Annotated in this window: 36 protein-coding genes and 1 pseudogene; 13 read left to right on the top strand and 24 right to left on the bottom strand. The window is 71.7% G+C overall.

Annotation, left to right across the window (positions count from 1 at the left end; genetic code table 11):
• Positions 1-97: 97 nt before the first annotated feature.
• Entirely contained in the window at positions 98-793 is a 696-nt protein-coding gene (locus ABZ297_RS29715) for an alpha/beta hydrolase (RefSeq protein WP_355352573.1), read from the bottom strand.
• Positions 794-969: 176 nt separating this feature from the next.
• Between ABZ297_RS29715 and ABZ297_RS29720 the strand changes: the two genes are divergently transcribed.
• Positions 970-1,995, top strand: coding sequence for a LacI family DNA-binding transcriptional regulator (locus ABZ297_RS29720; protein WP_355352576.1), 1,026 nt, complete (start codon positions 970-972; stop codon positions 1,993-1,995).
• An 84-nt stretch (positions 1,996-2,079) separates the two neighbouring features.
• On the opposite strand, the gene ABZ297_RS29725 is transcribed toward ABZ297_RS29720, so the two are convergent.
• The 6 genes from ABZ297_RS29725 to ABZ297_RS29750 form a co-directional block, all read right to left on the bottom strand.
• Positions 2,080-2,367: a hypothetical protein gene (locus ABZ297_RS29725; protein ID WP_355352579.1), complete on the bottom strand. Its 288-nt coding sequence runs from the start codon at positions 2,365-2,367 to the stop codon at positions 2,080-2,082.
• Between the two features lie 77 nt (positions 2,368-2,444).
• The gene (locus tag ABZ297_RS29730) at positions 2,445-3,467 is read right to left on the bottom strand and encodes a cytochrome d ubiquinol oxidase subunit II (protein ID WP_355352582.1); all 1,023 of its coding nucleotides are present in this window, start codon (positions 3,465-3,467) and stop codon (positions 2,445-2,447) included.
• 1 nt (position 3,468) lies between these two features.
• A complete protein-coding gene (locus ABZ297_RS29735) occupies positions 3,469-4,833 on the bottom strand; it encodes a cytochrome ubiquinol oxidase subunit I (RefSeq protein WP_355352585.1) in 1,365 nt (454 codons plus the stop codon).
• Positions 4,834-4,888: 55 nt separating this feature from the next.
• A complete protein-coding gene (locus ABZ297_RS29740) occupies positions 4,889-5,296 on the bottom strand; it encodes an ATP-binding protein (protein WP_355352588.1) in 408 nt (135 codons plus the stop codon).
• Between the two features lie 155 nt (positions 5,297-5,451).
• Entirely contained in the window at positions 5,452-6,393 is a 942-nt protein-coding gene (locus ABZ297_RS29745) for an acyl-CoA desaturase (protein ID WP_355352677.1), read from the bottom strand.
• A gap of 390 nt (positions 6,394-6,783) precedes the next feature.
• Entirely contained in the window at positions 6,784-8,457 is a 1,674-nt protein-coding gene (locus ABZ297_RS29750) for a hypothetical protein (protein WP_355352591.1), read from the bottom strand.
• A gap of 149 nt (positions 8,458-8,606) precedes the next feature.
• Here ABZ297_RS29750 and ABZ297_RS29755 point away from each other — a divergent pair, with 149 nt between their 5' ends.
• Positions 8,607-9,680 carry a hypothetical protein gene (locus ABZ297_RS29755; protein WP_355352594.1) on the top strand — a complete coding sequence of 358 codons (1,074 nt, stop codon included), beginning with the start codon at positions 8,607-8,609 and terminating at the stop codon, positions 9,678-9,680.
• Positions 9,681-9,740: 60 nt separating this feature from the next.
• On the opposite strand, the gene ABZ297_RS29760 is transcribed toward ABZ297_RS29755, so the two are convergent.
• Positions 9,741-10,223 carry a metallophosphoesterase family protein gene (locus tag ABZ297_RS29760; protein ID WP_355352596.1) on the bottom strand — a complete coding sequence of 161 codons (483 nt, stop codon included), beginning with the start codon at positions 10,221-10,223 and terminating at the stop codon, positions 9,741-9,743.
• 85 nt (positions 10,224-10,308) lie between these two features.
• The gene (locus ABZ297_RS29765) at positions 10,309-11,955 is read right to left on the bottom strand and encodes an L-lactate permease (RefSeq protein WP_355352599.1); all 1,647 of its coding nucleotides are present in this window, start codon (positions 11,953-11,955) and stop codon (positions 10,309-10,311) included.
• A gap of 90 nt (positions 11,956-12,045) precedes the next feature.
• On the opposite strand from ABZ297_RS29765, the gene kduI reads away from it, so the two are divergent.
• Genes kduI through ABZ297_RS29780 form a run of 3 tightly spaced genes read left to right on the top strand, consistent with a single transcriptional unit; the run spans position 12,046 to position 14,367 of the window.
• A complete protein-coding gene (gene kduI / locus ABZ297_RS29770) occupies positions 12,046-12,852 on the top strand; it encodes a 5-dehydro-4-deoxy-D-glucuronate isomerase (RefSeq protein WP_355352602.1) in 807 nt (268 codons plus the stop codon).
• A 2-nt stretch (positions 12,853-12,854) separates the two neighbouring features.
• Positions 12,855-13,586: an SDR family oxidoreductase gene (locus tag ABZ297_RS29775; RefSeq protein ID WP_355352605.1), complete on the top strand. Its 732-nt coding sequence runs from the start codon at positions 12,855-12,857 to the stop codon at positions 13,584-13,586.
• 13 nt (positions 13,587-13,599) lie between these two features.
• Positions 13,600-14,367, top strand: a complete 768-nt coding sequence (locus ABZ297_RS29780; RefSeq protein WP_355352608.1) for an IclR family transcriptional regulator — start codon at positions 13,600-13,602, stop codon at positions 14,365-14,367.
• A 101-nt stretch (positions 14,368-14,468) separates the two neighbouring features.
• On the opposite strand, the pseudogene ABZ297_RS29785 reads toward ABZ297_RS29780, so the two are convergent.
• Together ABZ297_RS29785 and ABZ297_RS29790 are read right to left on the bottom strand one after the other, a co-directional pair.
• Positions 14,469-14,930, bottom strand: a pseudogene (locus ABZ297_RS29785) (DUF6653 family protein); the annotation flags it as partial.
• Complete coding sequence (locus ABZ297_RS29790; protein WP_355352611.1) at positions 14,927-15,526, bottom strand: TetR/AcrR family transcriptional regulator; 600 nt, start codon at positions 15,524-15,526, stop codon at positions 14,927-14,929. The pseudogene ABZ297_RS29785 and the gene ABZ297_RS29790, both read right to left, overlap by 4 nt.
• Positions 15,527-15,791: 265 nt before the next feature.
• Between ABZ297_RS29790 and ABZ297_RS29795 the strand changes: the two genes are divergently transcribed.
• Positions 15,792-16,079, top strand: a complete 288-nt coding sequence (locus tag ABZ297_RS29795) for a Fe-S cluster assembly protein HesB (RefSeq protein ID WP_355352614.1) — start codon at positions 15,792-15,794, stop codon at positions 16,077-16,079.
• Positions 16,080-16,146: 67 nt separating this feature from the next.
• Here the strand turns inward: ABZ297_RS29795 and ABZ297_RS29800 are convergent, their stop codons facing one another.
• Positions 16,147-17,127: an acetylxylan esterase gene (locus tag ABZ297_RS29800; protein WP_355352617.1), complete on the bottom strand. Its 981-nt coding sequence runs from the start codon at positions 17,125-17,127 to the stop codon at positions 16,147-16,149.
• Positions 17,128-17,340: 213 nt separating this feature from the next.
• Here ABZ297_RS29800 and ABZ297_RS29805 point away from each other — a divergent pair, with 213 nt between their 5' ends.
• The gene (locus tag ABZ297_RS29805) at positions 17,341-19,104 is read left to right on the top strand and encodes a CBM35 domain-containing protein (protein WP_355352620.1); all 1,764 of its coding nucleotides are present in this window, start codon (positions 17,341-17,343) and stop codon (positions 19,102-19,104) included.
• A 235-nt stretch (positions 19,105-19,339) separates the two neighbouring features.
• Positions 19,340-20,620, top strand: coding sequence for an alpha/beta hydrolase (locus tag ABZ297_RS29810; protein ID WP_355352623.1), 1,281 nt, complete (start codon positions 19,340-19,342; stop codon positions 20,618-20,620).
• Between the two features lie 81 nt (positions 20,621-20,701).
• Here ABZ297_RS29810 and ABZ297_RS29815 read toward each other — a convergent pair whose 3' ends face one another.
• Positions 20,702-21,115: an organic hydroperoxide resistance protein gene (locus tag ABZ297_RS29815; RefSeq protein WP_355352626.1), complete on the bottom strand. Its 414-nt coding sequence runs from the start codon at positions 21,113-21,115 to the stop codon at positions 20,702-20,704.
• Between the two features lie 76 nt (positions 21,116-21,191).
• Here ABZ297_RS29815 and ABZ297_RS29820 point away from each other — a divergent pair, with 76 nt between their 5' ends.
• Complete coding sequence (locus ABZ297_RS29820) at positions 21,192-21,626, top strand: MarR family transcriptional regulator (RefSeq protein WP_355352629.1); 435 nt, start codon at positions 21,192-21,194, stop codon at positions 21,624-21,626.
• Positions 21,627-21,632: 6 nt separating this feature from the next.
• On the opposite strand, the gene ABZ297_RS29825 is transcribed toward ABZ297_RS29820, so the two are convergent.
• The gene (locus ABZ297_RS29825; protein WP_355352632.1) at positions 21,633-25,628 is read right to left on the bottom strand and encodes a hypothetical protein; all 3,996 of its coding nucleotides are present in this window, start codon (positions 25,626-25,628) and stop codon (positions 21,633-21,635) included.
• A 247-nt stretch (positions 25,629-25,875) separates the two neighbouring features.
• Between ABZ297_RS29825 and ABZ297_RS29830 the strand changes: the two genes are divergently transcribed.
• Complete coding sequence (locus ABZ297_RS29830; protein WP_355352635.1) at positions 25,876-26,415, top strand: GNAT family N-acetyltransferase; 540 nt, start codon at positions 25,876-25,878, stop codon at positions 26,413-26,415.
• Between the two features lie 103 nt (positions 26,416-26,518).
• Positions 26,519-27,283, top strand: coding sequence for an SDR family NAD(P)-dependent oxidoreductase (locus tag ABZ297_RS29835; protein WP_355352638.1), 765 nt, complete (start codon positions 26,519-26,521; stop codon positions 27,281-27,283).
• Between the two features lie 22 nt (positions 27,284-27,305).
• Here the strand turns inward: ABZ297_RS29835 and ABZ297_RS29840 are convergent, their stop codons facing one another.
• The 9 genes from ABZ297_RS29840 to ABZ297_RS29880 form a co-directional block, all read right to left on the bottom strand.
• A complete protein-coding gene (locus ABZ297_RS29840) occupies positions 27,306-30,353 on the bottom strand; it encodes a chondroitinase family polysaccharide lyase (protein WP_355352641.1) in 3,048 nt (1,015 codons plus the stop codon).
• A gap of 166 nt (positions 30,354-30,519) precedes the next feature.
• Positions 30,520-32,007, bottom strand: coding sequence for an aldehyde dehydrogenase family protein (locus ABZ297_RS29845; RefSeq protein WP_355352644.1), 1,488 nt, complete (start codon positions 32,005-32,007; stop codon positions 30,520-30,522).
• Positions 32,004-33,056, bottom strand: a complete 1,053-nt coding sequence (locus tag ABZ297_RS29850; protein WP_355352647.1) for a P1 family peptidase — start codon at positions 33,054-33,056, stop codon at positions 32,004-32,006. Before ABZ297_RS29850 ends, ABZ297_RS29845 begins: the two co-directional genes overlap by 4 nt.
• Positions 33,053-34,234: a M20 family metallopeptidase gene (locus ABZ297_RS29855; RefSeq protein WP_355352650.1), complete on the bottom strand. Its 1,182-nt coding sequence runs from the start codon at positions 34,232-34,234 to the stop codon at positions 33,053-33,055. The genes ABZ297_RS29850 and ABZ297_RS29855 overlap by 4 nt, the downstream gene beginning before the upstream one ends.
• Positions 34,231-35,031: an ATP-binding cassette domain-containing protein gene (locus tag ABZ297_RS29860; protein WP_355352653.1), complete on the bottom strand. Its 801-nt coding sequence runs from the start codon at positions 35,029-35,031 to the stop codon at positions 34,231-34,233. Before ABZ297_RS29860 ends, ABZ297_RS29855 begins: the two co-directional genes overlap by 4 nt.
• Complete coding sequence (locus ABZ297_RS29865) at positions 35,000-35,914, bottom strand: ABC transporter ATP-binding protein (protein WP_355352656.1); 915 nt, start codon at positions 35,912-35,914, stop codon at positions 35,000-35,002. The genes ABZ297_RS29860 and ABZ297_RS29865 overlap by 32 nt, the downstream gene beginning before the upstream one ends.
• Positions 35,901-36,734, bottom strand: a complete 834-nt coding sequence (locus tag ABZ297_RS29870) for an ABC transporter permease (protein ID WP_355352659.1) — start codon at positions 36,732-36,734, stop codon at positions 35,901-35,903. Before ABZ297_RS29870 ends, ABZ297_RS29865 begins: the two co-directional genes overlap by 14 nt.
• Positions 36,731-37,669, bottom strand: a complete 939-nt coding sequence (locus tag ABZ297_RS29875) for an ABC transporter permease (protein WP_355352662.1) — start codon at positions 37,667-37,669, stop codon at positions 36,731-36,733. Before ABZ297_RS29875 ends, ABZ297_RS29870 begins: the two co-directional genes overlap by 4 nt.
• Positions 37,666-39,159, bottom strand: coding sequence for an ABC transporter substrate-binding protein (locus tag ABZ297_RS29880; protein WP_355352665.1), 1,494 nt, complete (start codon positions 39,157-39,159; stop codon positions 37,666-37,668). Before ABZ297_RS29880 ends, ABZ297_RS29875 begins: the two co-directional genes overlap by 4 nt.
• A gap of 88 nt (positions 39,160-39,247) precedes the next feature.
• On the opposite strand from ABZ297_RS29880, the gene ABZ297_RS29885 reads away from it, so the two are divergent.
• The gene (locus tag ABZ297_RS29885; RefSeq protein WP_355352668.1) at positions 39,248-40,000 is read left to right on the top strand and encodes a FadR/GntR family transcriptional regulator; all 753 of its coding nucleotides are present in this window, start codon (positions 39,248-39,250) and stop codon (positions 39,998-40,000) included.
• 84 nt (positions 40,001-40,084) lie between these two features.
• Entirely contained in the window at positions 40,085-40,396 is a 312-nt protein-coding gene (locus tag ABZ297_RS29890) for a hypothetical protein (RefSeq protein WP_355352671.1), read from the top strand.
• On the opposite strand, the gene ABZ297_RS29895 is transcribed toward ABZ297_RS29890, so the two are convergent.
• On the bottom strand, positions 40,393-41,286 hold an 894-nt coding region (locus ABZ297_RS29895), incomplete at its 5' end, for a transposase (protein ID WP_355352674.1). The two genes, ABZ297_RS29890 and ABZ297_RS29895, sit on opposite strands and share 4 nt — an antisense overlap.

Raw genomic sequence — 41,286 nt, forward strand, 5'->3', positions numbered from 1 at the left:
AACAGTGATCTTGGTCGACACCGTTCTAGCAGGAGCTCCGTTGTTGTCTTCGCTGGCTTGACAGACCCACCACCACGCTAACTAAGCGGCATTGGGTCTAGATCCAGCCCTCGAGACCGGCCATGAAGCCTTCGAACAGGTGGCGATGGATCGTGTGCTCGGCGCCCTTCACCACGCGCACCTCGAAGCCCTTGGAGACGAGGGCCTCGGCCGCCTCCGGGGAGATGAGCTCGCTCGGGTCGGCCTGCTGAACCAGTGACGGCACCACCGGCTCGGGCGTGAAGTCCGAGCCGGCGAACGAGTTCAGCGCCATCGCGGTGGCCGGGTCCCACTTGGCCAGCATCTCGATCTCAAGGGCGCATTCCTCGGCGGACCAGCCGGGATGGACCTGCCGCACCATCTCCACGGTCTGGTCCTTGGCCGCGGCCATCATCCCGCCGAAGTCCACTCCGTCGATCTTGGGTATGCGGAACGCCGGGTCGGAGTAGATCGCCCTGCCCGGCTTGAGCCGTTCGACCGCGAGCGCCAGGGTGAGGCCGCCGAGTGAGTGACCGATGGCCAGTTCGGGAGTGATGGCCGGGAGCGACTCCAGCACGCTTGAGGCGTACAGCTCGGGGGTGTACTCCTCGGCGCGGAAGCTGTCGCCGTGCCCGGGCAGGTCCACCGCGATGACCCGGTAACCACGCTCGGCCAGCGCCGGGCCGACCCGCCACCAACAGCGGGAGTCGGCCATGATGCCGTGGATCAGCACGGCGACCCGGCCGCCGGAGCCCCATTCGCGAGTGTGCAGCATCGGATTCCTCCACAGACGTGATCGACAACGGCGGCCGCGCCGGCAAGGGGTGGCACCCCCGCAGGCCACTCGGCAGGACCGTTTATACGTATAAGCAGTTGATAGCATCGCCTTCGCAGAGAGACAAGGGCACGGCTCCGGTCTTGACGAACTCGCGATAATCCAGAATGGACTCGATGTCCACCAAGCCACCCACCAGCCTCGACGTCGCCCGGGAGGCAGGCGTCTCTCAGGCGACGGTGTCGTACGTCCTCAACAACCGCGAGGGCGTGCGTATCAGCGACGAGACGCGGGCGCGCGTCCACGAGGCCGTCGACAGGCTCGGGTACGTGCCGCACGCCGGAGCCCGGACGCTGCGAACCGGACACAGCCGGCTGGTGCTGGTGCCGCTGGCCGACATCCCGTACGGGCCGCTCGCCGTCGGCCTGATGGAGGGGTTGGATCGCGAGCTCAGCAAGCTCGGCTACACCATGATCCAGTACGGCGCGCGCCGTCTGAAAGGCGTGGCCGCCGCCCGCGCCTGGGCCGAGCTACGCCCGGTCGCGGTCCTCGCCCCGGCCGAGCGGCTGACCCGGCAGGCCGTGGACGTTCTGCACTCGGCGGGGATCAGAGCGGTGATCGGCATCGGCGTCGTGGGCTGGTCCTCCGAGATCGTCTCCACCGTGACCATGGACCATGAGGGGATCGGGGCCATGGCCGCCGAACACCTCCTCGCTCGCGGCAGTCACACCCTCACCGCGATCGTCCCGGTCGAGGACGGCCTGCGCGACATGGGCCTGCGCCGGGCGGCCGGCGTGCAGCGGGTGGCCGCCGCCCGGGGGCTGCCGTACACCCAGGTGGATCTGGCCTTCTCCGAGACCGCGACCGCCGCGCGGCTGGATGCGTGGCGGGACGCGGGCGTCAGCGGAGACGCTCGCACCAAGCACGGCGTGTTCGCCTACAACGACGACTACGCCATGCTGCTGATGGCGGTGCTCGCCGACAACGGGTTCTCCGTTCCCGACGACGTGGCGGTCGTGGGCTGTGACGACCTGCCGTTGGCAGAGCTGCTGCGGCCCCGGCTGACCACCGTCCGCCTCAACGTCGCCGACGCTCCGGCCGTGCTCGCCCAGACCCTGGACCAGGTCGTCAAGGAGGGCGTGACCAGGCGGCCCCGCCTCGCCCTGTGGACCCATGCCCTGGTCGAGCGCGACTCCACCTGAGATCTGGTGATCAGGGACGTGGGCGGGACGGGTCATGGTCGCGCGCCCGCCCCGGCGGTCAGGAGCGGGCGCGGATGAGCGTGCTCACACCCCGGCCGGCTCGCGGCCGCGCTCCGCCATCCGTTCCTTGACGCGGCGCTGCTCCGGGTGCTCCATGTCGAAAATCTCCTCCATGCGCAGCGCGCAGCCGAGGGCGAAGCAGGTCGGGGCCCACTGGCCGATGAAGATGCCCAGGCGGTCGGCGCGGCCCATGCCGACCCTCCCCATGGTGGTGGAGAGCATCCAGGTGGCCACCGCGGCGCCGATGGACGCGAATCCGGCGGTGTACAGGTGGCTGGACTTGACGCCCATGTCGCGCAGCTTGTTGATCATATTTCCCCCTTGCCGTCATTGCGCGTGTACCCGGTGAGATGACCAGAAATCGGGTCTAGCAGGATGTTTGCCGCGCCTTAGCCGTCCCCATGGATCGGCTGCTCGGGTGGACGGTGGCCGCGCTGGAACGTGGCGTACAGCCACCACAGGGACGGCACCAGGAGCAGCGCGCCGACGGCGAGCGCGCCGAGGCTGGCGGCCAGGACGGAGTCCGTCGCGGCGGCGTCCCGCAACGTGACCCCGGGCAGCAGGGTGGGGTACTGGCCGACGCCCCAGCCCCACAGCAGCCCGGCGACGGCGAGCGCCGCGCTGAGCCGCACCGCGAGGTAGGCGCGGAACCAGAGCAGCACCAGCGAGGCGAGCCCGGCCACGATCGACAGCACCAGGAACGGCAGCGCGCGGCCGGAGGTCAGCTCGGCGAACAGGCCCGGCGCGTCGGCGTGCAGGACCAGCAGCCCCGCGGCCGAGAGGAGGCCGACGACGGCGCCGGCGGCGAGGGCGCGGCGCCTGAACGCCTCGGCGAGGTCCTGCTCTCCCGAGCGCTCGGCGTCGCGGGTGAGGTAGACGGCGGCGAGGTAGGCGGCGGTGCCGACGGCCAGCAGCCCCGCGACGACGGACGTGGGGTTCAGCCAGCTGGTGACGAGGTCGCCCCTGGCGATTCCGGGCGGCACCCGCCGGGAGGCGATGGCCCCCGCGGCCGTGCCCAGGAAGAACGGCGTGACGACGGAGGAGAACGCGAACGTCGCGCCGAACAGGCGGCGCTGCCACAGCTCGGTGGACGCCTTGCGGAAGGCGAAGGCGGAGCCGCGGGCGATGATGCCGAGCGCGGCCAGCGTCAGCGGGATGTAGAGGGTGGAGGCGACGGCCGCGAACACCGGCGGGACGCCGGTCCACGCCAGCACGATGACGAAGATCAGCCAGACGTGGTTGGCCTCCCAGACCGGCCCGATGGAGTGCTCGACGAGCTCGCGCTGCCGGCCGCCCTTGACGGCACCGCCGGCGAGCAGGTCCCACACGCCGCCGCCGAAGTCCGCGCCGCCGAACAGCACGTAGGCGGTCAGGCCGATCCACAGGGCCGCGAGCATGATCTCTGCCAGCATGTCAGATGACCTTGTAGCCGGTGACGTCGTGCTCCTGCGGCGCGAGCGGGACGGGCACGGCGCGGGCCAGGCGGCGCAGCACGTACACGGTGGCGACGGTCAGCGCCACGTAGACGACGCTCACCAGCACGAACCCGTACACCAGGCCGGGCGCCGGGTTGACCGCGTCGGAGGTGCGCAGCACGCCGTAGACGGTCCACGGCTGGCGGCCGACCTCGGTGACCGTCCACCCGGCCTCCAGGGCGAGCACGGCCGCCACGCCCGACACGGCGGTGGCGCGCAGGAACCACGGCGAGCGGGGCAGGTCCCGCCGCCGTTTCCACCCGACGGCCAGCCACGCGCCCAGCGCCACCAGCGCGAACCCGACACCGACCATGATCTGGAACGCCCAGTGGATCACGTTCACCGGCGGCCGGTCCGCCGGGGGCGTCCGGTTGAGGCCGATGATCTCGGCGTTCGGGTTCCAGTGCGCCAGCAGGGACAGTCCGTAGGGGATCTCCAGCGCGTACCGCATCTCGCCGTCGACGGCGACGCCGCCCACACTCAGCGGGACGCCGCGGGCGGTCCTGAACACGCCCTCCATGGCGGCGAGCTTGACCGGCTGGTTCTGGGCGACGAAGTGCGCCGACCAGTCGCCGACGACGACCTGGACGGGGGCGACGATCGCGGCGACGGTGAACGGCAGCAGCAGGCCGAGCCGGTGGTAGCGGTCGCCGGGCCTGCGCAGCAGGGCGACGGCGTGCACGCCGGCCATGCCGAACCCGGCGACCATGAACGCGGCCAGGATCATGTGGACGGTCTGCGACGGGGTGGCGGGGTTGAACATCGCGGCCCACGGGTTCACGGCCACGATCCGGCCGTTGACCTCGTCGAAGCCGGTGGGCTGCTGCATCCAGGCGTTGGCGGTGACGACGAAGAACGCGCTGGCCACCCCGGCGATCATGATCGGGACGCCGGACAGCAGGTGCGGCACCGGCCGCAGCCGGTCCCAGGCGTACAGGTAGATGCCCAGGAAGATGGCCTCGATGAAGAACGCGATGCCCTCCATCGAGAACGGCAGCCCGATGACCTGGCCGTACACGCCCATCAGCCCCGGCCACAGCAGGCCCATCTCGAACGACAGGATCGTCCCCGAGACCGCGCCGACCGCGAACAGCACCCCCATCGCCCTGGCCCAGCGGCGGGCCAGCAACCGGTAGCGGACGTCGCCGGTGCGGTGGCCGCGCCATTCGGCGATCAGCGTGATGGCGGGCATGCCCACGCCGAAGCAGGCGATGACGATGTGCCAGCCCAGCGAGAGCGCCATCTGCATCCGCGCGGCGGCCAGATCGGCGCCGGTCACCTCGGCCAGCAGGTACGTGGTCATCGGCGCCTCCCCCAGGTTCCGGTGTCTCCTCCTCCCTTCCCCCGGGGCGCGTTCGCTACAACCGCATCCGCAGCCGGACCCGTGACCTGCCGCTTTCCTGGCTGACCGTGAACTCGTCGCACAGCAGGCCCATCAGCCACAGGCCGAAGCCGCGGTTCGCCCCCTCGGGCGGGCGCTGCGTGCGGGCGCGGTCGCTGGTGAGCAGCCCGGCCGAGTCGACGATGTCGACGGTGAGGTACGCGTCGTCGTCCCAGATGGAGACGGTGCCCGTGCCGCCGCCGTGCTCGAGGACGTTGATCGCGGCCTCGTTGACCCCGATGACGAGGTCGTCGAGCCGCACTCCCTTGATGCCCGCCTCGGCCCCGCGGCGCTGGACCCAGTCGCGCAGGCCGGAAAGGTCTGTGGTGATCGGCCGGTGCCCGCTATGGTCGCCGCCGCACATATCCCGGTTTACCCCTGTCACATTCCCGCCGCGCGAGAAGCTTCACCGATGCTGACGCTCGCTTGGTGCGTATGGGCCTCTAGGGTACGCCGACTCGCGGCAGCCGTAAGCCGTCGAGGGCATCGGCGCGGCGTTCGCCGTCCCGTCCCGTCAGTTCCGGCCGCCGGTTCCGGACGTCAGTTCTGGCGCAGCGGCGCTCCGGCGGCGTGCAGGTGGCGCAGCGCCTGCCCCCACGACTCCAGCAGCCCGGACTCGGCGTAGTCCACGCCCAGCGCCTGGCAGTACTCGCGGACGATCGGCTGCGCCCTGCGCAGATTGCAGGACGGCATGCTGGGGAACAGGTGGTGCTCGATCTGGTAGTTGAGGCCGCCCAGCACGGTGTTCACCACCCGTCCGCCCCGGACGTTGCGGGAGGTCAGAACCTGGCGGCGGAGGAAGTCCAGCTCGTCCTCCGCGGTCAACATCGGCATGCCCTTGTGGTTGGGGGCGAACGTGCAGCCGAGGTAGACGCCGAAGCACGCCTGGTGGACGAGGAGGAACAGCACCGCCCTGCCGGGAGGCAGCACCGCGAAGATCGCGCCGAAATAGGCGGCGAAGTGCGCGAGCAGCAGCAGCGCCTCGGTGCCGCGGTTCTTCAGCGTGCGGCGGCGCATCGCCCTGAGGCTGGACACGTGCAGGTTCCAGCCCTCCAGCGTGAGCAGGGGGAAGAACAGGAACGCCTGCCAGCGGCCGACGAACCGGGGCAGCCCCCGGCTGGCCTCGGCCTGCTTGGCCGACCAGATCAGCACGTCCGGCGCGACGTCCGGGTCGTGGTCCTCGTGGTTGGGGTTGGCGTGGTGCCGGGTGTGCTTGTCCTGCCACCAGCCGTAGCTGAGGCCGACGGCCAGGTTGCCCACGAACAGCCCGGCGATCCGGCTGGCCCGCCGGGTGCGGAGCACCTGGCCGTGCGCCAGATCGTGGGCGAGCAGCGTGACCTGGGCGAACGCCACGGCGAGCAGGGCCGCGACGAGGAACTGCCACCCGGAGTCGCCGGTGAGCACGAACGCCGCCCAGCTGCCGGCGAACAGGCCCGCCACGAGGCTGATCCGGGCCGCGTAGTACCAGGGCCGGCGATCCAGCAGGCCCTCCTGCGCGACGCGGCGCGCCAGGTGGGCGAAGTCGCTGCCCCGCTGGGCTCGGGTGATGGACGCGGTTGCCAAGAGGTCCTCCGATGCTCGGGTCTGATCAGTGACCAGCATTCCGAGCGCGCCGCGGCGCCGGACCCCCGCTGCCACCCGTCTTCGCGGTAGTGCCCGCCCTACCTCGCCCGCCGCGGGCCGTCAGCGGCCCCCGGGCGGCGCAATCGCCCGCCGGGCGCCGCTGACCTGGCACGATGGAGAGGTGGACGTTCTGCGACAGGCCGACGAGAAGGAGAGTCCCGCATGTGCGTCCAGCATGATCGTCCACTGCCGCGGCCTGCCGGTGCACTCCGGGGAGAGCCGGGGTGAACGGCGCGGGGAGGGCCGCCGTCACGAGCGGCCGACGCGGCCGGCCGCGGGGGTTCCGAGGGTGAGCGGGCCGGTGATCAGCCCTCCCGGGCCGGACGTCATGGTGTTCATGACCACCCCGGCCGCCTGGATGCGGTAGGCGCGGGTCTCGATGCCGCGTTCCTCCAGGAAGTCCAGGACCGCCTCGGTGAGGCGTTGCTCGATGAGCTTGACGTACTTCCTGGCGTCGAGCGCCTGGACGCAGGTCTGCAGGTCGCGGCTCGCGCCGAGCTCCCGCACGCTGAAGCCGGCCCCGTACGGGTAGACGAGGTGGCGCGAGGGGGCGGAGGTCAGGTTGGCCTGCCGGACGGCCTGCACCACCACGCGGACGAGCCGCGCCGGCCCCGCCAGGACGTCGCGCAGCAGGCGCAGCTTGAGCCTGCTCGCCGCCTCCCACGCGATCGCGCCGGTCGTCATCGTCGGCAGGCGGTCGACCAGGTGGTAGCGCTCCCGGACGGGCGGCAGCACAGTGACCACGAACTGCGTGGTCAGCATCCGCCCCTCGACCGCGAGGTGGATGAAGGCGGACGTGAGCGCCTCCTGGTCCTCGGCGGGAGCGACCAGGCCGCCGTCGCGGTGGCGGATCTCCTGCCCGGCGTTGGTAATGGTGACGCGCTGGTAGTAGCGGATGCCGCCCTGCGGGTGGCGGGCGATGGCGGCGATCTCCTCGGCGGTGGCCTTGGGCCGGGGCAGCCCGGACGCGTCGACCATCGGGTGGGCTCCCGCGTCGTCCCCCCAGTCGGTCGGCGTGTAGCGGCCTCGGGTGACCACGTGGTCGCCGATGTCGAGCCGCCGGAGGCTCTCGTTCGGCCGCAGCACGTTGTCGCGCATCTCGACCAGGCGGGCGCGGACGTGGGCGTGCAGCTCCACCGGGTCGAGGTCGACGGGCTCGGCCTGCCGCCTGGGCGTCCGCTGGCTCCGCACCCGGTCCAGCTCGACGGCGATGGACCAGCTCCGTTCGACTGTGCCCGCGCCCATGAACGCGTCCTCGCCCGCGTACATGGTCACGTTGCCCCACTGCGCCCTGCGCAGGTAGTCGAGGCGGCGCGCCAGCTTCGGCTGGGCGCTCACGACCGCCGGCTCCGGCGCGCCGGGCCCGAGCGTCCGGCTCAGCGTCATGTAGGTGGCGATGCGGTAGGCGAGGGCGGTGACGAGTATGGCGAGGGGGACGAACAACGCGCCCGGCCCCGAGGCGGGCGCGCTCACCAAGGTGGGGAAGGCCAGCATGGCGAGCGGCCAGGCGAGCGCCGGCCCGGCCCAGATCCAGATCAGGACGCGCACGTACAGCGGACCCCGCCGGACCGGCTCCGTCGTGAGCAGGACGAAGGGCACCATCGCGGCCAGCCAGCCGATCGTGGCCAGGGGCTGCAGGACGAGCCCGGTGACGACGATCAGCGTGATCAGCGCGTCGCGGACCACCAGGACCGACCTGGACCGGCGGCAATGATGGATCACCGGAATAAGGTCGAATCCTCCATGGGAGGGCGCTACTGCGCGAAATTCGTCCAATAAAAGTTCCGACAGGACCTTGTCACGCCAGCCGCTGTCGAGGTATGCGGCGGCGCAGAGATAGCGGGTCACGTTGCTCATCCGCGCCCTGCCGAGCTGCGGTGAAGCCGCCCGCAGACGGCCGGCGTCGGAGCTTTCGAGAACCATGGGCCCTCCCATCGCAGACGCGATGAGTTTACGAACCCTCCAAGGCTTCACCAAAGGGTCGTTATCAAATAGCCTCATGCATTGTCCGGACAGAGATAAGCACACCCCTTTTCGCCTGTTTTTTGAGGCCATTTCGGGAGAGCGTCTTGGTGAACAACCGTGTGTGCGGGCGGTGCGGGGCCGACGTGGGCGCCCTCCGGCAGTGTCCCCGCTGCGCGGCGCCTCTCGCCCCCGTCCAGGAATCCGGCCCGTTCGCGGCGCCCCATGTGGTGCCGCCCAGCGCGGGCGCGCGCGAGAGTCCGCCCTACGAACCGCCGCCCCAGGCTCACGAGAACCCGCTCCGCGCGACACCCCGCAGCCGGCGGCCGCGCGCGACGCCCCCTGACAGGCCGCCCCAGATACGCGAGATCCCCCGGTACGTGCCCGCGCCGAAGATCTCGTTCTTCGTGACGGCTCACGACAAGCCGCCCCACGCGCCGACCTCCTCCGAGGGCTCTCCCTTCGGGGCTGCTCGCGAGGGAACGTTCCCGGCCGGCGGGGAGGAACATCCGCCGGGCTCGCGCCTCGACCGGCTGCGCGCGCAGCGGGGCAGGTTCTGGCGCAGGTGGCCGGTGCTCGCCGCCCTGGCGGTGTCCGTGCTCGCGATCGGCCTGGCGGGGTGGCTGGTCGCCGGGCGGTCGCCGCAGGTCGTACCGCTGGGAGGCACTGCGGAAGGCACTGTGGGAGGCACTGCGGGGTCGGTCACGGCCCCTCCCGCGCCGTCCCAGCAGCAGGGTGACGCGGGGACGGCCCAGGCCGCCGCCGTGGACCACCTGCTGTCCGGCGGCGGCGACGCCCGGTCCGGGCTGAAGGAGGCCGTCGCGGGCGTCAGCGCCTGCCGGGCGGGCCGTGCCGACACCCTTCAGAAGATCACCGGTGCCCGCCGGGACCAGCTCGCCGCGGCCCGCCTGCTCGAGGTCGGCGACGTCCCCGGCGGCGCGGAGGTCAAGCGGACGCTCGTACGGGCGCTGGACCTGTCGTACCAGGCCGACGCGGCGTTCCTGTCCTGGGCGCGACGCTACCTGAAGGCCGGCTGCAAGGGCCCGATCGCCAAGGACCGCGACTACAGCCGCGGCGTGGCCCGCTCGAAGGAGGCCGAGGAGGCGAAGACCCTCTTCGTCACCTTCTGGCGCCCGGTGGCCGAAGCCTTCGGCCTCACTCCCCGCGAAGTCGGCGACGTCTGACCGTGCGCGTCAGCTGACCGTGCGCGTCAGCTGACCGTGCGCGTCAGCTGACCGTGCGCGTCAGCTGACCGGGATGATCCGCACCTCTCTGAGGACGCCGTGCTCGATGGTCAGCACGCCGACGGTGCCGTGCGGCTGGCGGCGGCGGTCGGTCGGGGAGCCGGGATTGAAGATCCGCAGCCCGTCGCCCGACTCGTCGAGCGGGATGTGCGAATGTCCGAAGACCACCAGGTCGGCCTCGGGGAAGCGGCGCCGCATCCGCTCCAGACGTCCGCGCGCGGGCCCGCTGTCGTGGATCATGGCCACGCGCAGCCCGTCGAGGATCAACTCGAGGGTCTCGGGCGCGTCCAGGTCCGGGCCGTCGTTGTTGCCCTTGACCACGCGGACCGGCGCGTACGCGGCCAGCTCGCGCAGCACGGACGGGACGCACACGTCACCGGCGTGCAGGATCAGGTCGGCGTCGGCGAGCTGCTCGGCCACCCGGAGCGGCATCGAGCGCCAGCTGCGGGGCGCGTGCGTGTCGGCCAGTGCCACTACTCTCACCTGCTCCCCATACCCGGGACAGGCCGCCCTGCCACGCGGGCCCCTGACCTGCGGAGAGGGTGGCGGGTCAGGGGCCCGCGGGCCGTCAGGGGACGAGCCAGCCGAGCACCGGCGTCGACTGCAGGAAGACCAGCACGCAGAGGATGAGCAGCAGCGCCGCACTCCAGCCGATGACCCGGCGGAACAGGTTGCCCTCCTCCCCCACCAGGCCGACGGCGGCCGTGCCGATGGCCAGGTTCTGCGGGGAGATCATCTTGCCCATGACGCCACCGGCGCTGTTGGCCGCGCCGAACAGCTCGGGCGGGACGCCGAGCTGACCGGCGGCCGTGGTCTGCAGCTTGGCGAACAGGGCGTTGGCGCCCGCGTCGGTGCCGGTGATCGCCACCCCGAACCAGCCGACCACCGGCGACAGGAACGCGAAGAACGCGCCGGCGCCCGCCAGGAACAGCCCGAGCGTCTGGATCTGCCCGGAGAACTGCATGACGAAGGCGAGCGCGAAGACCGCGAGGATGGTCACGATGGCCCAGCCGAACTGGCGGATCGTGGCGCCGTAGGTCGCCAGCGCCGAGGCCGGGCTGATCCGCAGCACGAGCAGCGTGAGCAGGCCGGAGACGAACAGCAGCGTCCCCGGGTGCGAGGCCCACGGGAGCTCGTAGACCACGGGGACGGCCTTGCCCGCCGGGCTGACCAGGTGGAAGCCCGGCCAGGCGGGCTTGACGGTGAAGCCGCCGAGGAAGGCCTTGATCGCGGGGATCTGCGCGATGGAGAACAGCGCGATGATGACGGCGTACGGGGCGAAGGCGGCGATCTTGTCGGCGGTGCTGTCGCCGCCGGGACGCCCGTGGGTGCGGACGAACGCCGGGTCGTCCACCGAGCCGCCGGCCATCGGCGTGGGGGCGGGCGTGAGGCCGACCGTCTCGGCGGGCTTCCAGATCTTGCCGAAGCCGACCAGGACGACGGCCGAGACCAGCGCCGCGGCGATGTCGGTGAGCAGGTAGTTGACCTGCGACATGAGGATCTGCGTCGCGCCGAAGCTGAGCCCCGCGACGAGCGCCGCCGGCCACGCCTGGCGCAGGCCGCGCCGCCCGTCAGCGACGAAGACCAGGATGAACGGGACGAGCAGCGCGATGAAGGCGGTCTGGCGTCCCGCCATGGCGCCGAACGGCTCGGGCGGCAGTTCGGTGACGCTGCCGAGGATCGTGATGGGGTTGCCCATGCCGCCGAACGCGACGGGCGCGGTGTTGGCGATGAGCGCGATGACGGCGGCGCGCATCGGCTCGAAGCCGAGGGCGATGAGCATGACCGCGCAGATGGCGATCGGCGAGCCGCCTCCGGCCAGGGCCTCGATCAGCGCGCCGAAGCAGAACGCGATGACGATGGCGGTGATCCGCTTGTCGTCGCTGACCCCCTGGAAGGCCCGGCGGAGCACCGCGAAGTGGCCGCTCTTCTCGGTCATCTTGTAGATCCAGATGGCGTTGAACGTGATCCACAGGATCAGCAGCACCGACCGGGCCGCGCCGTAGACGGCGGAGTCGAGCGCCTGGCCGATCGGCATGCCGTAGGCGAAGGGCAGCACCGCGATCAGGAGGCCGACGACCAGGCCGGAGATGCCCGCCCAGTGTGCCTTCCACTTGAAGACGCCCAGCAGCACCAGCACTGCCAGCAGCGGAAGTGCGGCCAGGAGGGCCGACAGCCAGAGGGAGCCGGTGGGATCGAAGTTCTGCTGATACATCGCGCGCCTCCGGGGGGACAAGGCGTTCCATTGGATAGAACAGCGTTCCGTGCTTAGGATCGTAGGACGCGGAACTACCGGAGGGAAGAGATGGAAACACGGCATGCCACGGCGCCCGACCAGATCCGCCACTTCGACACCACGCAGCTCCGGAGCCGCTACCTCGTCGAGGATCTGTTCGGACCCGAGGTGGACGGGGTCTACACCCATCAGGACCGGCTGGTCGTCGCCGGAGTGAGACCGCTGCGCAGAACCTCGCTGCCCGCGCTCGACCAGCTGCGCGCCGGGCACTTCCTGGAGCGGCGCGAGCTGGGCGTGATCAACATCGGGGAGCCGGGCACCGTCGAGGTCGACGGCGTGCCGTACCAGCTGGACAACAAGGACTGCCTGTACGTCGGCAGGGGCGCGCGTGACGTCACCTTCGAAGGCGGGACGTTCTACCTGGTCAGCGCGCCCGCCCACGAGAGCCTGCCCACCACGCACGCGCGCCTGAAGGACGTCGAGCCGCTCCGCCTGGGCAGCGCCGACGGCTCCAACGACCGGTCCATCCACAAGTACATCCACTCCGACGGCATCCGCAGCTGCCAGCTCGTCATGGGCGTCACCGTCCTGGAGCCGGGCAGCATGTGGAACACCATGCCGTGTCACACCCACGACCGCCGTACCGAGGTCTACCTCTACTTCGACCTGCCCGAGGACCAGCGGATCATCCATCTGATGGGCCGCCCGGACGAGACCCGCAACCTGGTCGTCGCCAACGAGCAGGCGGTCATCTCGCCGAGCTGGTCGGTGCACTGCGGGTTCGGCACCCGCAGCTACGCCTTCGTCTGGGCCATGGCGGGCGAGAACCAGGCGTTCGACGACATGGACCACGTCGCCATCACCGAGATGCGGTGACGATGGAGCTCTTCTCACTCACCGGCCGCACCGCTCTTGTCACGGGGGCGCGCGCGGGGATCGGCAGGGAGATCGCGGTCGGCCTCGCGAGGGCCGGGGCCGACCTCATCCTGCACGGGCACCACGACGACCTCGACGAGACCGAGCGCCAGGTCAAGCTGCTCGGCCGGGACGTGGACAAGCTCGTGCTCGAGCTGTCGGACCCGGCCGCGATCCGGCCCGCGCTGGAGCCGCTGCTGGCCGGGCGCCGAGTGGACATCCTGGTCAACAACGCGGGCACGATCAGGCGCGGCTCGTCCGGGCTGGACGACTGGCGGCAGGTGATGGCCGTCAACCTCGACGCGGTCTACGTGCTCAGCCAGACCCTCCTGGAGCACGGCGCGACGAAGGTCATCTCGATCGCGTCGCTGCTGTCGTTCCAGGGCGGCGTCAACGTGGCGTCGTACGCGGCGGCCAAGCACGCCGTGGCCGGCCTGACCAAGGCGCTGTCGAACGAGTGGGCGCCCAGAGGAGTCCAGGTCAACGCGATCGCCCCCGGCTACATCGCCACGGACGTGACCCGCGCCCTGCGGGAGGACGAGGCGCGCGAGGCCCAGATCAGGGAGCGGATCCCCGCCGGACGCTGGGGCCGCCCGCAGGACCTGCAGGGCGCGGCGGTGTTCCTCGCCTCCGCCGCCTCCGACTACGTCACCGGGCACGTGCTGGTCGTCGACGGTGGCTGGCTGGCCCGCTGAGTATGCTTGATCGGTGGAGCAACGGCCAAGCACCGCTATCGACAAGGCGCTCTGGGTACTGGAGGCGCTGGCCGAGCACGAGAGCGTAACCAAGATCGCCACGGCGACCGGGCTGCCCAAGTCGACCACGCACCGCATCCTGCAGTCGCTGGCCGAGCACGGTTTCGCCCGCCCCGACGGCACCGGGGGCTACCTGCCTGGCCCCAAGATCCTCACGCTGGCGGGCCGGATGCTCGCCCGCTTCGACCCGGTACGTCAGGCGTCGCCGGTGCTGCAACGCCTGCACGACCAGTCCGGCTACACCGTGCATCTGGCGGTGCTGAACGGCGACGAGGCCGTCTACGCGGCCAAGCTGGAGGGGCGCAAGCCGTACCAGATGCCGTCGCGGGTGGGCATGTCGCTGTGGCTGCACTCCAGCGCGATCGGGAAGGCGATGCTGGCGGCCATGTCCGAGGAGGAGGTGGCGAGTATCGCCTCGCGCACGGGGCTGACCAGGCGCACGCCCGGCACGCTCACCTCGCTGGCCGCGCTCCGCCGCCACCTGGCGGTGGTCAGGGAGCACGGCTTCGCGATCGACGACGAGGAGAACGAGCAGGGCATCCGCTGCGTGGGCGCGGCCGTGTTCGATCACACCGGCCACGTGGTGGCCGGGGTGAGCATCTCGACGCTGACCCACGAGCTGTCGGTGGCCGACGCCCAGGAGTTGGGCCCGCTGGTGGCGGGCACGGCGCTCGAGGTGTCGCGCACCCTCGGCGCACCGGTGGAACTGCTCGCCCGGTAGGCGGCCCAGTAGGCAGCCCGGCAGGTAGCCCGGTCGGGGTTCGCGGAACGTGCCGCCTGGGGGGCGCCCGGCACGCCGCCCGCTCGCCAGGCGGGCCGGTGGCGTTCGTAGAGCTGGCCGAGGCGGTCGATGCGCCACAGCTGGCCGAGCACCACCAGCGACGCGCCGAAGACGGCGGGCCAGACCTCCAGCGCCACCAGGCCCCAGATCAGCAGCGCGAACCCGGCGAGCCCCACGGCGACGAGCAGCCGCTGCACCTTGCGGTGGTCGCCGGTGACCAGCGACCTGTCGAGCAGCCACATCTTCTCGCCGTAGATGCCCTTGGCCGCCCAGCTCTCCGGCCGCTCGACCGGCGGGAAGGCGTGCGGGTTGACCACGAGCCAGACGACGACCAGCGCGACCGGCCCCAGCGCCCACCAGCCGATCCACGACCTGCTCCAGATCGCCAGCATCATCAGCGGGATCGCGGCGAACCTGGTCCAGACGCTCCACGGGTTGGCGTGCCGCTTCCACGCCTCGTCGGTCATGCCCACCCGGCGGGCATATCTCTCCAGCACGCTCATGCGACGAGCCCCCTTGCCAGTGCGTTGATGGTGGCGTCGAGCACCTGTTCGTAGCCGGCGCCGAACCGGTCGCGGTTCAGTACGACGAGCCCGACCGTGCGGACCACGCCGACGAGCACCTCGGGGTCGACGTCGGCGACGAGGACGCCGTCGCCCTGCCCTTTGGCGAAGTACTCGGCCAGCGGCGCGATCAGGTGAGGGGTGACGACGCGCTCGACCTCCTCGGCGCCGACCCTCCTGGCGACGGCCTCCAGCTCGTCGGGGTGGGTGAGCAGGCGGCGGTAGAAGGGGTCGGTGGTCAGCACCTCGGTGGTCGCCCGCATCAGCGCGACGAGGGCCTCGACGCCCGGCGGACGGTCGAGCACCTCTTTCAGCCGCTCGCCGATCATCGGCGCCCGGCGGATCATGACGTCCTTGTAGAGGGTCTCCTTGGAGTCGTAGAACGCGTAGAAGCTGCCCTTGGCGATGCCCGCGGGGGCGACCAGCTCGTCGAGCGAGGTCTTCTTCAGCCCCTGGGTGGCGAAGAGCCTTTCCGCGGTGTCGAGCAGGGAGCGGGTGATGCGCTCCCTGTCGGCGTCCGTGAAGGCGACGGCCATTCCCGGCCTCCGGTTCAAGCTATGACTGATTAGGACATTCGGTCATAGCCTAGCACCAGCGTCACGTGCCGTTGGGCGATCACCGCCCGCCGTCCGGCGCCGAACCGCGCATGCATGGACTTCCCGGTACGCGGTGAGCTCCGTACCTCATGTTCACCGACAGCCCCGCGAAACAGGAGGCAAAAATCCGGCGGATGATGGTTTAGCGGCACATAAGCGGGAAGGGCAGGCAGTTCATGTACGTCGACCGTGAGGAGGAGCCGTAGTGCTCACCCTGACAGCCAACGCAGCCCAGGCGATCCGTGACCTGACCGCTTCCGCACCGGAGCCCGAGCAGAGCGGGATCCGCATCTCGTCCCAGGGAGAGGGGGCGACCTCGCTCACCCTGTCGCTGGCGACGCAGCCGGAGCCGGCCGACGCGGTCGTCGAGGCCGAAGGGGCCCGGGTCTATCTCGACCCCGTGGCCGCGACCGTGCTCGAGGACAAGGCGCTCGACGCGGGGCCCGACGAGCAGGGAGCCGTCGCCTTCCTGGTGACAGAGCAGTCCCACTGAGGCAGTCTCACTGACGGGCGTCCGCGCCGGTCCGGTACGGCCGATCCGTACCGGACCGGGCGGGACGTCAGCCTGACGCGAGGAGTTTGTGCAGGTAGCGCAGCTGCTCCTCGCGCTGGGAGCCGCTGCCGCCTTCGTGCCCGTTCCAGGGCCAGACGCTGATCTCCTTGGGGCCCTGCCAGTGGTTGTACGCGGCGAACACCGTGGACGGCGGGCACGTGTAGTCCATCAGCGCCACCGAGTACAGGGCCGCCGCCTGCGCGCGGGCGGCGAAGTTCACGCCGTCGAAGTACGACAGCGTCCGGAACACCTGCTCGGCGGTGTCGCGCTGGGTCGCCAGGAACCGGACGATCTCCTGATACGGGTCCCGGTCGGTGATCTCCACCGCGCGGCGGTAGTGCGTCAGGAACGGGACGTCGATGAGCGCCGCCTTGATGGACGGATGCAACGCGGTGACCGCCTGGGCGATGCCGCCGCCCTGGCTGCCGCCCGAGGCGATGATCAGGTTCGCGTCCACCGCGGGGTGGGCGGCGGCCGCGTCCACCGCCCTGACCGCGTCGGTGAAGACCCTGCGGTAGTAGTAGGTCTCGGGGTCGAGGATGCCCTTCGTCATCAGGCCCGGCGCGTACGGGGTGGAGTCGCCGTACGGGTCGCCGGTGGCGCCGGGGTGGTGCGGGCTGGCGCCGCCGTGGCCGCGGGTCTCCATGACGAACACCGCGTACCCCGCCGCGGGCCAGGCGAGGTGGTCGTGCGGGAACCCGCGTCCGCCGCTGTAGCCGATGTAGTGCATCACGCACGGCAGCGGGCCGTCAGCACCCTTGGGCACGATGAACCAGCCGTTGATGCGGTGGCCGCCCCATCCCGCGAACGAGACGTCGTAGGCGTCCACCAGGGCGAACGGCACGTCGTAGGGGGTGAAAGCCGCCGCCAGGTCCAGCTCGCGCGCCTCGGCGAGCGTCCGCGACCAGAACGCGTCGAAGTCGGCGGGCTCGTCGCGGTCGGGGCGGTAGGCGCGAAGCTGGTCGATCGGCAGGTCGAACAAGGGCACGGTCAGTCTCCAACCTCTAGAGGATGGTGACATTTCACCCCACAACCCGCAGCAAGCGCTATCCCCTACAGCAGGCGGCCGACCGCAGGTGCTGGCTTGATCACTTCAGGCTGACACTTTAGGCCCCTTGTCAGGGTTGACGGGGAAATGACGGAGTGGTCCCATCTCCAGTTGTTAGGAAATTTTCCTAACAAAAGGCAGAAGGGCCAGCCCGTGCATCCTCCAGCCCGGGCGCGCTTACGCCGCGCCCCCCTGATCCTGCTCACCCTGCTCTCCTTGGTGGTCACGGCCTTCGCGGCGCTGCCCGCGCAGGCGGCCACCATCAGGTACGAGGCCGAGAACGCCACCAACGTCCAGGGCGTCGTCGAGGCCAACCACACCGGCTTCTCCGGCACCGGCTTCGTCAACAGCGACAACGTCTCCGGCCCGTACACCGAGTGGACCGTCAACGCCCCCGCCGCCGGTACCGCCACTCTGGCCATCCGATACGCCAACGGCACCACGACCGCGCGCACCGCCAGCGTCTCGGTGAACGGGACCGTCGTCTCGGCCAACCGCTCGTTCGGCCCCACCGCGAACTGGGACACCTGGGCCACGTCCACGCTCACCGCGACGCTCAACGCCGGTGACAACAAGATCCGCGTCACCGCCACCAACGCGGGCGGCAACCCCAACCTCGACTACCTGGAGGCGACCCTCGCCGACGCCCCCGCCACCGAGTACCAGGCGGAGGCCGCCACGCTGTCGCAGGCCACGGTGGCGACCAACCACACCGGCTACACCGGCACCGGCTTCGTCGACTACGTCAACACGGCCGGCGGGTACATCGAGTGGAGCGTCAACGTGGAGGAGGCGGGCAGCCACACGCTGACCTTCCGCTACGCCAACGGCACCACCGTGACCCGGCCGATGGACATCGCCGTCAACGGGTCGGTGGCCGCGTCCGGGGTGAACTTCCCGAGCACCGGCACCTGGGACACCTGGGCCGACGGCAACGTCACCGTCACCCTGAACGCCGGGGTCAACACGATCCGGGCGACCGGCACCTCGGCCAACGGCGGGCCCAACGTGGACCGGCTCTCCGTGAGCGGCTCAGGCGGCCCCGACGGGCAGGCCCCCACCGTCCCCGCCGGGCCTCGCGTGAGCGGCACCTCGGCCAGCAGCATCTCCCTGGCCTGGACGGACTCCACCGACAACGTGGGCGTCACCGGCTACAAGGTCTACGAGGGCACCACCGTCGTGGCCACCTCTCCGACGGCCAGCGCCACGATCGGCGGGCTGGCGGCCGGCTCCACGCACACGTACACGATCACCGCGGTGGACGCGGCGGGCAACGAGTCCGGGCACAGCGCCACGGTCACCGGCACCGCGAGCGGCGGCACCACCGGGCCCACCGCCGACCAGCTCCTGGCCAAGGTGACCACGTGCAGCCAGATCTCCAACGGCAAGTACAAGACCGACTCCGACGTCAGCACGGCCACCGTGGCCGTGTGCAACAAGACCGGCGCGGTCTTCTGGAAGGGCGACATGGACATCGACTGCGACGGCATCCGCACGACGCAGTGCAACGAGAGCACCGACTGCTGCTTCCAGGCCGACACGTTCTGCCACACCAGCACCGACACCCCGCTCAACGCGGCGCAGCTCCCCTACGTGGTGGTGCCCAGCGTCAGCTCGATCTGGGACTACCGGACCAAGGGCATCGACTGCGGGACGGTGGTGGCGGTCGTCTACAACGGCCAGGTCGAGTACGCGGTGATGGGTGATACGGGGCCGAGCGGCATCATCGGCGAGGCGTCCTACCGGACGGCCGCCGACCTCGGCATCAACCCGGACCCGAGCAACGGCGGCACCGACACCGGTGTCACCTACATCGTCTTCACCGGCTCCGGCACCAAGGTGTCGACCATCGAGAACCACACCCAGGCCGTCAACCTGGGCAGGACGCTCGCCCAGCAGTTCATCGACAGCAACTGATCGTCCGGCCAGCGCCGGGGTAGAGGGGCGGGTGAACGACCGCACGCCCACCTCTCCCCCGGCCCGGTCCCGGACGCGCCCCACAACGGCCGCCTCCGCCCCCGCCTCGGCCCGGCCCTGCGGCCGCACCGCCTCAGGACGGCTCCGCCCCGGGGACGGCTCTGCGGCCTGCCCCGTCGTGGCCGAAACCCGTGTTTCGGTGACCCGTACGTCCGGTTTGGGCTAGCTTCGACCTGTGCGTGCTCTTGCCAGGTGGGCGGTCAGGTTGCTGACCGGGGCGGCCGTGCTGGCCATGTCACCGGTGCTCGGCCTGGCAGGGCTGGCCGGGACGGCGATGCTGACGGGCGACCCGGACGTGTTCACGGTCGTGGGGCTCGCCGTGTTCGCGTCGGTGTTCTTCCTCGGGCTGCTGCTCTGCGTCCCCAGGCCGCGAGTGGCATGGGGGCGGTGGACGCGGGCGCTCGTGATCCTCGGGATCGAGGTCGCGGTCGTCTGGCAGGTCACCGGCGCCACCCTGCGTCCGCCGCCGGAAGCACTCTCGCCGTTGCCGCCGGTGGCCGGTCAGCGCGAGTGGCGGCTGCCGACGGGCTCGCGGCTGGCGTACGTGCGCCTGACGCCCAAGCGCGTCACCCGTACGGACCCCGTCGTATTCCTGCACGGCGGCCCGGGGCTGGCCGACCTGAAGGGCGACTCGGCGTTCTTCGGCGGCCTGACCGCCGACGGGTACCCGGTGTACGTCTACGACCAGCTCGGCGCGGGACGCTCCGAACGGCTGGCCGACCCGCACGGCTACGGCCTGTCCCGCGACGTGGCGGACCTGGACGCGATCCGTCAGACGATCGGCGCGGAACGACTGACCCTCATCGGCCACGGCTACGGCGCCCAGCTCGCGGCCGCCTATCTCGCCGCCCACCGCGACCGGGTCTCCAAGGTCGTCTTCTCCTCCCCCGCCGCCCTCGACCGCACGCCGTCGACGGCCACCCTGCTGTCCCCGTCGCGGAACGTCCTGTCGCCGCGCGTCCTGGCGGCGTACACGTTGCTCAGGGTCGATCCTCGGGCCGCTCACGCCTTCGCGGGCGACTCCGAGCTCGACGCCCACCTGGACCGGCTACGCCGGGAGGCCGGCACCGGCCCCTGCCCGTCCGGCTCGCCCTCCGCGCGCACAGCTCCCACGCGAACCGGCGCACCGCCGCAGAGCCCGTCCGGCGCGCTGCGGGGTTCGGGAGGCTACGCCAACCTGGCGCAGCGGCTGCCGCCCTCTCGGCTGCGGCAGGATATGGCGGGGCTGACGGTACCGGCGCTGGTCGTCAAGGGCTCGTGCGACGGCCAGAGCTGGTCGGCCGCGCTCGACTACCGGCGGACGCTGCCCGCGGCCAGGCTCGTGTACCTGGAAGGCGACCCCCGCCACGACAGCCCCGGCCCGTACCTCAAGGCCCTGCGCGCCTTCCTCACCGACCGGCCGTTCACGACCTACGACGGCGACAACCCGCCACCGGGAAACACCGACCCCGGCTGACCGCACCCGCCCCGGAACCACCGGCCCCACGCTGGCACGGCCACGACTCCCCCGCAGCGGGCCACGCGACGGGGCCGGCCGCTACTCGATCACCAGCTCGACGGGGATGTTCCCCCGGGTCGCGTTGGAGTAGGGGCACACCTGGTGAGTGGCCTCCACCAGCGCGCGGCCGGCCTCGCCCTGCAGGTGGTCGGGCAGCTCGACCCGCAGGGTGACCGACAGCGCGAAGCCGCCGTCGCCGTTGGAGCCGAGGCCGACCTCGGCGGTGACGGACGCCTCCGACACGTCGGCCTCCATCCGCTTGGCCACCAGGTTCAGGGCGCTGGCGAAGCAGGCCGCGTAGCCGGCGGCGAACAGCTGCTCGGGGTTGGTGCCCGCGCCCGTCCCGCCCAGCTCCTTCGGCGGGGCGAGCGTCACGTCGAGCCGCCCGTCGGACGAGACGGCGCGACCCTCGCGCCCTGAGGCGGTGGCGATGGCGGTGTAGAGGCTGCTCACGTTCTCTCCTTCAGTTGTTGGCAATTTGATTGTGCACAACTAAATGGCGCGCCGTCAAACCGATAGACTGGCCGACATGGATGGCCTCTCGCTCGACGACCAGGTGTGCTTCGCCGTGCACGCCGCCTCGCGCGCTCTCGACGCGGTCTACCGGCGCGAGCTGGCCGAGCTCGGCCTGACCTACCCGCAGTACCTGGTGATGCTGGTGCTCTGGGAGCGGGAACCGGTGACGGTCAAGGAGCTGGGCAGGTCGCTACGCCTCGACTCGGGCACCCTGTCGCCGTTGCTCAAGCGCCTGGAGGCGGCGGGCGTCGTCCGCCGTGACCGCAGCCCCGACGACGAGCGTTCGGTGGAGGTCCGCCTGACCCCGGAGGGCGTGCGGCTGCGTGAGCGCGCCCTGTGCGTCCCGCGCAGGATCGCCGAGGCCACCGGCATGGACGTCACCGAGCTGACCGGCCTCCAGCACACCCTCAACCGCCTCACGCACGCCCTGGCGCACAGCACGTCCTGACGCGGGTCACCTCTGGTCGCGGGAGGCGGGCTCGGGCTTGGCGCAGTGCCCGGCCTTGACGCCCGCCACCTTCCACTCCGCGCCCGGGAACGGGGACATGAAGTGGGTCAGCAGGTCCACCGCGTAGTCGGGCACCTGGTTGCCGGGGTCGAGCAGCGACACCATCTGCGGCCCGTCCGCGCCGCGCAGGGTGATCGAGTTCTTCCGCTGCCCGGACGCGAAGCCCGGCTTGGCGTCCACCGTCAGGCAGGCGAGCTGGACGCCGCCCGCGCTGATCGCCTGCTTGGCGCCGATGCGGCGCAGCCGCTGGTCGTAGCGGCGCAGAGCCAGGGACGTGGCGGGGCCCAGCCGCACCGCGTCGTGGAAGACGTCCTCGCCGATCTTCCTGCTCAGCCTGACGTCCAGGCGGACGTCGGGACGCAGGTCCACCCCGTCGGCGCCGAGCGAGAGCCGGTCGTAGGCCCCCTCGAAGCCGGGCGCGACGAAGCCGAGCGTGGGTGGCGCCTTCATGCCGAACGGGATCTTGCCCGGCCTGATCTTCAGCCACGACATGCGCTGGACGGTCAGCGAGACGTCCTTGATCGAGCTGCGGTTCAGGCCGAAGTCGCCGCCCACCTGATAGGAGAGGAAGCCGGTCGTGTACGGGACCTCCTTGCTGACGGCGATCCGCTGCCGCGCCACCGGATCGACGCTCAGCCCGGCGTGCACCTCGATGCGGCCGGTCGGCGTGGGCTTGGAGACCAGGTCGAGCGACTGGTCGGGGTTGAGCCTGACCGTGGTGTCGGGGGCCAGGTCGGTGACGGCGAGCGACACGTCGCCCAGCCTGCCGGCCGGGTCCACCAGCTTGCCCTCCACGCCGAGGTAGCCGTCGAGGGTGCCACGGTCGGCCCGGTAGGTGACGGCGGGGACGCGCAGGCCCGCCGCCGACGCGTCGGCGTCGACCCCGAAGGTGGCGGGCACGTCGCTGAAGCGGGCCTCGCCGGTGCCCGCCCCGTCGACGGTCACCGTGGCGCTGAACCGCTTGACGGCGGCGGAGTTCTGCACGCGCAGGCGGGTCTTGGCGCCGAAGGTCCCCTGGACGGCCAGCGTCGCGGGCACCGGGTCCATGGCCACCCGCCCGCGCACCCCGCCCGCCTGCGCCTGCACGTCGAGCGAGCCGAGCGTGGCGGCGGGCTCGATCTTGTAGTTCGCCTGGACGGTGTTGCCCTGCGCCACGTCGAGCGGCCCGACCGACATCTTGGTGATCTTGGACGGTAGCCCGGTCAGGGTGGCCCTGGCCCTGATGGGGACCGGCGCGAGGACGCTGCTGTTCAGGTAGACGCCGAGGCTGCGGCGCCGGGGCCGGTAGCCGGAGAAGGTGAGCGTCTTCTTGGCCAGGTCCACGGCGACCTGGTCGGGCAGCCCTGTCACGTCCAGGTAGCCCTGGACGCCGAAGCAGCCGTGACCTGCCATGCAGAAGGAGCCCTGGCCGCAGCCCGCCGACCCCGGCGCGCAGCCGCCGTCCACCAGCGACAGGCCGCCGGGCACGGCGGGCGCGGGACGCATCTTCTCCAGCGCGCCCGCCTTGCCGAGCCAGGCGCGGGCCCGCACGTCCAGCCGGGAGCCCGCGTAGGTGAGCCCGGCGTCGGACGCCGAGACGGCGAGGCGGCCGGGCAGCGGGCCGACGGTGCCGAGCAGGCCGAAGCGCAGGTCGCCCTGCTTCACGTCGGTGTCGAGGGCGAAGGTCTGCTTGGCGGAGCGGAAGTCGGCGGTGAAGCCCTGCCCCTGCGGGCTGAACTGGACCGTGGACAGGCCCTTGACCTGCACGCTCGCGTCGAGATCGCCTGACGCCTGGTCGTAGTGGGCCGCCAGGTGCGGGCCCGTGGGGGCCTTGGCGCCGTCGTGGTTGGTGAAGGCGAGCGCGGCCGAGCCGACGGGGCCCGACAGCCCGCGGAAGCGGTAGGCGGACGCGTCCCAGGAGGCGTCGAAGCGGGCGGGCACGCCCGTCACCTCGGCGGCGGCTCTGACGTCGCGGCCCTGCAGCTCGGCCCTGGCCAGCGCGGAGACCCTGGCCACCGGGCCGTCGGAGGTCCAGGTCAGGGTCCTGGCGGCGGTGTCGGCCACGAGCGTGGCCCGCTTGCTGATCCCTTCGACCTCGGCCCGGACGTCCTCCCCTTCGGGACGCCTCACGTACGCCTTGTTCGCGTACACCTGGATCTTCCGCAGCTTCGAGGAGGTCGTGACGTCCACGGTCGAGCGCTCCCCCAGCTCCCACGTGGTCTTCACGTCGTCGCGCACGCCGAGCACGGTGCCGTCGACGGTGGGGCCCGACTTGAGGTTCGCGTAGGAGGCGCGGAGCCTGTCGATCACGCCGCTGGCCTGGTAGACGGCCTTCCTGGCGGACGGGTCCAGCATCACGTCCACCTTGGCGGGCGTGTTCGAGATCTCCAGCCTGGCCAGGTGGGTGCCGTCGATGCTGGCCGCGCCGACGAACGACCTGCCCTTGGCGTCCACCTCCAGGTGGGCGCGCGGCGCGGCGCCGTACGTCACGTCGAAGCCGGACAGTCCTGACAGCAGCCCGGAGACGCCGACCGCGTCACCGTCCTTGATCATCGTGACGTGGCCGCCGCGCGGGCTGGAGATGGCGCCCTCGTTGCGCTGCATGACCACCGCGAACCGGCCGATGGCCGAGCTGGTCGTGTGCGTGACGCGGTGCTCGGCCAGGTCGTTCACCAGGCGGACGCGGGCGGGCAGATCGCTCAGCTCGGCGCGCAGCACGGTCTTGCCCGCCGCGCGGTCGTAGTACAGGACGCGGGCCTGGCCCGTCCTGGGACGGTCGGCGTCCACGGACAGGACCTGCTTGCCGTCCGTCGTGCCGTACTGGGCGGTCAGCTTCGGCGGGACGTTCCGCAGCGACATGCTCGCCACCCGGGCCAGCCGCCCGTCGCGGTAGACGTAGTTGTGCAGCTGGGCGCGGCCGATCCTGCCGGAACTGGCGAAACGGACGCGGGCGGAGCCGCTCCTGGCGCGCGACAGCTCGACCTGGGCCCTGCCGGGCATCTTGTCGAGCACGGCCTGGGTGTACTGGTTCCCGGTCGCGGCCAGGGCGTCGAGTTCGGCGGGGGCGGAGCTGGTGACGTCCAGGCGGGGCGAGTCGAGGGTGGCGTCGAGCGTGAGCCGCTCGGTGGCGGGCGTCTGGCGCAGGCTGACCATGCTGCGTCCGGTGAGCCCGGCGACGGTCGCGACGGACGCGCCCGGGTCGGTCCGCTTCACGGTGGCCTTGACCCGCTTGCCCGTGAGGTCGACGGTGAACGTCCCCCAGTCGGTGTCCGACAGGGACGTGCCGCGCCGGAAACCGTCGAAGCCCACCGACACCTTGCCGTCGTACTCGGCCCAGACCCGCGCCTTCAGCTCCTTGTCGGCGCCGGGCAGCCGCTTGATCGCGAACCCGAGCCCCACCCCGTCGGACCCGCCGACGGGCACCAGGTCCGCGCCCAGGTCGGGGACGTCGTCACCGGTAACGTCGGCCGCGACCGGGGTGCCGAGCGGCCGGGTGACGGAGCAGGACAACGGCACCTCGGCGCTCTCCAGGCAGAGCCGGTAGGTCAGCGGCGAGGTGGCCTTGGGCAGGCCGAGCTTGTCGAACAGCCCGGCGACCGGCTTGGCCAGGGTGAGCGTCTGGGCCTGCGCGGTGTCGGGCAGCAGCCCGCGCTGCTCGCCCAGGCCCTGCTCGTCGAGGCGTTTGCGCGCCTCCGCGGTGATCTGGTCGATGAGCGCGGGCCCGGCGGGCGTGGTCACCTCCGGGGCCGCGGGCCCCACGGGCGAGTCGCCCGCCGCTCTGGTGGCCAGCGACGCCTCCGTCGGCACGCTGACCGCCGCGGGCACGGGCTCCGCCACGGCGGCGACCGGCCGGATCGCGCGACCGGTGGTCCGCCCGTCCGCGGGCGCGGCGGCCTGAGCGGCGGCAGGCGTGTCGAGCGGCACCACCAGTGCGGTGCTTGCTATGGACGCGGAAGCGAGCACGCGCACAAGGGCGTGCCATGGTCGCCGCGGCATGGAGCACTTACCCCCGAAGCGGTGCTATTCATCCCATCAGAAACATAAGTCACGAGCCGACCACATCCCCTCACCCGCCGTCAAATTCGATCCGACATGGGACTCCAGCATCTGCCGCCGGCACCGGCGGCCGATGTCAGTGCCGGGGAGAGCGCGCGGTGCTCCAGGCAAAAAGCCTTCGAGGGTGCGCCGCCGCCACGGCTAGCTTTGGCCTGTGGAGACCTTTCTGGAGACCGACCGCCTCATCCTGCGGCGCTTCGCCGACAGCGACGCCGACAACCTCTTCGTCCTGCACAACGACCCCGACGTGATGCGCTTCCTCAACGGCGGCAAGCCCACCCCGCGAGAGGTGGTCGAGAACGAGACGCTGCCCGCGTTCATCAGTTCCGGCTTCTTCGCCGCCATCGAGAAGGGCACCGGCGAGTTCATCGGCTGGTTCCACCTGCGTCCGCCGCGGGGCGGCGCCGACGACGAGCCCGAGCTCGGCTACCGGCTGCGCAAGGAGTCCTGGGGCAGGGGCTACGGCACCGAAGGCTCGCTCGCGCTGATCGACAAGGCGTTCGCCGAGCTCGGCGCGACGCGGGTCTTCGCGCAGACGATGGCCGTGAACCGGGGGTCCAGGCGGGTGATGGAGAAGTGCGGCCTGCGCTACGTCCGCACCTTCTTCGAGGACTGGCCGGACGTCATCGACGGCTCGGACCAGGGCGAGGTGGAGTACGAGCTCCGCGAGGCCGACTGGAGGAAACCCTCCTGACCGGCACCCCCGACCGCATTGCGGCGTGATCCCCGCGACCGCCCTTCGTGCGAGGTGGGGGTGGACCTGGTGCACTGGTCAGACCAGTCGCTAGGGTGCTGGCATGACGGGTTATGAAGGGCTCTTCCGCCTCGACGGGCGGCGGGCCGTGGTGATCGGGGCCGGCAGCGGGATCGGCAGGGAGTCGGCGCTGGCGCTGTCCGCGCACGGGGCGAGCGTCGTGTGCGCGGACCGGGACCTCCCGGCGGCCGAGGGCACGGCGGAGCGGTGCGGCGGCACGGCCCGGCTGCTGGACGTGCTCGACCCCGGCGCCGTCCGCGCGTGCGCCGAGGAGGCGCCCGCGGACGTGCTGGTGTTCACCGCCGCAACCAACGTGCGCAAGCGGCTGCTCGACTACTCCGGCGAGGAGTTCGCCCGGGTCGTGGAGCTGAACCTGCGGGCGTCGTTCGACGTCGTGCGGGCGTTCGGGGCCGGGATGGTGGAGCGCGGGCACGGTTCGATCATCGGATTCGCCTCGATCAGGGCGTCGGTGACCGAGCCGGGGCAGGGGGTGTACTCGGCCACCAAGGCGGGGCTGGTGCAGTTGCTGCGCACGGCGGCGGCGGAGTTCGGGCCGCACGGGGTGCGGGTGAACGCGGTCGCCCCCGGCGTCGTCGAGACGCCGCTGACCAGGCAGATCAAGGACAATCCCGCCTGGTACGACGCCTACGCCGCCAAGAGCGCGCTCGGCCGCTGGGCGCAGCCGCAGGAGATGGCGGGCGCGGTGGTCTACCTGGCGAGCGACGCCGCGAGCTTCGTCACGGGCTCGGTGCTCTACGTCGACGGCGGCTGGACCGCCGTCGACGGCCGCTTCGACCCGCCCAACTGACCCGCCCGGCGGGCCGCCGCGTTCAGGGCCGAGGGCGGAGCCTGGCCTGGACCGGACGTCCGTCCACGGTCTCGAACTCCACGACGGTGCGCGAGCCCGTCACCCGCACCCGGCACGGCTGCTCGCCGTCCGCCTGCCAGCGCCCGTCGAGCGTGACCCGGAGCAGGTGCGGGTGGCTCGGGTTGGCCAGCCAGGGCCGCGACCAGGGGCTGTAGTGGCCCACGTAGCGGCCCTTCTCGTACTGGTCGTGGTCGATCCCGCCGTAGAGCCGCAGGTCGGGATCGCACACGGCGAGCACCAGCGCGTCCTGCTCGGCGCGTGTGAGCACCAGCGACGGCGTGTCGATCGCGCGTACCGTCCCGGCGTCCCACGAGGCGGGCTCGAAGACCGCGTACCCGGTCAGGCCGGTCGCCCGGTCGCTGACGACGTGCGCGCTCTCGTCAGCGCGCAGCACCCGGTACGGCGCGCGGGCCGGATCGTCCATGGCGGCGGCGAAGTCCGCCATCCGCTCGGGCGTGGTGTTCACCACCATCGCGTACTCGTACCTGCCGCCGCGCGGCGCGGCGCCGTGCCTGATCCACGCGGTGGCGAAGTCGCCGCTGGTCGCCTCCTCGGTCGCGTTGTTGCGGGACGCCTGCGTGGAACGGGTCAGCGAGACACGCTGGCCCGGCGCGAGGTAGTAGCCGAGGCCCTTGTCGTCCACGAGCCAGCGCGGCTGGAGCTCGGCGGCGTGCGGGAACGCGGCTACCGCCTGGCCGTCCACATGGGTGGGCGCGGTACGCGCCGCCAGGCGGGTCTGGAACAGAGTGGTCTCGGTCTCGTTGGCCGTGTCGGTGTTGGTGATGCCGGTGCCGACGGCGACGATCCGGTCGTCGAACAGGAACACGGACTTGCGGGCGCGGTGCGACCCGTCGTACTTGGGGTGGCCGTGCAGGTCCATGGCGAACATGCCGTCACGGCCGTCGATGCTGTGCGCCCCGGCGAAGCGGGAGTCGGTGAGCAGCATCTCCTCGATCGCGCCCGTCAGGTCGGCCTTGAGCTGGTCGAGCGGCTTGTGGACGGTGGTGGTGCCCGGGCGCCTGTTCCAGTCCCAGCCGGGCTGGGCGTAGCCGCTGTCGAGGTTGGTGACGGGGTCCGCGCGGTGCAGCACCTGGATCTGCCCGTAGGTGTTGTAGCGGCCGTACCAGTTGGCGCCGACGTACACCTCGGTGCTCCACAGGTAGCGGTTGTGCCCGCGGACCGTGACCTGCCACTGTTCGCGCCGGTGCACCGCCAGCGCCGCGTAGTTGAGCGCCCAGTTGCCGGTGGGCGCGGCCTCGGCGGTCACCCCCTTGGCCGCCAGGCGGGCGGCGAGCTCCTTCTGCTGCTGCGTCGGCGCGGCGGGCAGCAGCCGGAGGAACGCAGCGGCGATCTCGTCGTCGATCGGGGCGAGCCACTGGTAGGGGACGATCGACAGCGCGGTGGTCCCGTTCGGGTTGCGTCCGCTGATGGAGATCGGCCAGTGGTTCTTGTTGGCGTAGACGCGCTGCATGAGCAGCGCCTTCTTCAGCCAGCCGAACGACTTCGGGCTCACCGCGAACGCGCCGCCGCTCATCACGTAGACCAGGGGCGCGAGGCCGGCGAAGCCGTCGCGGACGTAGTCGGGGAAGAAGCCGACGTGGTGGAAGGCGGTGCCGTCGACCTTGAGGCCGTCCTGGATGCCGGTGGTGGGCAGCAGCGTGGTGTCCAGCCAGTCGCGCAGCGCCCGCAGGTAGGCGACCTGCTCGGCGTCCGTGTCGCGCAGCAGGACGGCGGCGAGCATACCGCGGAAGGTGGTGTTGTAGAGGTCCATCATGCTGCCGTGCGCCATCCGGAAGCCGAAGCCGCGGAAGATCCGGCCGAGCCCGGTCAGCCACTCAAGGTCCGCGCGGACCTGCTCGAACAGCCCGGCCTCGCGCAGCGCGTCGGTCATGAGGTAGACCGAGTCGTAGTAGCCGCGGGCGTCGTAGCCGAGGTGGTGGATGGTGCCCTGGCAGCTGCCCCTGGTCCAGCCCTGCTCGCGTAGGTGCCCGACCATCCGCGAGTACAGGGCGGCGAGGGCGGGCTTGTCGGCGGCCACGGCGACGTGGTGGGCCTGGGCGATGCTCTTCATCAGGTCGGTGCAGGCGCGCAGGGTGACCGGGTTGACGAACGCCTTCAGCTCGGCCGCGATCTCCACCGGGTAGATCTGCGACTGGTAGGCGTGCGTGGGACGTCCCACCAGGGCGTCGGTCTGCGCGGTGAGGCCCGGCACGTCCACCTTGACGGGGGCGCTCAGGTACTCCTCCAGGTAGCGGGCGCGCAGCGCGCGCAGCGACGCCAGCTCCTCATCGGTGGGCGGCGTCATGTCGGGCTTCTCGGTGGCGAGCAGCCTGTCGAAGCGGTGCAGGGCCTGCCAGTGCTGGTTGTCGTACTCATCGCCCTCGGGGGCGATGTCGGGGAGCTGATGGTCGCGGCACGGCGCGTCCGGCCTGAGCGGCACGTTCAGCATGAGCTGGTCGAGGTGGAGGACGCCGCCACGGGCGGGCGCGATGATCCGCAGCGTGTCCATGTCCGGGTGCGGACGTCCGTGCATGTCGTAGGCGTAGCGCACCCAGGCGGTGCGCCAGCCGGAGAAGCCCAGCCTGAACTCGAACCAGACGTCGGTACGGGCGCCCCGGCCGAACTCGAACCGGATCACGTCGTCGACCGGCGTGTCGTTGCGCACCCAGACGCAGAACGCGTCGACCAGGCCCTGCCACGCCTGGTCGTCGCCGAGCCGGTACGGGTCGGGCGCCCACCGCAGCGGCGCCTTCACCGTGATCACCGAGCGGTCGCCGTGCTCCCAGCGCAGCGACCTGGTGCCGCAGACGGCCGCCTGGTCACTGATCGACAGCGTCGAGCCCGTGCCGGCGGTGAAGTGCGGCGGGACGGCGCTCTCCAGGAGGAACACGGGCGGGTCCATGGCCATGGCCCGCTGTTCCAGATCGTCTGCGACGGCGACACCCCCCTGGGGGAGGAAAGCGCTTACCACACCTGCTTTGAGTACCGATCTGCGGCTGATCTTCACCATGCGCGCCATCCAACCCCGAACACCACCCCCGGGTAAAGGGTTCTGATCACCCGGCTTTCCCGACGGATTGCCGGGGCTCCGTAACGGGCTCCTCTCCTTGGGGAGGGGTCCGCGCCCCCGCGCGGGGGCGCGCAAGCCCCAAGGTTCGGGCGCTTTCAGGGGCGATTCACGGGCGGATGATGGCCATTCGGGTGACCGTCAGTTCCTCGATCGCGAAGCGCGGCCCCTCGCGGCCGGTGCCGGAGTCCTTGACGCCCCCGTACGGCATGTTGTCGGCGCGGAACCCCGGCACGTCGTTGACCACCACTCCCCCGGCGTCGATCCGCTCGATGGCGGCGAACGCGCCGGCCAGCGACCGGGTGAAGACCGAGGCGTGCAGGCCGTACCGGGACCTGTTGACGGCCGTGAAGGCCGCGTCGAGGTCCGGCACCGACCGCACGCACACGACAGGGCCGAAGATCTCCTCGTCCCAGACGTCGGCCCCGTCCTCGACGTCGGCGAGGACGGTCGGCGCGATGGCCCGGCCGTCGCGGACGCCGCCGGTGACGACCCTGGCGCCCGAATCCCCGATCCACTTGAGGACCCGGTCGGTGGCCGCCGGGTCGATCAGCGGCGCGACGCGCGTGTCCGGCGAGCGCGGGTCGCCGACGACCACGCCCGCCATCCGCTTCGCGAGCAGCTCCAGGAACCGCTCGTGCACGGGCTCCTCGACCACCACCCGCTGGACGGAGATGCACGCCTGCCCGGACGCGTAGTACCCGCCGCGCACCACCGCGTCGGCCGCCTTGTCCAGGTCGGCGTCGGCCGCCACCACGAGGGCCGCGTTCGACCCGAGTTCGAGCAGCACCTTCGTGGGCGCGGCGTTGCGCGCGATCGTGTGCCCGGCGGCGGCCGACCCGGTGAAGGAGACCGCGCCGACGCGCCGGTCCTCGACGAGCGTCCGGCCGACGTCCACGCCGCCGGTCACGAGCTGCACCCCGGCGGCGGGCAGCGCGCCCGTCTCCCTGAGCAGGTGGACCAGCCAGAGCGTCGCCAGCGGCGTCGCGGGCGCGGGCTTCACGATCACCGGGCAGCCCGCGGCCAGCGCTGGGGCGATCTTGTGCGCGGCCAGGAGCAGCGGGTAGTTGAAGCCGGTGATCCCGACGACCACGCCGATCGGCCGGCGCGTCCAGAACCCGATCAGCCCCTCGCCCGCGGGCAGCAGGTCGAGCGGCACCGTCTCGCCGTGCAGCCTGGCGACCTCCTCGGCGGCGGTGGCCAGCGTGACGAGGGTCCTGGCCACCTCCACCTTGCAGTCGACCAGCGGCTTGCCGGTCTCCAGCACGAGCAGCTGCTCGAACCGCTCGCGCTGGGCGGCGAGCGCGTCGTGCGCGCCCATGAGAGCCGCCCGGCGGGCGTGGGACGGCGACGCGGCCATGGCGGGGGCCACGGCGAGCGCCTCCTCGACGGCCCTCGCGGCCAGCGCGGCGTCGCCCACAGGCGCGGCCGCCACGACGGAGCCGTCGTACGGGAACACCACGTCGGCGGTGCCCGCCACGTCGGCCCACCCGGCCCCCACGGGCAACCCCGACGGCCACGCCCCTCCGGGCGCCGCCGCCTGCGGCCCCTGGGCCCGTCCTGTCGCCGGCTCGGCGCCGGGCTCCGGTTCCGTCATGAGATCTCCCCCAAAGCGCTCGGGAAAACGTCCCGATAGGCGGGTGCGTCCTCGCGGCCGGTCGCCGCGAGCATGGCGTGCGCGACCGCGCGGCTGAACACGTCGGCCCCGGCGGCGAGGACGTCCTGCAGGCCGTCCGGGTCGGGGACCGGCCGCGTGCAGGTGGCCAGGCCGAAGATGGTGTCGCCGTCGACCATGGTGTGGGCGGGCCTGATCGCCCTGGCGAGCCCGTCGTGCGCGACCCCGGCGAGCTTCCCGCACTGCGCCTTGGTGAGCGTCAGGTCGGTGGCGACGACGCCGATGGTGGTGTTGAACGAGGTGACCTTGGCGGGCTGCCAGGCGGCCACCTCCTCGTCCACGGGTTCGCGCAGGTGGCCGAACTCGCCGGGCAGCCCGTAACGGGTGCCCGCGAGCTTGCCGCTGCCGGGGTCGAGGACGGACCCGGCAGCGTTCACGACGGCCAGCGCGGCGACGGTCGCCCCGGAGGGCAGCACGACGCTGGCCGTCCCGACCCCTCCGGCCAGGCCGCCCGCCACCGCTCCCGTCCCCGCCCCCACGGACCCGTTCGTCCACGGGCTGCCCGCCCCGCCGTTCACGGCGGCGTCGTAGGCGGCCGTGCCGAAGAGGCCGTCGGGGGTGGCTCTGAAGTCGCCGCCCCTGCCGAGGTCGTAGATGACGGCCGCCGGGACGATGGGGACGACGCCGCCCTCCACCGGGAAGCCGATGCCCGCGTCCGCCAGGCAGTCCATGACGCCGCACGCCGCGCTGAGCCCGTACGCGCTGCCGCCCGTAAGGACGACGGCGTGGACCCGTTCCACCAGGTTGCGCGGGTCGAGCAGCTCCGTCTCGCGGGTGCCGGGGGCGGCGCCGCGGACGTCCACGCCCGCCACCATGCCTCCTCCTGTGCCGCCTCCTGGGCCGCCTTCCGGATCGCCTGTTGGGGCGAGGATGACGGTGGTGCCCGTGCGGTAGCCGTCTCCCACCCGCTGGGCGTGGCCGACGCGCAGGCCCGCCACGTCCACCAGCGAGTTGGTCGCCCCGCTTCTCACAGCGCGTCCCGGTGCAGGAAGCGGTGGGCGGCCTCGGCGAAGACGCGGGTGCATCGGACGATCTCGTCCACCTCGACGTGCTCGTCGGCCTGGTGGGCGATCCACTTGCCGCCCGGCCCGTACACCACGGACGGGATGCCGCCCCAATGGGTCAGCACGGTGCCGTCGGTGGAGCCGGGCACCCCGCCGTAGACGGCCGGCTCGCCGGTGACAGCCTCGTGCGCGGCGGCCAGGGCGGCGACGACGGGATCGTCCACGGGGACGTTCACCGCGGGGCGGTCCACCAGGATCGACACCTCGGCCGCGATCCCGTCGAAGGCGGCCAGCGTGGCCACCCGGTCGGCGACCACCTTGTGCTCCACCCCGGGGATCGTCCGGACGTCGACGAACACCGACGCCGTCGCGGGGATCACGTTGACCTGCTCCTCGGTTCCGGCGCGCACCACGGTCGGCGTGACGTACACCTCGCCGAGGTGCTCGTGCGCCGGGTGCGTCTGCTGCAGGTCGCGTTCCAGCCCGCGCAGCGCCTCCAGCAGGGCGCCGACGGCCTGGATGGGGTTGCGGCCGTGCTGCGGCATCGCGCCGTGCGCCATCTTGCCGGTGAAGTCCACCCGGAGCCGCAGCGCGCCCTTGGCGACGGCGCAGATCTCGCCCGCCTCGGGCTCCGCGACGATCGCGCCGTCGACGTCGGCGGCCAGGCCCTCGGCGACGAAGTGATGGGCGCCGATCATCAGGCCCTCCTCGTCGGCGAGGGCGCACACCTTGACGCGTCCGGGGAACGGGCCGGCCAGTTGCAGCGCGCGGGTGGCGTAGAGAGTGGCGGCGAGGCCGGACTTCATGTCGGCGCTGCCGCGCCCCCACAGCTTGCCGTCGCGGATCTCGCCGCCGAACGGATCGACGGTCCAGGTCGACAGGTCGCCCTCGGTGACGACGTCCGTGTGGCCCTCGAACATCAGCGTCGGGCCGTCGCCCCCGCCGCCCTCGACCACGGCCACCACGTTGGGCCTGCCGGGCGCGGCCTCGTAGACGCGCGGCTCCCAGCCCCATTCACGCATCTTGGCGGCGACCAGGTCGGCGGCGGGCTGCTCGGTGCGCCCGCGCGCCGGGTCGTTGGTGCTGGGGACGCGGACCAGCGCCTGGGTGAACTCCACCACTCCCTGGGCGTCGACTTCGATCACAGCAATCCCTCCAGAGTCGGCACGGCCTGCAGCAGCGTGCGTGTGTAGGGGTGGCGCGGCTCGGCCCAGACCGCGTCCACCTCGCCGGTCTCCACGATCTCGCCGCCGTTCATGACCGCGACCGTCTCGCACACGTGCCGTACCACGGACAGGTCGTGCGAGACGAAGACCAGGGTGAGGCCGAGCTCGTCCACCAGGTCGGCCAGCAGGTTGAGAATCTGGCCGCGGACGGACACGTCCAGCGCGCTGACCGGCTCGTCGGCGACCAGCACCTTCGGCCGGGGCGCGAGCGCGCGAGCGATCGCGATGCGCTGGCGCTGCCCGCCGGAGAACTGGTGCGGGTAGCGGTCGGCCACGGAGGCGGGCAGGCCCACCGCTTCGAGCAACTCGGCCACCCGCCCGCCGACCGGTTCGCCGAGCGCGACGAGCGGCTCGGCGACCAGGTCGCGGACCCGCATCCGGGGGTTGAGCGAGCTCATCGGGTCCTGGAAGACGATCTGCAGGCTCTGCCGCAGGAACCGCAGCCGCCGCTCGGCGACGCCGGCGATCTCCTGCCCGTCGAACCGGATGGACCCGCTGGTCGGCTGGTCCAGCCCGCACAGCAGGCGCAGCAACGTGGACTTGCCCGAGCCGGACTCGCCGACGATGCCGAACCGCTCACCCCGGTCCACGGAGAGTGACACGCCTTTCAGCGCGTGCACGGCCTCGCCAGGGCTGGTCAGCGACTGGCGCGGACGGCGGTAGACGCGGGTGAGGTCGCGAGCCTCAATGAGCGGGGTGCCAGCATGCGTGGGCATGGCCGTCTCCTGTCAGCGCCGGTTCCGTCTCACACTCGGGGGTGACGTTCGGGCAGCGGTTCCTGAACACGCAGCCCTCGGGGAACTGCCCGGCCGCCGGGACGCTGCCCCTGATCGTGGACAGCCGGGTTCCGCGCGGCGTCAGCCTGGACGCGGCCAGCAGCCCCTCGGTGTAGCGGTGGCGGGGCCTGGTGAAGACCTCGCGGATCGGGCCGCTCTCGACGACCCTGCCGCCGTACATGACCAGAACCCGGTCGCACACCGACGCGACCACGGCGAGGTCGTGGGTGATGAACAGCAGCGCGGGAGCCACCTCGGCGATCAGGTCGAGCATCTGCTTCTGCACGGTGACGTCCAGCGCGGTCGTGGGCTCGTCACAGATGAGCAGCTCGGGCTCGTTGGCCAGGGCGATGGCGAGCATGACGCGCTGCCGCTGCCCGCCGGAGAGCTGGTGGGGGTAGGAGCGGGCGATCTCCTCCGGCCGCGGCAGCCGTACCCGGCCGAGCAGTTCGACCGCGCGGGCCCTCGCCTGCGCGCGGGACGTGCCGTGCAGGGTCATCACCTCGGCGACCTGCGCGCCGACGCGCATGAGCGGGTTGAGCGCGGTCATCGGCTCCTGGAAGACCATGGACACGTCCCGGCCGCGCAGCTGCTTGAGCCCGCTCTCCCGGACGCCGACGAGGTCGCGCCCGCCCAGCCTGGCCTGCCCGGACGCGGTCACGCCCTCGGGCAGCAGGCCCATCAGCGACAGCGCGGTCAGCGACTTGCCCGAACCCGACTCGCCGATCAGCCCGACCCGCTCGCCGGGCCCGATGCCGAACGACACCTCGCGCACCAGTTCCAGCGAGCCGGCGCGGACGGTGAGGCCGTCAACGCTCAGCACGGATCCTCCTGAGCTTGGGGTCGAGGAAGTCACGCAGGCCGTCGCCCAGCAGGTTGAACCCGAGGACGGCCAGCGCGATCGCCAGGCCGGGCCAGAGCGCCAGACGGGGCGTGGAGAACAGCAGCTCCTGCGACTCCTGGAGCATCCGCCCCCAGGACGGAGTGGGCGGGCGGGTGCCGAAACCGAGGAACGACAGCGCCGCCTCGGCCAGGATCGCGATCGCGAACGACACCGACGCCTGCACGATGAGCATCGAGGCGATGTTCGGCAGCACGTGCCGGACGGCGATCGCTGCGCGGCGCCGCCCGGCGGCCCGCGCGGCGAGGATGTAGTCGGTCACCATGACCTGCATGGTCGCCGCCCTGGCCACCCGGGCGAAGGCGGGCACGGTGGCCACCCCGATCGCGATCATCGCGGTGAGCGTGCCGCCGCCGTAGACCGCTCCGAGCATGACGGCGAGCAGCAGCGCGGGGAACGCGAACACCAGGTCGTTCACCCGCATGATCAGCTCGGACAGCCAGCCGCGCGGGGTCATCCCGGCGAGCATGCCGAGCGGGGTGCCGAGCAGCGCGGCGATGCCGACGGCGACGATGCCGACGTAGAGCGTGGTGCGGGCGCCGACCATGAGCTGCGAGAGGGTGTCGCGGCCGAACTTGTCGGCGCCGAGCAGGTAGCCGCCGCCGGGCTGGTGCAGCTTGCCGGACGCGTCCACGAGAGTGGGGTCGTGCGGCGTCCACACGAACGAGACGAACGCGGCGAGCACCACGATGCCGACCAGCGCGCCGCCTGTGACCAGCGCGGCGTTGACGCGGCCCCTCATCGCAACCTCGGGTCGAGGACGGCGTAGGCCGCGTCCACCAGGAAGTTGATCAGCAGTACGGCCACCACCAGCACCATCACCACACCCTGGACGAGCAGCAGGTCGCGCCCGGCCACCCCGTTGAGCAGCAGGTCCCCCAGCCCGGGGATGACGAACACCCGCTCGACCACGACCGCGCCGATGAGCAGGGTGGCGAGCTGCAGCCCGAGCACGGTGACCACCGGAATGGAGGCGTTGCGCAGCCCGTGCCGCCACAGCGCACCCATCCGGCCGCGTCCCTTGGCGCGGGCCGTGCGCAGATAGTCCTCGCGCATCACGTCGAGGACGGCGGAGCGGACGTACCTCGTCAGGACGGCCCCCTGCACGAGCCCGAGCGACAGCCAGGGCAGCAGCAGGCTGCGCAGCCACTCCTCCGGGCTCTCCGCGATCGGCACGTACCCTCCTGACGGCAGCGCCTGGGCCTGCACCGCGAACACGAACACCAGCAGGATGCCCGCCAGGAAGGCGGGGATCGCGATGCCGAGCTGGCTGACCGCGCTGATGGCCGCGCCGAGCGGGTTGCGGTGGTGCACGGCGGCGAACGTGCCCGCCGGGACCGCGATGAGCAGCGCGATCACCATGCCGCCGAGCACCAGCACGGCCGTGACGCCGAGCCGGTCGCCGATCTGGGGGCCGATGGGGGCGCTGGAGACGTACGAGGTGCCGAAGTCGCCGTGCGCCAGCCCGCCGATCCAGTCGAGGAACTGCACGACGGGCGGCCGGTCGGTGCCGAACTGCTTGCGCAGCGCGGCCACCGCCTCAGGGGTGGCGTTGACGCCCAGCGCGATCTCGGCGGGGTCGCCGGGCAGCAGCGCCATGAACGCGAAGACCACCACCGCGGCGGCCGCGGTGCTCGCGACGAGCACCGCCAGCCGCTTGAGCAGGTACAGGATCACTGCTTGGCGAGCGCGGTGAAGTCGAAGGACTCCGCGATGGCGTTCTTCGGCAGCCCGGTGACGCCCTTCTTCGCCACGATCAGGTTCGGGAAGAGGAACAGCCAGTCGGCCGCGGCGTCGTCGGACAGCAGCTTGGCGGCCTTCTTGAGATCGTCGGTCTGCTGCTGCTCGCTGCCCTCGTCGGCGGAGGCGAGCAGTTTGCCGAACTCGGGGTTGTCATACCTGAAGTAGTACGACTTATCGGCAAATATCCCCATATCCCGGGGTTCGACGTGGTTGATGATGGAAAGGTCGTAGTCGCCCTGCTTGAACACCACGTCCAGCCAGCGGGCCGGGAACTCCAGCGGCTCGATGTCGGCCGTGATGCCCACCTGGGCGAGCTGCGACTTGACCACCTGAGCGCCGGCCACCGCATAGGGCAGGTTGGGGATGCGCATCTTGACGTTGTACGTCTTGCCGCCGAGCAGTTCTTTGGCCTTGGCGGCGTCATACGGGTAGTCGCCGGTGCGGTCCTCGTACCACGGGTCCGTCGGGGGCACCATCGAGCCGATCAGCTCGCCGCGTCCCGCCCAGGCGGTGTCGAGCAGCGCCTTGTGGTCGATCGCGTACCGGACCGCCTGGCGCACCTTCTTGTCGTTGAACGGCGGGCGGCCGTTGTTCATCGACAGCACCACCTCGCCGTTCGTGGTGCCCTCGACCGTCTGGAAGCGGCTGGGGTCGGCGAACTGCTGCAGCGACTCGGGCGCCTGCACCGCCGAGATGACGTCGATGCCGCCGGTCAGCAGCGCGTTGTTCATCGCCGTCGCGTCCTTGAAGTACTTCAGCGTGACCGACGACAGCTTCGGCTTGGTCCCCCAGTACTTCTGGTTGGCGTCGAGCTGGATGGAGTCGCCGCGCTTCCAGGACGCCAGCTGGTAGGGGCCGGTGCCGACCGGCTTGTTGGCCAGGTCGGCGACGCCGGTACGGCTGAACATCGCGCCGAGCCTCGTGGCCATCGAGTACAGGAAGCCGTTGCTCGGGTGCTTGAGGGTGACGATCGCCGTCGACTCGTCCTCCTTCTCGACCTTGTCGACGACGTCGAGCTGCGCCTTGATCTTCAGCTTCCAGTCGGTCTTCACCCGGCCCAGCGAGAAGATCACGTCGTCGGCCGTGAAGGGGGCGCCGTTGGTGAACGTGACGCCCTTGCGCAGGGTGAAGGTGTAGGTCTTACGGTCGGGCGAAACGTCCCATTTCTCCGCGAGGAGCGGCTGGATCTTGCCGTCCTGGTCGAGCTTGACCAGGCCCTCGTAGACGTTGACCAGCAGCGCCTGCGGGATCGCCGCACCCTCGGTCGAGGTGAAGTCGAGGTTGGCCGGTTCGGCCACGAACCCGACCGAGAGGGCACCGGCCTTCGCCGCCTGCCCACCACCACCGCTGGTGCCCCCGCCGCCGCACGCGGCCGTGGCCAGCAGGAGACCGCCGACGGCGATCCAGATTCCGATGCGCCTCATGTTCTACAGCCTCCTGGCTAGTGCACTGGTCTGACCAGTAGGCTGCACACTGCCAGTCGGCCACGGCTCGGGTCAAGGGGGACTTTGCATGGGTGGTCCACGCTTCGAGCCGGTACGTACGGTGCGCGCCTACGAGCGCATCGTCGAGCAGATCGAAGAGGCCATCGAGAGCGGCGCGCTCCGCCCCGGGGAGCGGCTGCCCAGCGAGCGCGACCTGATGGGCCAGTTCTCTGTGAGCCGGTCCACGGTGCGCGAGGCGCTGCGCGTCCTGCAGGCGCGCGGGCTGGTGCGCAGCCGCCCCGGCGACCCGCACGGGGCCGAGGTGCTGCCGTTCTCCCCCGCCGCATTACACAAGTCGATGACGACGCTCGCCCGCGTCGACGAGCTGTCGCTGGGCGAGCTGGTGCAGTTCAGGATGGTCCTGGACGCCTCCGCCAACCTGCTCGCGGCCCGCCTGCGCACGCAGGAGCAGCTCGAGGAGATGGACGCCGCGATCGCCGCCATGCGCACGGCCGTCAGCGCCGGCTACGACGAGTTCAGCGCGGCCGACGTGGCCTTCCACGACGCGGTGGCGCGGGCCAGCCGGAACAAGCTCATCCAGATCTGCACGGACGTGGTCCGCTCGATCGTCCTCAACCTGGTCTCCGAGAAGATCGCGGCCGCGCCCGACAGGGAGGCGCTGATGCGGCGGAGCATCAGGCACCACGAGGAGGTCCTGGCGGCCGTCCGCGCCGGCGACGGCCCGCTCGCCGCCCGCCTCGCCCGTCAGAGCATGTACGACTACTACGTGGGGTACGTGCCAGAGGACGAGCGCCCCGCCCTGCGAGCCCTCCTGGATTGACCCGCCCCGGGCTTCGGCTTCCCTCGCGGCGCCGGGCCCCGACTCCCTTGCACTCAGCGCTACGACATGCCACTCTTCGTAACCGTGTCCGGGGTTCGGTGGCAGCAGGCGGTACGGGTGGCGCTCGATCACGCCACCGCTCTGGACACCCCGGTGGCCGCGATGGCGGCGCAGGCGTGGGTGGGAGGCGGCGCCCCGGCGTTCGGCGCGGAGCTCGTCCGCAGGCGCCGGGGCTTGCATGCGGCTCTGGAGTCGGCGCTGGCGGAGCTGGCCGCGAGCGAGGCCGGCCCGCCGCCGGTCCCGCCCGCGCTCGGCTCGCCGTCCGCCTCGATGACCGCCACGCACGGCGCGTTCTCCGGCGTGGACGTAACCCAGTTGACTTCCTCCACCTCTTAAGGGAGGGGGATTCCCACCCTCGCGAGTGAGGTTTCCTGCTTCACAGCCGACCGCACCCGGGAGGAGGGCCCGGAGTGTCTCACGTCAGCTCCACAGGCTGGCACCGCTTGACCAGCGGCCAGAATGTTCTTGGCGGCGTTGATGTCCCGGTCGTGCCGGGTGCCGCAGGACGGGCAGTGCCACGTCCGGGTGGCCAGCGAGAGTTCGGCGAGCAGGTGCCCGCACGCCGAGCAGGTCTTACTGGAGGGGTGCCAGCGGTCGATCACGATCAGGTGCCGCCCCTGCTTGGCCGTCTTGTACTGCAGTTGCCGCCGGAACTCGCCCCATCCGCAGTCGGAGATGACCCGCGCCAGGCGGCGGTTGCGGACCATGTTCTTGACGGCCAGGTCCTCGATCACGATCAGGTCGTGCTCGCGCACCAGGCGGGCGCTGGTCTTGTGCAGGAAATCGGCGCGGGCGTCACGGACCTTGGTATGCGCGCGGGCAACCTTCGCCCTCGCCTTCTTCCTGTTGTTCGAGCCGCGCTGTTTACGGGCCATGCGCCGCTGGTAGCGCGCCAGATTCTTCGCCTTGCGTTCCAGATGGCGCGCATTGGCGATGCGCTGCCCGGTGGACAGGACCGCGAAGTCTTTGACACCCAGGTCCACACCGACCGCCGAGCCGATGGCCGGGACCTGCCCGCCTTCGCCAGCGCTCCCGACGACGATCGTGTCGGCGGTTTCGACGGCGAGGGAGGCGTGCCAGCGGCCATCGGGGTCGCGCGAGATGGTCACCGTCGTCGGGTTCAGCGTGGCAGGGTCCACCTCGGGCCAGGACCACACGAACGCGACCGGCGTGTCCATCTTGGCCAGGAACAGCCGCCCGTTCTTCCAGTGGAACGCCGAGCGTGT

Source organism: Nonomuraea sp. NPDC005983 (assembly GCF_040614375.1).
Taxonomy (GTDB): Bacteria; Actinomycetota; Actinomycetes; order Streptosporangiales; family Streptosporangiaceae; genus Nonomuraea.

Excerpts from the sequence above, each read along its gene's own strand:
- ABZ297_RS29715 (WP_355352573.1), bottom strand. The coding sequence starts at position 793 with ATGCTGCACACTCGCGAATGGGGCTCCGGCGGCCGGGTCGCCGTGCTG.
- ABZ297_RS29720 (WP_355352576.1), top strand. The coding sequence starts at position 970 with ATGTCCACCAAGCCACCCACCAGCCTCGACGTCGCCCGGGAGGCAGGC.
- ABZ297_RS29725 (WP_355352579.1), bottom strand. The coding sequence starts at position 2,367 with ATGATCAACAAGCTGCGCGACATGGGCGTCAAGTCCAGCCACCTGTAC.
- ABZ297_RS29730 (WP_355352582.1), bottom strand. The coding sequence starts at position 3,467 with ATGCTGGCAGAGATCATGCTCGCGGCCCTGTGGATCGGCCTGACCGCC.
- ABZ297_RS29735 (WP_355352585.1), bottom strand. The coding sequence starts at position 4,833 with ATGACCACGTACCTGCTGGCCGAGGTGACCGGCGCCGATCTGGCCGCC.
- ABZ297_RS29750 (WP_355352591.1), bottom strand. The coding sequence starts at position 8,457 with ATGGTTCTCGAAAGCTCCGACGCCGGCCGTCTGCGGGCGGCTTCACCG.
- ABZ297_RS29765 (WP_355352599.1), bottom strand. The coding sequence starts at position 11,955 with ATGTATCAGCAGAACTTCGATCCCACCGGCTCCCTCTGGCTGTCGGCC.
- kduI (WP_355352602.1), top strand. The coding sequence starts at position 12,046 with ATGGAAACACGGCATGCCACGGCGCCCGACCAGATCCGCCACTTCGAC.
- ABZ297_RS29775 (WP_355352605.1), top strand. The coding sequence starts at position 12,855 with ATGGAGCTCTTCTCACTCACCGGCCGCACCGCTCTTGTCACGGGGGCG.
- ABZ297_RS29790 (WP_355352611.1), bottom strand. The coding sequence starts at position 15,526 with ATGGCCGTCGCCTTCACGGACGCCGACAGGGAGCGCATCACCCGCTCC.
- ABZ297_RS29820 (WP_355352629.1), top strand. The coding sequence starts at position 21,192 with ATGGATGGCCTCTCGCTCGACGACCAGGTGTGCTTCGCCGTGCACGCC.
- ABZ297_RS29835 (WP_355352638.1), top strand. The coding sequence starts at position 26,519 with ATGACGGGTTATGAAGGGCTCTTCCGCCTCGACGGGCGGCGGGCCGTG.
- ABZ297_RS29840 (WP_355352641.1), bottom strand. The coding sequence starts at position 30,353 with ATGGTGAAGATCAGCCGCAGATCGGTACTCAAAGCAGGTGTGGTAAGC.
- ABZ297_RS29845 (WP_355352644.1), bottom strand. The coding sequence starts at position 32,007 with ATGACGGAACCGGAGCCCGGCGCCGAGCCGGCGACAGGACGGGCCCAG.
- ABZ297_RS29860 (WP_355352653.1), bottom strand. The coding sequence starts at position 35,031 with ATGCCCACGCATGCTGGCACCCCGCTCATTGAGGCTCGCGACCTCACC.
- ABZ297_RS29870 (WP_355352659.1), bottom strand. The coding sequence starts at position 36,734 with ATGAGGGGCCGCGTCAACGCCGCGCTGGTCACAGGCGGCGCGCTGGTC.
- ABZ297_RS29880 (WP_355352665.1), bottom strand. The coding sequence starts at position 39,159 with ATGAGGCGCATCGGAATCTGGATCGCCGTCGGCGGTCTCCTGCTGGCC.
- ABZ297_RS29885 (WP_355352668.1), top strand. The coding sequence starts at position 39,248 with ATGGGTGGTCCACGCTTCGAGCCGGTACGTACGGTGCGCGCCTACGAG.